General features: G+C 63.0%; 51 protein-coding genes and 4 tRNA genes (2 of these 55 only partly in view). 26 read left to right on the top strand and 29 right to left on the bottom strand.

The features are described from left to right. Together rssB and rssC are read left to right on the top strand one after the other, a co-directional pair. Positions 1-330: the end of a two-component system response regulator RssB gene (rssB, locus tag E2H86_RS13610; RefSeq protein WP_133328920.1), read on the top strand. The gene continues 855 nt to the left of window position 1, outside the view; only the last 330 of its 1185 coding nucleotides appear in the window; its start codon lies beyond the left edge, outside the window; its stop codon occupies positions 328-330. Beyond that, positions 327-809: an anti-sigma factor antagonist RssC gene (gene rssC, locus E2H86_RS13605; protein WP_133328584.1), complete on the top strand. Its 483-nt coding sequence runs from the start codon at positions 327-329 to the stop codon at positions 807-809. Before rssB ends, rssC begins: the two co-directional genes overlap by 4 nt. A 75-nt stretch (positions 810-884) precedes the next feature. Here the strand turns inward: rssC and E2H86_RS13600 are convergent, their stop codons facing one another. The 8 genes from E2H86_RS13600 to E2H86_RS13570 form a co-directional block, all read right to left on the bottom strand. Further along, positions 885-2756, bottom strand: coding sequence for an alkaline phosphatase D family protein (locus E2H86_RS13600; protein WP_133328918.1), 1872 nt, complete (start codon positions 2754-2756; stop codon positions 885-887). Positions 2757-2944: 188 nt separating this feature from the next. Continuing rightward, on the bottom strand, positions 2945-3871 hold the full coding sequence (tal, locus tag E2H86_RS13595) for a transaldolase (protein ID WP_133328582.1): 927 nt from the start codon (positions 3869-3871) through the stop codon (positions 2945-2947). 120 nt (positions 3872-3991) lie between these two features. Beyond that, positions 3992-5002 carry a tRNA dihydrouridine(20/20a) synthase DusA gene (dusA, locus tag E2H86_RS13590; protein WP_133328580.1) on the bottom strand — a complete coding sequence of 337 codons (1011 nt, stop codon included), beginning with the start codon at positions 5000-5002 and terminating at the stop codon, positions 3992-3994. A gap of 270 nt (positions 5003-5272) precedes the next feature. After that, a complete protein-coding gene (locus E2H86_RS13585; RefSeq protein WP_133328916.1) occupies positions 5273-5536 on the bottom strand; it encodes a DUF3077 domain-containing protein in 264 nt (87 codons plus the stop codon). 169 nt (positions 5537-5705) lie between these two features. Further along, the gene (locus E2H86_RS26440; RefSeq protein WP_306767647.1) at positions 5706-5834 is read right to left on the bottom strand and encodes a hypothetical protein; all 129 of its coding nucleotides are present in this window, start codon (positions 5832-5834) and stop codon (positions 5706-5708) included. Positions 5835-6187: 353 nt separating this feature from the next. Next, positions 6188-6538: a hydroxyisourate hydrolase gene (locus tag E2H86_RS13580; RefSeq protein WP_133328578.1), complete on the bottom strand. Its 351-nt coding sequence runs from the start codon at positions 6536-6538 to the stop codon at positions 6188-6190. After that, on the bottom strand, positions 6535-7038 hold the full coding sequence (locus tag E2H86_RS13575) for a nucleoside deaminase (RefSeq protein WP_133328576.1): 504 nt from the start codon (positions 7036-7038) through the stop codon (positions 6535-6537). The genes E2H86_RS13580 and E2H86_RS13575 overlap by 4 nt, the downstream gene beginning before the upstream one ends. Before the next feature lie 58 nt (positions 7039-7096). Further along, entirely contained in the window at positions 7097-8434 is a 1338-nt protein-coding gene (locus E2H86_RS13570) for a nucleobase:cation symporter-2 family protein (RefSeq protein ID WP_133328574.1), read from the bottom strand. A gap of 206 nt (positions 8435-8640) precedes the next feature. Here E2H86_RS13570 and E2H86_RS13565 point away from each other — a divergent pair, with 206 nt between their 5' ends. Beyond that, positions 8641-9555 carry a LysR family transcriptional regulator gene (locus E2H86_RS13565; RefSeq protein WP_133328572.1) on the top strand — a complete coding sequence of 305 codons (915 nt, stop codon included), beginning with the start codon at positions 8641-8643 and terminating at the stop codon, positions 9553-9555. 242 nt (positions 9556-9797) lie between these two features. Here E2H86_RS13565 and E2H86_RS13560 read toward each other — a convergent pair whose 3' ends face one another. The 4 genes from E2H86_RS13560 to E2H86_RS13545 form a co-directional block, all read right to left on the bottom strand. Next, complete coding sequence (locus tag E2H86_RS13560; protein WP_133328570.1) at positions 9798-10103, bottom strand: hypothetical protein; 306 nt, start codon at positions 10101-10103, stop codon at positions 9798-9800. A gap of 173 nt (positions 10104-10276) precedes the next feature. Then, positions 10277-11191, bottom strand: a complete 915-nt coding sequence (locus E2H86_RS13555) for a copper resistance protein B (RefSeq protein ID WP_133328568.1) — start codon at positions 11189-11191, stop codon at positions 10277-10279. Beyond that, positions 11181-11504, bottom strand: a complete 324-nt coding sequence (locus E2H86_RS13550) for a hypothetical protein (RefSeq protein WP_230385346.1) — start codon at positions 11502-11504, stop codon at positions 11181-11183. Before E2H86_RS13550 ends, E2H86_RS13555 begins: the two co-directional genes overlap by 11 nt. A 14-nt stretch (positions 11505-11518) precedes the next feature. After that, on the bottom strand, positions 11519-13228 hold the full coding sequence (locus E2H86_RS13545) for a copper resistance system multicopper oxidase (RefSeq protein ID WP_133328564.1): 1710 nt from the start codon (positions 13226-13228) through the stop codon (positions 11519-11521). Between the two features lie 387 nt (positions 13229-13615). On the opposite strand from E2H86_RS13545, the gene E2H86_RS13540 reads away from it, so the two are divergent. The 5 genes from E2H86_RS13540 (at position 13616) to E2H86_RS13520 (ending at position 20663) form a co-directional block, all read left to right on the top strand. Continuing rightward, positions 13616-14098, top strand: a complete 483-nt coding sequence (locus E2H86_RS13540; RefSeq protein WP_133328562.1) for a formate dehydrogenase subunit gamma — start codon at positions 13616-13618, stop codon at positions 14096-14098. Next, complete coding sequence (locus E2H86_RS13535) at positions 14092-15651, top strand: formate dehydrogenase beta subunit (RefSeq protein ID WP_133328560.1); 1560 nt, start codon at positions 14092-14094, stop codon at positions 15649-15651. Before E2H86_RS13540 ends, E2H86_RS13535 begins: the two co-directional genes overlap by 7 nt. Next, positions 15648-18518: a formate dehydrogenase subunit alpha gene (gene fdhF, locus E2H86_RS13530; protein ID WP_133328558.1), complete on the top strand. Its 2871-nt coding sequence runs from the start codon at positions 15648-15650 to the stop codon at positions 18516-18518. The genes E2H86_RS13535 and fdhF overlap by 4 nt, the downstream gene beginning before the upstream one ends. Then, positions 18515-18718 (top strand): formate dehydrogenase subunit delta, encoded by a 204-nt coding sequence (locus tag E2H86_RS13525; RefSeq protein WP_133328556.1) that lies wholly within the window; start codon positions 18515-18517, stop codon positions 18716-18718. The genes fdhF and E2H86_RS13525 overlap by 4 nt, the downstream gene beginning before the upstream one ends. A gap of 130 nt (positions 18719-18848) precedes the next feature. Then, complete coding sequence (locus tag E2H86_RS13520) at positions 18849-20663, top strand: ABC transporter ATP-binding protein/permease (RefSeq protein ID WP_133328554.1); 1815 nt, start codon at positions 18849-18851, stop codon at positions 20661-20663. Positions 20664-20724: 61 nt separating this feature from the next. On the opposite strand, the gene E2H86_RS13515 is transcribed toward E2H86_RS13520, so the two are convergent. Together E2H86_RS13515 and E2H86_RS13510 are read right to left on the bottom strand one after the other, a co-directional pair. Next, positions 20725-21039 (bottom strand): helix-turn-helix domain-containing protein, encoded by a 315-nt coding sequence (locus E2H86_RS13515; protein WP_133328552.1) that lies wholly within the window; start codon positions 21037-21039, stop codon positions 20725-20727. Continuing rightward, positions 21026-21268, bottom strand: coding sequence for a hypothetical protein (locus tag E2H86_RS13510; RefSeq protein ID WP_243744054.1), 243 nt, complete (start codon positions 21266-21268; stop codon positions 21026-21028). Before E2H86_RS13510 ends, E2H86_RS13515 begins: the two co-directional genes overlap by 14 nt. 373 nt (positions 21269-21641) lie before the next feature. On the opposite strand from E2H86_RS13510, the gene E2H86_RS13505 reads away from it, so the two are divergent. Then, on the top strand, positions 21642-23876 hold the full coding sequence (locus E2H86_RS13505; protein WP_133328550.1) for a TonB-dependent siderophore receptor: 2235 nt from the start codon (positions 21642-21644) through the stop codon (positions 23874-23876). Here the strand turns inward: E2H86_RS13505 and E2H86_RS13500 are convergent, their stop codons facing one another. Then, positions 23877-24470, bottom strand: coding sequence for a biliverdin-producing heme oxygenase (locus E2H86_RS13500; RefSeq protein ID WP_133328548.1), 594 nt, complete (start codon positions 24468-24470; stop codon positions 23877-23879). It lies immediately after the preceding gene. A gap of 128 nt (positions 24471-24598) precedes the next feature. On the opposite strand from E2H86_RS13500, the gene E2H86_RS13495 reads away from it, so the two are divergent. Next, complete coding sequence (locus E2H86_RS13495; protein ID WP_133328546.1) at positions 24599-25138, top strand: histidine phosphatase family protein; 540 nt, start codon at positions 24599-24601, stop codon at positions 25136-25138. 10 nt (positions 25139-25148) lie between these two features. Here the strand turns inward: E2H86_RS13495 and E2H86_RS13490 are convergent, their stop codons facing one another. From E2H86_RS13490 to folD, 9 genes are all read right to left on the bottom strand, one after another. Further along, a complete protein-coding gene (locus E2H86_RS13490; protein ID WP_133328544.1) occupies positions 25149-25934 on the bottom strand; it encodes a sulfite exporter TauE/SafE family protein in 786 nt (261 codons plus the stop codon). 120 nt (positions 25935-26054) lie between these two features. After that, entirely contained in the window at positions 26055-27086 is a 1032-nt protein-coding gene (locus E2H86_RS13485; RefSeq protein ID WP_133328542.1) for a hypothetical protein, read from the bottom strand. A gap of 53 nt (positions 27087-27139) precedes the next feature. After that, positions 27140-27814, bottom strand: coding sequence for a GntR family transcriptional regulator (locus E2H86_RS13480; RefSeq protein ID WP_133328540.1), 675 nt, complete (start codon positions 27812-27814; stop codon positions 27140-27142). Between the two features lie 15 nt (positions 27815-27829). Further along, the gene (locus tag E2H86_RS13475; protein WP_133328538.1) at positions 27830-28537 is read right to left on the bottom strand and encodes a FadR/GntR family transcriptional regulator; all 708 of its coding nucleotides are present in this window, start codon (positions 28535-28537) and stop codon (positions 27830-27832) included. Positions 28538-28580: 43 nt separating this feature from the next. Next, on the bottom strand, positions 28581-29891 hold the full coding sequence (locus E2H86_RS13470; RefSeq protein WP_133328536.1) for a C4-dicarboxylate transporter DctA: 1311 nt from the start codon (positions 29889-29891) through the stop codon (positions 28581-28583). Positions 29892-30183: 292 nt separating this feature from the next. Then, the gene (locus tag E2H86_RS13465) at positions 30184-34950 is read right to left on the bottom strand and encodes a dermonecrotic toxin domain-containing protein (RefSeq protein WP_243744053.1); all 4767 of its coding nucleotides are present in this window, start codon (positions 34948-34950) and stop codon (positions 30184-30186) included. 87 nt (positions 34951-35037) lie between these two features. Next, positions 35038-35523 carry an Lrp/AsnC family transcriptional regulator gene (locus E2H86_RS13460; RefSeq protein ID WP_133328532.1) on the bottom strand — a complete coding sequence of 162 codons (486 nt, stop codon included), beginning with the start codon at positions 35521-35523 and terminating at the stop codon, positions 35038-35040. 81 nt (positions 35524-35604) lie between these two features. Then, positions 35605-36669, bottom strand: a complete 1065-nt coding sequence (locus E2H86_RS13455) for an ornithine cyclodeaminase (RefSeq protein WP_133328529.1) — start codon at positions 36667-36669, stop codon at positions 35605-35607. A gap of 288 nt (positions 36670-36957) precedes the next feature. Further along, positions 36958-37812, bottom strand: a complete 855-nt coding sequence (folD, locus tag E2H86_RS13450; RefSeq protein WP_133328527.1) for a bifunctional methylenetetrahydrofolate dehydrogenase/methenyltetrahydrofolate cyclohydrolase FolD — start codon at positions 37810-37812, stop codon at positions 36958-36960. Between the two features lie 271 nt (positions 37813-38083). On the opposite strand from folD, the gene E2H86_RS13445 reads away from it, so the two are divergent. The 11 genes from E2H86_RS13445 (at position 38084) to E2H86_RS13395 (ending at position 47702) form a co-directional block, all read left to right on the top strand. Further along, positions 38084-38160 (top strand) — tRNA-Arg (locus E2H86_RS13445). A 41-nt stretch (positions 38161-38201) separates the two neighbouring features. Further along, a tRNA-His gene (locus tag E2H86_RS13440) sits at positions 38202-38277 on the top strand. A gap of 54 nt (positions 38278-38331) precedes the next feature. Next, a tRNA-Leu gene (locus E2H86_RS13435) sits at positions 38332-38416 on the top strand. 36 nt (positions 38417-38452) lie between these two features. Next, positions 38453-38528 (top strand) — tRNA-His (locus E2H86_RS13430). 160 nt (positions 38529-38688) lie between these two features. Next, positions 38689-38988, top strand: a complete 300-nt coding sequence (locus tag E2H86_RS13425; RefSeq protein WP_133328525.1) for a DUF6388 family protein — start codon at positions 38689-38691, stop codon at positions 38986-38988. A gap of 246 nt (positions 38989-39234) precedes the next feature. After that, a complete protein-coding gene (tig, locus tag E2H86_RS13420; protein WP_133328523.1) occupies positions 39235-40548 on the top strand; it encodes a trigger factor in 1314 nt (437 codons plus the stop codon). A 91-nt stretch (positions 40549-40639) separates the two neighbouring features. After that, positions 40640-41281 (top strand): ATP-dependent Clp endopeptidase proteolytic subunit ClpP, encoded by a 642-nt coding sequence (clpP, locus tag E2H86_RS13415; RefSeq protein WP_003259400.1) that lies wholly within the window; start codon positions 40640-40642, stop codon positions 41279-41281. A 108-nt stretch (positions 41282-41389) separates the two neighbouring features. Continuing rightward, positions 41390-42673 carry an ATP-dependent Clp protease ATP-binding subunit ClpX gene (gene clpX / locus E2H86_RS13410; RefSeq protein WP_133328521.1) on the top strand — a complete coding sequence of 428 codons (1284 nt, stop codon included), beginning with the start codon at positions 41390-41392 and terminating at the stop codon, positions 42671-42673. 154 nt (positions 42674-42827) lie between these two features. Beyond that, positions 42828-45224 carry an endopeptidase La gene (gene lon / locus E2H86_RS13405; protein ID WP_133328519.1) on the top strand — a complete coding sequence of 799 codons (2397 nt, stop codon included), beginning with the start codon at positions 42828-42830 and terminating at the stop codon, positions 45222-45224. Positions 45225-45376: 152 nt separating this feature from the next. Beyond that, the gene (locus E2H86_RS13400) at positions 45377-45649 is read left to right on the top strand and encodes an HU family DNA-binding protein (protein WP_133328517.1); all 273 of its coding nucleotides are present in this window, start codon (positions 45377-45379) and stop codon (positions 45647-45649) included. A 181-nt stretch (positions 45650-45830) separates the two neighbouring features. After that, positions 45831-47702: a SurA N-terminal domain-containing protein gene (locus E2H86_RS13395; protein WP_133328515.1), complete on the top strand. Its 1872-nt coding sequence runs from the start codon at positions 45831-45833 to the stop codon at positions 47700-47702. A gap of 127 nt (positions 47703-47829) precedes the next feature. On the opposite strand, the gene E2H86_RS13390 is transcribed toward E2H86_RS13395, so the two are convergent. After that, complete coding sequence (locus tag E2H86_RS13390; protein WP_133328513.1) at positions 47830-48870, bottom strand: patatin-like phospholipase family protein; 1041 nt, start codon at positions 48868-48870, stop codon at positions 47830-47832. 178 nt (positions 48871-49048) lie between these two features. On the opposite strand from E2H86_RS13390, the gene E2H86_RS13385 reads away from it, so the two are divergent. Both E2H86_RS13385 and E2H86_RS13380 read left to right on the top strand, forming a co-directional pair. Further along, the gene (locus E2H86_RS13385) at positions 49049-49327 is read left to right on the top strand and encodes a hypothetical protein (protein WP_023379639.1); all 279 of its coding nucleotides are present in this window, start codon (positions 49049-49051) and stop codon (positions 49325-49327) included. A 14-nt stretch (positions 49328-49341) separates the two neighbouring features. Next, positions 49342-50121, top strand: a complete 780-nt coding sequence (locus E2H86_RS13380; protein ID WP_133328511.1) for a CHAD domain-containing protein — start codon at positions 49342-49344, stop codon at positions 50119-50121. Between the two features lie 20 nt (positions 50122-50141). On the opposite strand, the gene E2H86_RS13375 is transcribed toward E2H86_RS13380, so the two are convergent. From E2H86_RS13375 to E2H86_RS13365, 3 genes are all read right to left on the bottom strand, one after another. Next, the gene (locus E2H86_RS13375) at positions 50142-50510 is read right to left on the bottom strand and encodes an Mpo1-like protein (protein WP_133328509.1); all 369 of its coding nucleotides are present in this window, start codon (positions 50508-50510) and stop codon (positions 50142-50144) included. 75 nt (positions 50511-50585) lie between these two features. Further along, complete coding sequence (locus E2H86_RS13370; RefSeq protein ID WP_133328507.1) at positions 50586-52064, bottom strand: methyl-accepting chemotaxis protein; 1479 nt, start codon at positions 52062-52064, stop codon at positions 50586-50588. A 111-nt stretch (positions 52065-52175) separates the two neighbouring features. Further along, complete coding sequence (locus E2H86_RS13365; RefSeq protein ID WP_133328505.1) at positions 52176-52979, bottom strand: TatD family hydrolase; 804 nt, start codon at positions 52977-52979, stop codon at positions 52176-52178. Positions 52980-53134: 155 nt separating this feature from the next. Between E2H86_RS13365 and E2H86_RS13360 the strand changes: the two genes are divergently transcribed. The 3 genes from E2H86_RS13360 (at position 53135) to greB (ending at position 55523) form a co-directional block, all read left to right on the top strand. Next, a complete protein-coding gene (locus E2H86_RS13360) occupies positions 53135-54541 on the top strand; it encodes a transglycosylase SLT domain-containing protein (RefSeq protein WP_133328503.1) in 1407 nt (468 codons plus the stop codon). 188 nt (positions 54542-54729) lie between these two features. Beyond that, positions 54730-55038 (top strand): hypothetical protein, encoded by a 309-nt coding sequence (locus E2H86_RS13355; protein ID WP_133328501.1) that lies wholly within the window; start codon positions 54730-54732, stop codon positions 55036-55038. Between the two features lie 11 nt (positions 55039-55049). After that, on the top strand, positions 55050-55523 hold the full coding sequence (gene greB / locus E2H86_RS13350) for a transcription elongation factor GreB (protein ID WP_133328499.1): 474 nt from the start codon (positions 55050-55052) through the stop codon (positions 55521-55523). A gap of 19 nt (positions 55524-55542) precedes the next feature. On the opposite strand, the gene E2H86_RS13345 is transcribed toward greB, so the two are convergent. Then, positions 55543-56347, bottom strand: partial view of an ABC transporter permease gene (locus E2H86_RS13345; RefSeq protein WP_133328497.1) — the 3' portion only. The gene runs 1703 nt beyond the window's last position; only the last 805 of its 2508 coding nucleotides appear in the window; the start codon falls outside the window, past its right edge; the stop codon is at positions 55543-55545.

Here is a 56347-nt window from a genome sequence, read left to right as displayed (position 1 = left end):
GGTGGCCATCTACCACTGCCGGTGCTGTACACCCCGGGCCAGGCTCGTTACCTCGAAGGCCGTGGCCTGCCGGTGGGTCTGTTCGACGAGGCGGCGTACCAGGACCAGGTCATCGAGCTGCCAGAGCGATTCAGCTTGAGCCTGATGTCCGATGGCATCCTGGACCTTTTGCCAGGGGACACGCTCAAAGATAAAGAGGCCGCCTTGCCGGACATCGTCAAGGCCGCGGGTGGTAGCCTGGATGGGCTGCGACAACGTTTTGGATTGGCTACGCTTGGGGAGATGCCGGATGATATCGCCCTATTGGTGTTAAGCAGGAACCTTCAATGAGTACCGGTAGAATCCAGTTCGCCGAGCAGAGCGGCACCTTCGTACTGAAGTTCGTCGGTGAAGTGCGCCTGACCTTGTGTTCGGCGTTGGATGCGACGATCGAGAAGATCTTCACTGCGCTGAACTTCTCGGCGATCGTCATCGATCTGACCGAAACTGAAAGCATCGACAGCACGACGCTGGGTCTGCTGGCCAAGCTGTCGATCCTGTCGCGGCAGAAGGTTGGCCTGCTGCCAACCGTGGTGACCACCAACCCGGATATTTCTCGCCTGCTGCAGTCGATGGGCTTCGATCAGGTGTTCAATATCGTCGACCGTCCGGTGCCGTGCCCGGAATGTCTGACCGACCTACCCTCCCAGGACCAGAACGAAGAGGTGGTGCGTTCGAAGGTGCTGGAGGCGCACAAGATCCTCATGGGCTTGAACGATTCCAACCGCGAGGCGTTCCATGATCTGGTCAGTGCGCTGGAGCGTACCTGAGCGCTAGTCTGTACCGGCCTCTTCGCGCCAAACCGCCGCGAAGAGGCCAGAAAATACCCGACACATCCCGCCGAATCACTCCGGCTTCACGAACTCCGTCGCCTCCCGCCCATCCGCATTCAGCTGATACACCCGCGCTGGTCGCCCTTGCTCATCGAAAAACACCTGTCCCAACCCCGCACTGTTCCACAGACGTTCGCCTGCCTGGCGATGGCTCGGTGTTCTCGGCACCACCTCCATCTGTCTGCGCTTGGTGAACCAGTTCAACGGTGAGCGCGGCGAGTACAGCCAGCGGTTCAAGCGGTCCAGCACATCCAAAAGGCGCCGGGGAAACTCGTTCTTGATCCCGCTGCTGGTCACCTGCCAGAGGTGCGGGTTACGTTGCCGGTGACGGATCAGCACTTCGTAGACGAACGAATAGTGCACGTCCCCGGACAGAATCACGTAGTGCCCTGGGGTGCGCGAATGGCGGAAGATGTTGAGAATGACCTGCGCCGCGCCGCGATGCGCCATCCAGTTTTCCGCATCCACCAGCAATGGATAGCCAAGCCAGCTGAACACCCGCTGCACCGTTTCGATCAGCTTGACCCCGAAGATCGGCGCCGGGGATACGATCACCGCCGAAGGGTGGTCGAGCAGCGAATGTTGCAGTTCGGTCAGCGCTTCCCAGTCCAGCAGTCCAGAAGGCTTTGCCAAATCGCTTTCACTGCGCCAGCGGCGGGTACGGGTATCGAGCACCAGGAGCGGCGGTTGCGTCGGTAAACTGAACTGCCAGCCCTGGAAGCCGAGCAGGTCATCGATCAGTGCATCCTGTTCGTCACGGGCCAGGGGCGCCGCCGCCAGCGCTTGGTAGCGCTGCACCAGTGGCTGGCAGCTGTCTGGATCGTTGCCCCAGGCCTGGCACAGCAGATAGCCGAGCAGGGCGTTGCCGATGATACGCCGCGAAAACGGGTGGCCGTAGGCGGTTTCTTCCCACTGCGCCGAAAGATTCCAGTCATCGGTGATGTCATGGTCGTCGAAGATCATCAGGCACGGCAGATGGGCCATTACCCGGCCGACCGGGCCGAGGTCGGCGGCGAAGGCCTCGATCAGCGGCAGTTCCTGGCGATATCGCACCTGCCGCTCCCGGCTCAGGCCTGCCGGCATGTCCAGGCTCACCAGGCGCCAGGGAATGGGCGACCAGACCAGCAGGTACATGGCCATGACCTCGGCGAAGGTCACCAGGTGATTGTCGGCGTTGCTGGACGAGAATATCGGCTTGCGTTTGCCGCCGAAGAAACGCTCGCGCAGGCTTTCGTTTCGGGCCTGGGCGGGCAGCAGGTCGGCTCGGTGGTAATAGCAGGCAGGGTGGTTGTACAGGTCGGCGCTGTTGGCGACCCGTGCGCCTTGCAGTTGCTCCTCGAACAGCCCCAGGCGGGCGATCAGCCCATGGATGGCGCAGAGCATCGGCCCTGCGACGTCATCGGCGTAGACCTGGTCGCCGCTCATCATCAGCAGGGCTGGGCGTTGTTCAGGGCGTGGGCAGGTCTGCAGCAATCGGTCGGCGCAGAGCATGCCGTCTCGCGCTGGATGATGCGGTTTGCGGCATGAGCCGTGGAGCAACTGGTCAAGGCGCCCGCGCAGTACGAAACTGGGGCGTTGCTGGCCGGGATAGAGCAGGTGCGGCGCCCACTCGGCGATACCCTGGCCGGCCAGACGCACATCGTATTCCACCGCGACATCCGAGGGCAGGGGCCGGCTGAAATGCACGTCGAGCAAGTGAACGAAGGCCTGCGTGCCGATCGGCAAGGTCTGGCAATGGACCTCCGGTGTCGTCTGAGGAAGGTCAATGCTGAAGGTGGGCGGCTCGGGCTGCGTGGCGACCAGCCAGATGGCCAGGCGTTGCGGCTCCAGGCGGCGTAGCACTGGGCCGGCGAGAACGAGGGGCAAAGAAGAGGACAAGGTCATCGACAGCTCTGGTGGCATGGTGGGCCATTCGCGGGCAAGCCGGGGCGCCGAACCGCCGCTCCCACAGGTCTGGCGCCGTTTCATGACTGACGGGCGTTTCTGTAGGGCTGGCTCGAACGCGTCGTGCACAAACGAAACGGGCGGAAAATGCTGAACATTTCCCGCCCGTCAGGCAAACCGGATGTGTATCAGGCTTTGTCGGCCATCAGCTTCTCGAGTTTTTCCTGGTCCCGGGCGAACTGGCGGATACCTTCGGCCAACTTGTCGGTGGCCATGGCGTCCTCGTTCATCGCCCAGCGGAACTGGCTCTCGTTGAGTACCTGCTTGGCCTCACCGGCGTTACCTGGCTTGAGTACCCGAGGCAGCTCGCCCTGATCGTCGCTCAGCTGTTGCAACAGCTCAGGGCTGATGGTCAGGCGGTCGCAGCCGGCCAACTGTTCGATCTGACCGATGTTACGGAAGCTGGCGCCCATGACCACGGTGTCGTAGCCGTTGGTCTTGTAGTAGTCGTAGATGCGGGTGACCGACTGCACGCCCGGATCTTCGGCGCCCACGTACTCCTGGCCGGTGCTCTTCTTGTACCAGTCGTAGATGCGGCCCACGAATGGCGAAATCAGGAACACCCCGGCGTCGGCGCATGCCTGGGCCTGGGCGAAGGAGAACAGCAGGGTGAGGTTGGTCTGGATGCCTTCCTTTTCCAGCTTCTCGGCGGCACGGATGCCTTCCCAGGTCGAAGCCAGCTTGATCAGCACGCGATCACGGCCGATGCCAGCTTGTTCGTATTGATCGATCAGTTGGCGGGCCTTGTTCAACAGGGCCGGTTCGTCGAAGGACAGGCGGGCATCCACCTCGGTGGAAATGCGCCCTGGGATGACCTTGAGAATACCCGCGCCGACGGCCACGGCGAATTTGTCACAGGCCAGGTCGACATTGCCCTTGGCGTCGCTTTTGACCTGCTTGAGCAAGTCGGCATAGCCAGGGATGGCCGCGGCCTTGAGCAACAGGGACGGGTTGGTGGTGGCATCGACTGGCTTGAGGCGGGTGATGGCGTCCAGGTCCCCGGTGTCGGCGACCACGGTGGTGAACTGCTTGAGTTGTTCCAGCTTGGAGGTCATGGGCGTGCTCTGTCCTGTGCAATGATTCGACCTTACCCGAGCCCCGGCGGCCACTCAAGGGCCAGCACGGGGCGGGGTGTGGGAGTGAGGTTTCGAGTCGAAAGCGCGCCCGGGGTTCCGTCAGCGCCCTTGTAGCAACTCGGCTGCCTGATCGAACACCACCAGCGGCTCCGGCGCCTTGTGGATGTCCGCTGACAGCAGCTGGCGGAACCGCCGCGCCCCCGGGAAGCCTTGGCCCAGCCCGAGGATGTGGCGGGTGATGTGGTGCATGGCGCCCCCGCTTTGCAGGTGGGCGACGATATACGGTCGCAGCTGTTCCAGGGCTTCGCTGCGGGTGACCACGGCGGCGTCGCTGGCGAACAGCTGCTGGTCCACTTCGGCCAGCAGGTAAGGATTATGGTACGCCTCGCGGCCCAACATCACCCCATCGAAGGTTTCAAGATGTGCCTGGCATTCGGCCAAGGTCTTGATGCCGCCGTTGAGGACGATTTCCAGGTCGGGGAAATCGGCCTTCAGCTGTGCGGCCACGTCGTAGCGTAGCGGTGGAATCTCGCGGTTTTCCTTGGGCGACAGGCCTTCGAGGATGGCGATGCGCGCATGCACGGTAAAACTGCGACAGCCGGCCTCGCGGACCTGGCCGACGAAGTCGCATAGCTCGGCGTAGCTGTCGCGGCCATTGATGCCGATCCGGTGCTTGACCGTGACCGGCGTCGAGACCGCATCGCGCATGGCCTTCACGCAGTCTGCCACCAACCCCGGATGGGCCATGAGGCAGGCGCCGATCATGTTGTTCTGCACCCGGTCGCTGGGGCAGCCGACGTTGAGGTTGACCTCGTCGTAGCCAGCCTGCTCGGCCAGGCGTGCGCAGGCGGCCAGATCAGCCGGCACACTGCCACCCAATTGCAGGGCCAAGGGATGCTCTGAAACATCGTGACGCAGGAAGCGCTGGGCGTCGTTGTGCAGCAAGGCGCCGGTGGTGACCATTTCGGTGTAGAGCAGGGTGTGTTTGGACAGCAGGCGCAGGAAGAAGCGGCAGTGGCGGTCTGTCCAGTCCATCATCGGCGCAACGGAGAACCTCCGGATGACCGGATCGGCGACGTTTGCAGGGGCTTCTGCTGGTTTCGGGTGCATTTCGGTTCTCTCGTTTACTGCTGTGCTGCGGTTTGTGCTGGTGTACCACTTCGGTTACTCACATGTAGCAATCGAACATGGTGATGTCGCAAAAATCCACATAAAGCCAACCCGGTTTGCCGAGGCAAAAGCGTGCCCCGGCGTGCACCGCGCAGATGGAAAAAGGGGCGATAGTCTATCAGGAAAGCTTATTTTAAGCCCCCACACCGAACCTGTGGGAGCGGGCTTGCCCGCGAAAGGGCCGGCCCAGTCAGCACACCGCTGCAGGACTCACCGCATCATCCCCAACTCTGCATCATCCATCAGCGCCTTGGCCAAAGCCCCCAGATAATGCGAAGCCCAGATCAAATGCGGCTTTTCATCGAGCAGCCCGGTCAAGGTCAATTCCTGCGCATAGCCCAGCAGCTCCGACGCCTGCTCCCGAGCGAAATGGCAGGGAATGCCCGGCTCGATGCAGAACAACGGTTGGGTCTGGTTTTCCCCTTGGTAGAACTTGATTTCGCCGACGGTGGTTTTTTCTCTTTCCTTGGTCATCATTCTCTCTCCCTGAACGTCCAGGTGCCTGAGCTGACCCTACGCCCCGGTCTGTCGAAGGCAAGCGCACGCCTACAGGCCCAGCCTCGGTATTCTCGACTTGGGCGGCCTGATGGTGGTCGCGGGCTTGCCGGCGATGAGGCCAGCTCAGGCGAAACGGGTTTGGTGATTAGCGCTGCAGTGAATCTGCTGGGCGTTGCTGGGCAACGTCGGAGCCGAGCCAATCGTGGGTGGCCAGCATCAGCAGGCTGTCGAGGGAGCGGTGGTGGTGGGGTGGGTCGGGGACTATCTTCAACATTCTCGTTCTCCTAGATAGGCCGACCACCGCCTGCTGTCAAACAGAGGGTGGCAGCTGAACATGGGTTGACAGACCGGCTAGGAGAACAATTTCCGGCGCACACAGAGGTGCCCCATGCACAGCCGCCATAAAGACGGAGCCATGTTGTTCAAACCTAGACGGCCTGTCAAAGCCGGTCGCCGTATTGCGACGACCATCCGAGACTAGGGCGCAAACCAAATCACTGCAATGGCTCGAACGGCCTGGAAGTGTGTTTCGGAAACGGCCTACAAGAAATAGGAACAATCTGAATGTCAGGCCCATTTCCACTCGGCCTTGAGCCAGGCTTCCCAAGCGCCAGGGGTTGCTTCTGGTCAAGCTCCTCCCCGAAAACAGCTGACCCCCCAGGCCGTGATCTTGAAGGGCAAGTGATAATGCGCCTGCGCATCCCCTATGCCAAACCGATACACCAGTTCGTCCAGAAACGGTACGTCGGGCAAGTCGCTGCCAAGCTGGCGATAGAACTGCGCCACCTGCAGACGCACTTCATAGACGCCCACAGCAAACCGCTCACTCAGCGCAGCCAGTTCCGGCCATTGCCCGCGATCATCGAGGGTGCCTTCGGCGATTGGCACCCCACCGACCACCGCGATGCTCACGCGCAGCCCTTGGGCAGCGCGCCCGCTGGCAATGTCGACGACATGCAGCGAGACGCCGCCGTTCATGCCCAGAAGCCATGGTGAGCGCGGGCCGCCTCATCTTCCAGCACCGGACCATGCACCTGCACGATGCGCTGGCCGCGGGCGAACACTTCGCGGCAGGGCAGGGAGAAGGTGGGGTTCTCCGGGTGGGCGCCGGTCAAGCCAAGCAGCGCATGTTCCGATAGCGCATAGACCACCCGGCCGATCCCGGTCCAGTACACCGCGCCGGCGCACATGCAGCAAGGCTCGGCGCTGGTGTACAGCGTGCAGCTTGCCAGTTGCTCCGGGGTCAGCAGCTTGGCCGCGCGGGCCGCTGCAACCAGTTCGGCATGCTGGGTCGGGTCGCCCTCCGGCGGCATGGAGTTGTTGCCGGCGCTGGCGATGACCCGGCCCTCGGCGTCTGCGACCAGGGCGGCGAACGGGTGTCGTCCCTCTTCGCGGGATTGCTCGGACAGGCGGATCGACTGGCGCAGCAGGTCCAGGTCCCGCTCGGATAGGCCGGCGTTGTGGGGGGTTGAGGTCATGGATGTTTCTCCCTGGGAGGCAGTGGAAAGCGCGCCAGCGGCGCGCGTGAAAAAAGGCTCACTTGATCGGGCTGCTATCGACGGCGTCCTGCCGATGGGCGTCGGGCTCGCGGTTGAGCAGCAGGTTGAGCAGGATGGCGCTGACCGCGGCGAGGAAGATGCCGCTTTCCAGCACCAGCTTCAGGGGGCCGCTGACATGCTCGAACAGCGCTGGCATCGACATGGGCAATACGCCGATGCTGACCGATACCGCCACGATCAGGCCGTTGCGGGTGCCCTCGAAGCGCACCCGCGCCAGCTCCTGAATGCCGGCCACGGTGGTCATGCCGAACATCACGATGGCGCAGCCGCCGAGCACCGGCGTCGGCACGCTGGCGATCAGTGCGCCGAGCTTGGGGAACAATCCCATCAGCACCATGATTGCGCCTGCGGCGGCGACCACGAAGCGGCTCTTGACCCGGGAAAGCGCTATCAAACCGGTGTTCTGCGTGAAGGCGTTGTAAGGGAAGCTGTTGAACACGCCCCCCAGCATGGTCGACAGACCATCGGCGCGGAAGGCGTTGCCAAGGGTGCGCTGGTCGGTGGGTTTGCCGGTCAATTTGCCGATGGCCAGGCAGTTGCCGGTGGTCTCGGCCATGATTACCAGCATCGCCAGGAGCATGATCAGTACTGGCGTGAAGGCGAATTCAGGCACCCCGAACGCCATGGGCGCGCTGAGCTCGAACCACGCTGCATCGCCCACCCGGCTGAAGTCGGTCATGCCGCAGGCCGCCGCCACCAGGCTGCCGACGATCAGCCCCAGCAGCACGCTGAGATTGCCGATAAAACCGCGAAAGCGTGCATGGATCACCAGGGTCAAGGCCACCGTGGCCATGCCCAGCATCAGATTGGCCGGTTTGCCGAAATCTGCCGACCCAGGTTGGCCACCGCCGAGCCAGATGGCCGCCGCCGGCATCAGCGAGATGCCAATGACCGTGATCAGGCTGCCGATCACCACGGGCGGGAAGAAGCGCAGCAGGCGGCTGAACAATGGCGCGATGGCAATCGTCAGTGCTCCGGCGGCGATGACCGCTCCGAAGACGTGGGGTAGCCCGAACTCCTTGCCGATCATGATCATCGGCGCCAAGGCAATGAACGAACAGCCCTGGATCAGCGGCAGGCGCGCGCCGAAGCGCCACAAGCCGAGGGTCTGGATCAGAGTGGCGATGCCCGAGGTGAGCAGGTTGGCGTTGATCAGTGTGACCACTTGGGCCTGGGTCAGCCCGAGGGCGCTGCCCAGAATCAGTGGTACGGCGACGGCGCCGGCATACATCACCAGCACGTGCTGCAGGCCGAAGGTGAACAGCTCCCGTGGGGGCAGTACTTCGTCCACTGGATGGATCAGAGGTTGGCTCATGTCGTGACTCTCCTGAAGTGCAGCCTGAAGTGCAGCCTGGTGTGCGGCTCTTTTTCTTGTTGTGGCGCCCGGAGTGACAGGCAGCGCAGGAAAGCGGGGCAGCTGTCGCTGATGTCTGGCGGCAGAATCCTGTGAAATCAGCGATGGAGCAAATGATTAACCATCGCTAATATCGATGGATCGATCGACGTGAACAGGATCAGGTGATGCGCTTTTCTCTGGAGCAGTTGCAGGTCTTCGTCAGTGCCGTGCAGGCTGGCTCGTTCTCTGCTGCAGCGCGCAGGCTGGGCCGTACGCAGTCGACCGTGAGTGCTGCCATCGGCAACCTGGAAACCGACCTGGGGGTGCAGCTGTTCGATCGCTCCAGCCGTATTCCCAGCTTGACCGCCGCTGGGCAGAAACTGCTTTTGCGGGCAGAGGGTATTCTGGAGCGCTGTTACGCTCTGGAGGGCAGCGCCGACAGCCTGGCGGGCGAGGTGGAAGCGGCGCTGACCCTGGCAATCGAAGTGCCGTATGGCCCGCTGATACCGCCTTTAAAGGACTTCGACGCAGCGTTTGCGTTCGTGGATTTGCTGATTCGCCACCCGGTGCACGGCGATGTCAGCGAAATGATCCTGACCGGTGAAGCCGATCTCGGGGTGACCTTCGCGCAGCCCGACTACCCCGCCGAACTTGGCTTTCAGCAGCTAGGCAAGCTGATCATGACCCACGTCTGCCACCCTGATTTCGCCCTGGCGCGACAGTCCCCGGTGAGCTTCGCCGACCTCAACGCCCATCGCCGGTTGGCGTTCTTCGCCCATGCCGAAAAGCTGCCGAGCAGCGAGTACCTGCGCGCCGGTCAAGTGTGGCGGGCAGAGAGCTACCTGGCGCTGGTGGAAATGGTTCGCGGTGGGCTCGGCTGGGCTACGCTGCCGCGCCAGTTGGTGCAGCGCGAGTTGGCGACTGGGCAACTGGTGGAACTGCAACTGGAGGCTTACCCCCACACCGATTGGCTGGTGGGTGTCGACCTGCTGTGGCATCGCAAGCGCCAACCGGGGCCTGCGGCGAGTTACCTGCGCGAGTGCCTGCAGCGCAGCAAGGTGTTCGAGTTGGATCGGCTGGGGAGGTCGACGACTTTGTGAGGGTTGGACAGAGCCCTATGCGAGCTATTGATAAAAGCCCAAACGCCAGACAAAAGAAAGCCCGCCGAGGCGGGCAAGGTCTATCACACGTAGGGATAGGGCTAGGTTCTCCCATCGGGTGTGAAAAATGAGTGAAAGAAAAGTCCCGATCCCGTGATTCTCAGCTTTTTTCACAACCGGCGTCTCATCGCCCACTCAGCACCGAGTCAGCTCGCGCCGCCTCGCTGCCAAGCGCGCGGGGATCAGCGGTCCTTGTCCTGCGGCTGGTTACCGCCCGGCGTGTGCTGGCCACCCATGCGGCCCTCATCCGCAGGCTTTTGCGAGTCGCGCTGATTGCCACCGGCATGCCCACCTTGCCGCTCGGTTTCCGAGGTTTGCTGCCAATCCTTGTTCATCCCGTCTTCGGGCTTCTGCCCAGATTGCCGACCGCCCTGTTGTCCCTGGGACATGTCCTCGCCGGAGCCTTGGCGTCCTTTCTGGCCCGCATCACCCTTGTCAGTCCGGACATGATCGCCCTGGGTTCTGCCATTGTCTTGATCGTTAGCCATGATCGCGTACCTCAAGTGGACACAGGAAGTTCTGTGTTCAATTGAGATTCCTCGCTGTCAGCGCTCGATCCATTGGCGGTGGGCAGTTTCAGACCAAACGCGTGAACCACCCCCGGCCCGGCATTTGGAGCACCAAACGCCATGATCAAGGCGCTGGACCCTCAGTGGCGGGATCAAAACCACATGCGAATGCCTGCAACGAATCGCGCTTCTTCGACATCCCCGTCTTCGTCGCGGACGAAATCCGCCGTCTTGCCGTAAGACCGACCCCAGGTAACGCCGATGTAAGGCGCGAACTGGCGGACGATTTCGTATCGCAAGCGCAGCCCGACCTCGGTATTGGCCAGGCCCGAACCGACCCCGCGTGCCGGATCGTTGCGGCCATACAGGTTGGCTTCGAAGGTCGGTTGCAGGATCAGACGGTTGGTCAGAAGGATGTCGTACTCTCCCTCCAGCCGCGCGGCGGTCTGGCCGTTTTCACCGATGAATGCGCTGGCTTCGACTTCGAACCCATAAAGGGCCATGCCCTGGACACCGAATGTGGCCCAGGTTTGTGGCGAGCCTGGCTTGAAGTCCTGGCGAACCCCGGCCAGCACGTCCCACCACGGGCTCACGGCGTGCCCATACAGCACCTGTAGCTCGGCATCCTCGGTGACGCCTGCGGTGCGTTCACCTTCGCTGCGCAACCAGAGCCGGTCGACATCACCGCCAATCCACCCCTCGGCTTTCCAGGCCAGGGCGCTGCCTCCGTCGGCATCCTGATATTCGAGCTGGTCGAGCAGGAAAAAGCTGTTGAGCGCGCGGTCATGAACCTGGTGGCCGCCCAGCGGTGGAAAGGCGGCTTGGCGGTCGGCGTCGGTCAATACCGGGATCGGCGTGCGGCTGGTGCTCGTGGCAGCATCGGCCGCTGGGGCAGGGGGCATACCGGAATGGTCCATCCCTTCCATGCTGCCGTGATCCATTTGCATCGCCTCGTGCCCCATCGCCGAATGATCCATGGGCTGCGCCGCCACGTGCGGCGTTGCACTCAATGTGCCGAGGTACACCGACAGCGCCAGCAGCGAGGGCCGTGTCAGGCTATTGGCCATTTTTCCCTGCCTGTGCTTTGTCGGTGCCCTGCGACTCCATCATCTTGCGGTGATCCATGCCCTGCATGGCGTCATGGTCCATGCCCTTCATCGCATCATGATCCATGCCTTTCATGGACCCATGGCCCATCCCCTGCATGGCGCCATGCTTGCCCATCGCGGCTTTGCCGTCGGCGTTGGGTTGGGCTGTCGGTGCAGCTTGCTCGGCGGGCTGGGTGGCGTCGGCTGACCACGCCGCCGGGGCTTGCACCAGCAGCAGGCCCAACAGGGCGGCAGACATGCAGAAGGTAGTACGTGCGCTTGGCTTGCTCATCTCGGATCTCCCGTTCATTCGTCCACACGGACTTCTCGAAACATGCCCATTTCCATGTGGAACAGCAGGTGGCAGTGATAGGCCCAACGACCCAGCGCATCCGCTGTCACGCGGTAGCTGCGTTTCGAGCCGGGTGGCATGTCGATCGTGTGCTTACGAACCTTGAAGTTGCCGTGTTCGTCTTCCAGATCACTCCACATGCCATGGAGGTGAATGGGGTGGGTCATCATGGTGTCGTTGACCAGGGTGATGCGCAGGCGCTCGCCGTAGCGCAGGCGCAGCGGTTCGGCATCGGAGAACTTGATGCCGTCGAAGGACCAGGCGAACTTCTCCATGTGGCCGGTAAGGTGCAGTTCGAGAGTGCGGCCCGGAGCTCGGCCATCGGGATCCTCGAAGGCGCTGCGCAGGTCCGCATAGGTCAGAACGCGGCGGCCGTTGTCCCGTAGCCCGATACCCGGGTCGTCGAGCTTGGCCGTTGGGTTCATCGTCTGCATGTCGACCAGCGGGTTGCCGTTCTCCGAATCCGGGTGGGACTGCATGGCGCCCATGTCGCCATGCTCCATGCCGGCCATCTGGCTGTGGTCCATGCCTGCCATGTCGCCGTGATCCATACCCATGTCGCTCATCGACAGCAGCGGGCGTGGGTCGAGCGCTGGCACCGGGGCTTGCAAGCCTGGCTGGGTAGCCAGGGTGCCGCGGGCGTAGCCGGTGCGGTCCATGGATTGCGCGAACAGGGTGTAGGCCTGGGCGTCTTGCGGCTCGACGATGACGTCGTAGGTTTCCGCCACGGCGATGCGCAGCTCATCGACCGACACCGGCTCCACGTGCTGGCCATCTGCAGCGACCACAGTCATTTTCAACCCCGGAATACGGACGTCGAAGTAGGTCATGGCCGAGGCGTTGATCAGTCGCAGGCGGACTTTCTCGCCTGGGGTGAAGAGGCCGGTCCAGTTGCCATCAGGGGCCTGGCCATTCATCAGGTAAGTGTAGGTAGCGCCGCTCACGTCGGCGAGGTCGGTGGGGCTCATGTTCATTTCGGCCCACATCTTGCGATCGGCGAGGGTCGCGGCCCAGCCCTTGTCGCTGACGTCTTCGACGAAATCGAACAGTGTGCGCTTGTGCTGGTTGTAGTAGTCGGACTGCTTCTTGAGTTTGGCCATGACCCGTGCCGGGTCTTCGTCGGTCCAGTCGCTCAGCAGCACCACATAGTCGCGCTCGTAGCTGAAGGGCTCGGTCACCTTGGCATCGATCACCAGCGCGCCATACACGCCGAGCTGCTCCTGCAGTCCCGAATGGCTGTGGTACCAGTAGGTGCCGCTCTGGCGGACCTGGAAGCGGTATTCGTACAGGCCATCCGGGGCGATGCCGTGGAAGCTCAGGCCAGGCACGCCGTCCATGTTGGCCGGCAGCAGGATGCCGTGCCAGTGAATGGAGGTGTCCTGGCGCAAGCGGTTGTGCACGCGTAGGGTCACGGTGTCACCTTCACGCCAGCGTAGCGTCGGCCCGGGTAATCCGCCGTTGACGGCCATGGCGGTGCCCGCGGCACCGGTGATGTTGACCGGTAACTGATCGATGAACAGATCGAAGTCACTGCCGCTCAGCACGGTCGGCTGGCCAGGGCTGGTCAGGGCCCAGACCGGCGTGCGCCATAGTCCCAGGCCCGTCAACAGGCCGGTAGCGGCCAGGCCTTTGACGAAACGGCGTCGTGTGGTGGTGCTGTACATGCCCTGGTGTCCATTCGCTGGTAGGTGCAGATCGGACCCAGGCTAAGCGGGGTAGGCTGTCAGCCAGCTGAGTGCTGCATTACTTTTCTGTCAGCTGGGAGCAGATCGTCAGGGCAGCAGCCGATTTGGACCACTGCAGGCACGTTGATCTTCGCCGGTGCTCTGGTCGGTTTCAGGATGCGCTTGGTCGCTCGCACACAACCTTTCGGCCATACAAGTGCCATGCTTACTCGATGCCTCTGGACCCAGTGCGCGCAGACGCACGGCCAGGTGCAAGGAGGCCGCTACCACGTATCCGTGACGTGACCAGCGTGCCGCAGCAGAACACGCCGGATACCTGCCCTCCACAACAATTCAGGCAGGGTCCGTGATGCCGAGGTCCGCTGTATGCCTGATGAATTGCTGTACCTGCCAGAAATCCAGCTCATCCTCGACCGAGAGAAGAGCAAGCCCGGCGCCTTGTTGCCGATCCTTCACGCCATCCAGGATGCCATCGGTTTCATTCCCGATGCCGCTGTGGGCGATATCGCCCATGCCCTGAACCTCAGCCTCGCCGAAGTCCGCGGGGTGATCAGCTTCTATCACGACTTCCGCACCCAACCACCTGCTCGCCACACCCTGCGTCTGTGCCGCGCCGAATCCTGCCAGAGCCGTGGCAGCGAGGCGCTGGCCGCGCAGCTGCGTGAACAACTGGTGCTGGACGATCACGGCACCAGCGCCGATGGGGCCATCAGCCTGCGGCCGGTTTACTGCCTGGGCGCCTGTGCCTGCTCGCCGGCGCTGGAACTGGACGGCCAGGTCCATGCGCGCCTGACCCCCGAGCGCCTGCGTGAGTTGGTTAACGCTTGTCTGGAGGACGAAGCATGCTGAAGGTGTTCATTGCCTGCGATTCAGTCGCCCGTGCGGTGGGTGCCGACCAGGTCGCCAGCGCCTTGCAGCGCGAAGCCGAGCGGCGTCAGTTGCCTCTCGATATCCAGCGCACCAGTTCGCGCGGCCTGTACTGGCTGGAGCCGCTGGTGGAATGTGACAGCGCGGAAGGTCGGATGGGCTTTGGCCCGGTCACTGCGCAAGACGTGCCGGGGCTGCTCGATGCGTTGAGCGGCCAGCCAGGCGGCCACTCTTTGGCGCTGGGGCCGGTAGAACAGATTCCCTACCTCAAGAGCCAGCAGCGCCTGCTGTTCGCCCGCGCCGGCATCACCCGGCCGCTGTCGCTGGAGGACTACCGCGCCCATGGCGGCTTCGCCGGTCTGGCAAATGCTGTTGCCCAGAGCGGCACCGAGGTGGTCGCCGCCGTGCTCGATTCAGGCTTGCGTGGGCGTGGCGGCGCGGCGTTTCCAGCCGGCATCAAGTGGCGCACCGTGCGTGACGCCGTGGCCGGGCAGAAATACGTGGTGTGCAACGCCGACGAAGGCGATTCCGGCACCTTTGCCGACCGCATGTTGATGGAAGGCGACCCCTTCCTGCTCATCGAGGGGATGATCATCGCCGGCCTCGCGGTCGGTGCCGACAAAGGCTACATCTACGTGCGCTCGGAATACCCCGATGCGATCCACGCGCTCGAACAGGCCCTGGTGATCGCGCGCGACGCCGGCTACCTGGGCCGCGATGTCGCCGGCAGCGGCCAGGCCTTCGACCTGGAAGTGCGGGTAGGGGCCGGCGCCTACATCTGCGGCGAGGAAACCGCGCTGCTCGAATCGCTCGAAGGCAAGCGTGGCATCGTTCGCGCCAAGCCCCCGCTGCCGGCGCTCGAAGGCCTGTTCGGGCAGCCGACGCTGGTGCACAACGTGCTCACCCTGGCCTCGGTGCCGATCATCCTGGCCAAGGGCGCGGCGTACTACCGTGACTTCGGCATGGGCCGTTCGCTGGGTACCATGCCGTTCCAGCTGGCCGGCAACATCCGCCATGGCGGTCTGGTGGAGCGCGCCTTTGGCCTGACCCTGCGCGAGCTGGTCGAAGACTATGGCGGCGGCACTGCCAGCGGCCGGCCGCTGAAAGCCGCACAAGTGGGTGGCCCGCTGGGCGCCTGGGTGCCACCGAGCCATTTCGATACACCACTGGACTACGAGGCCTTCGCGGCCATCGGTGCGATGCTCGGGCACGGCGGCGTGGTGGTGGCCGACGACACTTTGAACATGGCCAGCATGGCCCGCTTTGCCCTGCAGTTCTGCGCCGAGGAGTCCTGTGGCAAGTGCACGCCGTGCCGCATCGGCTCGACCCGGGGCATGGAGGTGGTGGATCGCTTGATCGCCAGCGACGATCTGGCTGAGCGCCATGACCAGGCCCTGCTGCTGCGCGACCTGTGCGACACCATGCAGTACGGCTCGCTGTGCGCCATGGGCGGTATGACCGCCTATCCGGTGGCCAGCGCACTGAAGTATTTCCCTGCCGATTTTGGCCTGACCACCAAGGAGGCCGCGCAGTGATCAATTATTTCGACCCCCTGACCGACCTGGGCACGCCGGCCCGTGACAGCGACGTGCAGGTCAACCTGAACATCGATGGCCGCAGCATCAGCGTGCCGGCCGGCACCTCGGTGATGCGCGCCGCGGCGCTGCTCGGCACCAGCATCCCCAAACTGTGCGCCACCGACAGCCTGGAAGCCTTTGGTTCGTGCCGCATGTGCATGGTCGAGATCGACGGCATGCGCGGCTACCCGGCTTCATGTACCACGCCGGTCAGCGAAGGCATGGTGGTGCGCACGCAAACGCCGCGCCTGGCCGACCTGCGACGTAATGTCATGGAGTTGTACATCTCCGACCACCCGCTGGACTGCCTGACCTGCTCGGCCAACGGCAACTGCGAGCTGCAGACCGTCGCTGGCCAGGTCGGCCTGCGCGAGGTGCGGTATGGCTATGACGGCGCCAATCACCTGGCCGAACAGAAGGACGTGTCCAACCCGTACTTCGACTATGAGCCGAGCAAATGCATCGTCTGCAGCCGCTGCGTGCGCGCCTGCGAAGACATCCAGGGCACCTTCGCCCTGACCATTACCGGGCGCGGCTTCGAGTCGCGGGTGGCGGCGGCCGGAGGTGATGATTTCCTTTCCTCCGAGTGCGTATCCTGCGGTGCCTGTGTGCAGGCCTGCCCGACTGCGACCCTCAGCGAGAAGAGCCTGATCCAGATCGGCCAGCCCGAGCGGGCTGTGATCACCACCTGCGCCTATTGCGGTGTCGGCTGCTCGTTCCGCGCCGAGATGAAGGGCGACCAGTTGGTGCGTATGGTCCCGGACAAGAACGGCGGCGCCAACCATGGTCACGCCTGCGTCAAAGGTCGTTTCGCCTGGGGCTATGCGACGCACCCCGACCGCATCACCAAACCGATGATCCGTAAGCGCTTGGAAGACCCTTGGCAGGAGGTCAGCTGGGACGAGGCCGTGACCTACGCCGCCAGCGAGTTCCGCCGTATCCAGCTCAAGTACGGGCGTGATTCGATCGGCGGCATCACCTCCAGCCGCTGCACCAACGAAGAGGCCTACCTGGTCCAGAAGCTGGTGCGCACGGCGTTCGGCAACAACAACGTCGACACCTGCGCGCGGGTCTGCCATTCGCCTACCGGCTATGGCCTGAAGCAGACCCTCGGCGAGTCTGCCGGTACCCAGAGTTTCGACTCGGTGATGCAGGCTGACGTGATCCTGGTGATCGGCGCCAACCCGACCGACGCCCACCCGGTGTTCGCCTCGCAACTCAAGCGCCGTCTGCGTGAGGGCGCGCGGCTGGTGGTCATCGATCCACGGCGTATCGACCTGGTCGATTCGCCACACGCCCGCGCCGAACTGCACCTGCAACTGCGCCCTGGCACCAACGTCGCCATGCTCAACGCCCTGGCCCACGTGATCGTCAGTGAAGGCCTGCTGGCTCAGCACTTCATCGATGCGCGCTGCGAAGGTGAGGACTTTGCCCGCTGGCGTGATTTCGTCGCACTGCCGGAAAACGCCCCCGAGGTACTGGGACCGGTGTGCGGCGTTCCTGCCGAGCAGATCCGCGCTGCGGCGCGGCTGTACGCCACTGGTGGCAACGCGGCCATCTACTATGGGCTGGGCGTGACCGAACACAGCCAGGGCAGTACCGCGGTGATGGGTATCGCCAACCTGGCCATGGCCACCGGCAACGTCGGCCGTGAAGGGGTAGGGGTGAATCCACTGCGCGGACAGAACAACGTGCAGGGCTCGTGCGACATGGGCTCGTTCCCCCACGAGTTGCCGGGCTACCGACACATCTCCAACGAGGGCGTGCGTGCCGAGTTCGAGCAGGCCTGGGGCGTTACCCTGCAGCCCGATCCGGGTCTGCGGATCCCCAACATGTTCGAGGCCGCGCTCGACGGCAGTTTCAAGGCGCTGTACTGCCAGGGCGAGGACATCGCCCAGAGCGACCCCAACACCCAGCACGTCACCGCCGCACTGTTGGCGATGGAGTGCGTGGTGGTGCAGGACATCTTCCTCAACGAGACGGCCAAGTTCGCCCACGTATTCCTGCCGGGCAGCTCGTTCCTCGAGAAGGATGGTACCTTCACCAACGCCGAACGACGCATCTCGCGGGTGCGCAAGGTCATGCAACCGCTGGCCGGCAAGGCCGACTGGGAGGCGACCGTGGCCCTGGCCAATGCCCTGGGCTACCCGATGAACTACCGCCATCCGTCCGAGATCATGGACGAGATCGCGCGCCTGACCCCGACCTTCAAACGTGTCAGCTACGCCGAACTCGATCGTCACGGCAGCCTGCAATGGCCCTGCAACGACGCCGCACCGGACGGTACGCCGACCATGCACATCGAGCAGTTCGTGCGTGGCAAGGGGCGTTTCATGCTGACCGGCTACGTGCCCACCGACGAAAAGGTCAACAGCCGCTATCCGCTGCTGCTCACCACCGGGCGCATCCTCAGTCAGTACAACGTCGGCGCGCAGACCCGACGCACCGGCAATGTCGCCTGGCATGACGCTGACCGCCTGGAGATCCACCCCAGCGACGCCGAGAGCCGTGGCATCGTTGACGGCGACTGGGTCGGCATCGGCAGCCGTGCCGGGCAGACCGTGCTACGTGCCAAGGTCAGTGCGCGGGTGGCACCGGGGGTGGTCTACACCACGTTCCACTTCCCTGAGTCTGGGGCCAACGTGATCACCACCGACAACTCCGACTGGGCGACCAACTGCCCGGAATACAAGGTCACCGCGGTGGAGGTGGTGAAAGTGTTCCAGCCGTCGCAATGGCAGCAGCGCTATCAGGACTTCAGTGATGAACAGCGGCGCTTGCTCAAGGAACGTCGTACCGAAGAAAAAGCCGAGGTACGCCGATGAGCAGCGAGAACCTGGTCAAGATGGCCAACCAGATCGCTCACTATTTCGATAGCGAGCCGGACCATGCGCTGGCGGTGCAGGGAATACGCCAGCACCTGCAGAGCTTCTGGACGCCGGCGATGCGCCGGCAACTGGGCGAGTGGGTCGAGGCCAATACGGGGCAGGGGGTGGACCCCAAGGTATTGGAGGCGTTGAGCTGAACTTTGCCAGACCGGTCCCTTTCGCGGGTTTATCCGCGAAAGGGACGACCCGGAAAAATGAAATGTCCGTCATGTTTGCCACTTCACCCCGGTGCTACGCTCGCGAAATCACTCGCTGCGGATGACACCCATGGACATGAACTGGCACCAGGCCCTGCAAGAGAGCCTGAGCTGGCTGGCAGTCGCCACACTCATCACCTTCGTCGCTTTCCTCGCCGCCGCCACCCTGGCCGTGCGCTTCACCCGTTGGGGCGGGCAGTTCTGGCAACTGGCCGGGCCGTATTTCAGTTTCCGCCGCAGTTGGCGGCCCTTGCTGGCGTTCGCCCTGCTGCTGGTACTGACGCTGTTCGCCGTGCGCCTGAACGTGCTGTTCTCATTCTGGTACAACGGCTTCTACAGCGCCTTGCAGGCCTTGGACCAGAAAGCCTTCTGGTACCTGCTTGGGGTGTTCGGGGTGCTGGCGACCATCCACGTCGGACGCTCGTTGTTCACCGCCTACATGACCCAGGCGTTCAATATCCGTTGGCGGACCTGGCTGACCGAGCGCTTGACCGCCGACTGGATGCGCGGCGACGCCTATTACCGCGGACAGTTCGTCGCCGAGCCGGTGGACAACCCCGACCAACGTATCGAACTCGACGTCAATGCCTTCGTCACCGGCTCGGTGAGCCTGGCCCTCGGTGCGGTCAGTGCGCTGGTGTCGCTGGTGGCCTTCACCGGCATTCTCTGGGGGCTGTCGGCACCGCTGATGGTTGCCGGAACGGAGATTCCACGGGCGATGGTGTTCGCGGTCTACCTCTACGTACTGGTGGCTACCTGGATCGCCTTCCGGCTCGGGCGGCCGTTGATCCGCCTGAACTTCCTCAATGAGAAGCTCACCGCCAACTTCCGTTATGCGCTGATGCGCCTGCGCGAGAACGCCGAGAACATTGCCTTCTACCAAGGTGCGGCAGTCGAGCGAGGAACCTTGCTCGGCCGTTTTGCCGCGCTGATCGCCAATGCCTGGGCCTTGGTGTACCGGGGCCTGAAGTTCGAAGGCTTCAACCTGGGTATCAGCCAGATGGCAGTGGTGTTTCCGTTCATTCTCCAGGCGCCGCGCTTTTTCAGCGGGGCGATCAAGCTAGGCGATGTGATGCAGACCTCCCAGGCCTTTGGCCAGGTGCAGGATTCGTTATCGTTCTTCCGAGAGTCCTACGACACCTTTGCCCAATACCGCGCAACGCTTGATCGTTTGACCGGCTTCCTCGATGCCAACCACCAGGCGGGTGCATTGCCACACGTCAGCACCGAAGACCAGCCGCAGGCCTTGCACATCCGTCAGCTACAGGTTTCGCGCCCGGATGGCCAGCGCCTGATCGCCGGCCTGGAGCTGGACCTGCAGGCCGGCCAGGCGCTGTTGATCAAAGGCCCGTCGGGCAGCGGCAAGACCACGTTGCTGCGAGCGCTGGCGGGGCTCTGGCCCTACGCCGAAGGGGAGGTGAAGCGCCCGACCGGCCATCGGTCGCTGTTTCTTTCCCAACGTCCCTACCTGCCGCTGGGCGACTTGCGCACCGCGATCGCCTACCCGGCCGAGCCCACGACCCAGGACGATGGGCGTATGCGCCAAGCCTTGCGTCAGGTCAATTTGGCCCACTTGGCCGATCGCCTGACGCAGAACTGCGACTGGTCCCATGTGCTGTCGATCGGCGAGCAGCAGCGTCTGGCATTTGCCCGGGTACTGTTCAACCGACCGCAAATGGTGTTTCTAGACGAATCCACCTCGGCCATGGATGAAGGGCTCGAGCACACCCTGTACTCGCTGCTGCGCAGTGAAATGCCGGACACGTTGCTGGTGAGCATCGGTCATCGAAGCACACTCGCCGGCTTTCATACCCATCGCCTGGAGGTGGATGGCCAAGGCGGTTGGGCTTTCCGGTCGCAGCAGTCGGACGAGGTGCTGGCCTAGCGCAAGGACTGTCGGCGATGAACGCGGCGAAGATGTCGTGATTGAACCCCTGGTGCAGCCCTCAGCGGTCCTGAAGTACCTCGCGAAAGACATCTGGGCGTGAGACGGCAATATGCAGCAGCGATCGCGCGGCGCCGGACGGCATGCGACGGCCCTGCTCCCATTCCTGCAGGGTACGGACCGAAACGCCTAGCAATTCGGCGAATTTGACTTGGGATAGGCCGGTTCTACTACGGGCTTCGGCGGCCTTGGTGACTTCTACCTGGTGCACCGCTCCATAGTGACCGGCTTTGATGTCGCGGATCGATTCGAGCAGTTCTTCGCCAATATTACGCGTGGCATCGCGCGTCATCAGTTGCTTTTCAGTCAGGGGCATAGTTGAGCTCCTTGGCAATTTTGCGCAGCACATGCGCGGGTATGTTCTCTGTGGCGGTCTTGCAATAGATGAGCAATGCAACCAGGGCACCGTTTGCCAACTGGGCAGTGTAGATCACTCGAACCGCTCCCCGTTTGCCTTGGCCGTCGAGGCTCCAGCGCAGCTTGCGGCACCCGCCAGAGCCCGGAATGACCACGCCGGTCTCAGGATCATTCGCAAGATAGGCCATGAAGGCTCCATGTTCCTCTGTGGTCCAGTAATCTGGCCATTGCCTGGAGAAAATTGGCGCTTCGATAATCGTCAGCATACTGCATGCCTACGTCTTTGACGTAGGTATTTTGCTCGACCGCTTCCGGATGAAGAAGCGTAAATGTGTGGCTCGGGGTTACCAAAGAGGGGAAGGCTTCACCTGCCATGTAAGAAACGGTCAATTTCCAGGTCGGATATGTAAACTTCGTAAATAAGATTTAAACCCATTTGAGAATGACTATATTCACCATCCCTAGTGACTCCCCAAGCTGTGCTTGAGAGGTCGGAGGGCGAGGGCTTTCCGGCTGCGCAGACGGATCTTGCCTTTGCTCACCTTTCTAGGAGATGTACCGATGCAACCCAGAACCTCACCCAATCGCCTGGCCCTGGCCCTGTTCGCGCTGACCTCGCCTGCCGTGCTGGCAGCCGAGCGCCAGCCAGCTGTTTCTGGCGAGGTACTGGAACTGCCAGTGGCCGATAATGCGCTGGTGATCCAGGACACCCTGGTCACCGCCGAGCGCGAAGCACGTCAGGCCCTGGGTTCGTCGATCATCACCGCCGAGGACATCAAGCGTCATCCGCCTGCCAACGATCTGTCCGACCTCATCCGCCGCGAACCGGGGGTCAACCTCACCGGCAACAGCGCCAGCGGTGCGCGTGGCAACAACCGCCAGATCGACCTGCGCGGCATGGGGCCGGAGAACACCCTGATCCTCATCGACGGCAAACCCTCCAGCGCCCGCAATGCGGTGCGCTACGGCTGGAACGGCGACCGCGACACCCGTGGCGAGACCAACTGGGTGCCAGCCGAGGCGGTCGAGCGCATCGAGATCCTGCGGGGGCCGGCAGCGGCGCGCTATGGCTCCGGCGCCATGGGCGGGGTGGTCAACATCATCACCAAACGCCCAACCGATGAGCTCAAAGGCAACGTCACCTTCTACACCCAGATGCCGCAAGACAGTGCCGAGGGTGCCAGCCGCCGGGCCAACTTCAACCTCGGCGGTGGGCTCACCGACAACCTCGGTTTCCGTCTGTACGGTGGCCTGGCCAAGACCGATGCCGATGACCTGGACATCAACGCCAGTCACGCCAACAGTGCCCTGTCTGCCGGGCGCGAGGGCGTGCGCAACAAGGATATCAACGGCCTGCTGAGCTGGAGGCTCAACGACGAGCATCGCCTCGAAGCCAGCGCCGGCTATAGCCGCCAAGGCAATATCTACGCCGGCGACACCATGAACAGCAACGGTGGCAGCAACATCGACCTGATCTCCAGCCTGTACGGCAAGGAGACCAACGTGATGCAGCGCAGTACCTACGACCTGACCCATCTGGGCGACTTCACCTGGGGTTCCAGCAAGTCCACCCTGGCCTACGAGTACGTGCGCAACTGGCGCCTCAACGAAGGCTTGGCCGGTGGTCCGGAGGGTGCGATCAACGACAGCGGTGCGGCCATGTCGCGTCTGCGCAACACCCGTCTCTCCAGCGAGGTCAACCTGCCGTTCGCCATGGGCAGCAGCGAGCACGTGCTGACCCTGGGCGGCGAGTACCTTTATGAGTCGCTCAACGACCAGGGCTCGTTCCGTCCGCAGAGCTTCGATCCCAGCGGGGGTGGCGATGACGTCATCAGCGGCTTCGACCGTAGCGATTCGAAGATGACCGCCAGAAGCTACGCGTTGTTCGCCGAGGACAACATCATCGTCGGTGACACCACCATCACCCCCGGCCTGCGTTTCGACCATCACGAGACCTTCGGCGATAACTTCAGCCCGAGCTTGAATCTCTCCCACAAGATCACCGAGGCCCTGACTTTCAAGGGCGGCATCGCCCGGGCCTACAAGGTGCCGAACCTGTACCAGTCCAACCCCAATTACCTGTTGTACAGCCGGGGTAACGGCTGCAGCGTGCAGCAGACCAACTCCGGCGGTTGCTACCTGCAAGGCAACGCCGACCTCAAGCCGGAGATCAGCGTGAACAAGGAAATCGGCCTGCTGTACGACCGCGGCACCTGGCGTACCAGCGCCACCTACTTCCGCAACGATTATCAGAACAAGATCATCGGCGGCACCGACGTGCTTTATGCGATCAACAGCGGCCGCCGCGTGACCCAGTGGGAAAACGCCGGTAAGGCACGGGTCGAGGGCATCGAGGGCAACTTCTTCATGGAGCTGACCCCGACCCTGGACTGGAATACCAACCTGACCTGGATGCTCGACAACGACAACCGCGAGACCGGCGAGCCGCTGTCGGTGATCCCTGAGTACACGGTCAATACCACCCTGGACTGGCGCGCCACCGACAAGCTGTCGTTCCAGGTCGCTGGCACCTATTACGGTAAGCAGAAGTCGCCGACCTACAACTATCGCACCCAGGAAGACTATGACGAGGCCGCGCAGCAGGACGTCGAGGCCTATGGCCTGGTGGATCTGAGCGCAGGGTACAAGTTCAACGCCAACTATGACGTGCGGGTCGGGGTGAACAACGTGTTCGACAAGCAGATCCTGCGCGGCGGCAACGCCAGCAGTTCGGGTGCCAACACCTATAACCAGCCTGGGCGGGCGGTGTTCGCCGCGTTGAATATTTCCTTCTGATCATCGGAGCAGGACCCCACAGCGCTCCAGCCACCGCTCGAAGCAGCAGAACGTGTCGATGGCCGCCTGCACCGTGGCGGCCTGTTCTGCCGGTGCGCTCGGGGCTTGCCCGAGCTGCTCGAGAAAGGCTCGCCAGTAGCTGCCGGTCATCGTCCCGTACACATCGAGAAAGCCTGTGCCGTCGTCGGGACCGAGCCCCAGGCGTTCGGTCATGGCCCGCTTCAAGACCTGGCCGCCCAGGGTCGAGCCTTCCATCACGTACATCACGCCCAGCGCGCGGGCCGCGTCATCGATGCTCGGAAGGGTTTGGCACAACGGCAAGCCATCGATGTCTGCCTCGCTGAGGCCCAAGGCCAAGAGATCGCGAACCAGCGCCGGCGACTTGAGCCGTTCGCCAGCCAGGTAGTGGCCAAGGCGTAACTCCAGTGGCGCATGGAAGCCGTAGTAGGCCGCCAACAGACGACGGTAAGCGTGCGTGTCGAAGCCTTCGCGGAAAAACGGCAGGCGCCGCTCCAGGGCCTTATGGCAGTCATGGGTGCCCGTACGCAGGGCAAGCAGCAAGGGGGAGGGGGCGGGAGTAGTGCGGGTCGACATCGATCGGGCTCTGCTGGCAATCTGCCTAGTTTGGAGTGGCATCCTACCGCAGTGTTCCGCGCTGGCCGCGACAAAATTGCCAGCCCGTGGTAAACGAGTCGGCTGCCCCTGTGCGAAAAGCCCCAGCGATGAAACCACTGCACCTTACCCTGATCTGCCACGCCCTGACCGATGCCCAGCGTACCGGCTACCTTTCGAGCCGGCACGATACGATCCTGCCGCTGGCAGCACTGCCGTGGTCTCACGATGCCTCGGTCAAGGTGCTCAGTGCGCCAGAGCGACGGGCCCAGGAGACTGCTGCGTTGCTGGGCTCGCCCGTTCGGCTGGAGTCGGCGCTGGCCGATTGCGACTTGGGAAGCTGGCAGGGGCTGGCACTCAAGCAATTGCAGGCCGAGCAGCCCGAGGCGCTGGCGCAGTGGCTGGGCGACCCTTGCAGCAACCCCCACGGCGGTGAGTCGTTCGCCGAACTGCGTCAGCGGGTGACGACCTGGCTAGGTGCATTCGAAGAGCGGGGAGACTGGCTGGCGGTGACCCATCCGTGGGTCATCCGCGCTGTGTTGATCGAGGTGCTGGGCGCGCCGCTGGCCACGCAGGCGCGTATCGACGTGCTGCCACTGTCTCGGGTGTGCCTGAGCCATACCGGGCAGTGGCGTCTGCGCCTGGCATGAGAGACGGCGTTCAGAACGCCAGTTTATAGCCGATCAGCAGCAGCATTCCGGCCAGGCAAGGCCGTAGTACACGGTCGGAAATGCGTCCGGTCAGGTGGCTGCCCAGGTAGATGCCGGGCAGAGAGCCGAGCAGCAGGTAACCCAGCAGGGACCAATCCAGATTGCCCATGCCGGCATGGCCCAGGCCTGCGACCAGGGTCAATGGTACGGCGTGGGCGATCTCGGTGCCGACCAGGCGTCGGGTTTGCAGGAACGGGTATAGCAGGAACAGGGCTACGGTCCCCAGGGCACCGGCACCGATGGAGGTCAACGTGACCATGATGCCAAGCACCACGCCGGTGAGTACCGTTAGCGCATTGAGGGTGCGGTCGCTGAGGTGATAATGGTCGCCGGCATGGCGGTTGGCGAAGGCCTGCAGGCGTGATTTGAACAGGATCGCCAGGGCAGTGAGGATCAACACCGCTGCCAGGCCTTGCTTGATGATCGCGTTGAGCGCCGAGGTATCGGTGTGCAAGGTGCTGAGAAACCACAGGGTGAGCGCTGCGGCAGGCACGCTGCCCAGGCTAAGGTAGCCGGTGATCTTCCAGTCGATGTTCTTGTTGCGTCCATGCACCCAGACCCCACTGGCCTTGGTGATGGCGGCGTAGAGCAGGTCGGTGCCCACGGCAGTCGCGGGGTTGATACCAAACCAGAGCAGGATCGGTGTCATCAGCGAGCCGCCGCCCACACCGGTCATGCCGACGATGAAACCCACCACCAGACCGGCAATGGTGAAACCGAAAGAACCTACATCCATACGCTACTCGACTGCCCAGCTTTGCCCGTTATCGGATGCAAGCAGCATATAGGTTTTTTTATAGCCAAATAGACTTGTTCGTTATTAGGTTATAACCGAGGCAAGTCGCTCAAACGGCGCCTAGGGTGGCAGGCGAATCAGCAACGGTTGTTCCTGCGCAGGCCGGGGACGGCTGGCCAGCAGGCTGTCCTCTACCTGCCCTGACAGGTAGTACACCCCGGCCATGGCACCGCTCTGGCGGTTTTCCATGAGTTCGCGCCACTCCTGGTTCAGTGCGACGTTGAGGATCACCCGTAACTGCTCGACCATCTGCGGATGTTCGCGGTCGTGGCTGAGCATGCCGTAGCCGGCGGTGGCGATCGAAATCATCGCTCCGGCCACTTTGCCCACCGCACTTGCCACGGCGCTGGCGATACCGCGCGGAGCCAGGGTGGAGCCGAGCTTCTCGCTGGCGCGGGTGGCCACCGAGGACAGGCCGACGTCAGTTTGCCCTGGGCCCTTGGCCGCCTGTTGATGCAAGTGCTCACGCAACGCCGACCAGGCTGGGAGCTGAACCAGTGGGTTGGCCCGCAGTAACTGGTAGAGGCTGGCGTCACGCGCAGCCGGTGGGCCCAGGGCAATGGCCGGTATCCGTGCGAGGCGTTGGCTGACCTGGTCGGCTGGCGCGTTGTAGCGCTGGATGATGGCCGGCAGTTGTTGGCCGAACAACTGCACGTACAACTCGCTGGCGCGCTCGCGGATGCCCTCTGGGTTGATCTGCTCGGCCACTGGTTCGATCACCCGTTCGTGGTATTGCTCCTGCAGGTAGAGCGCCAGGCGTTTCTCCGCCGGTTCACGGCCTTTGCCGCTGTCGAGCTTGTACCAGGCCACTTTCAATGTCAGCCATTGCTGGGTCCAGTAGCCGGTGAACCAGGGGATGAAGTCGCTTTCGGTGCGTTGCTGGACCTGTTCTTTCCAGACCCGCATCGAGCGCCGCGCATAGTCGTTGGCCGAGCCTGCAGCGCCAACCGAGGCTTCGATCAGTTCCTGGTCGATGCGCTGCCACATGGCCGGGGTCAGCACTGCGGGTGGTGGCGGAGGGGGTGGGCGCTTGCTGGCGCAGCCGCCCACGGCCAGCAGGAGGCAGAACAGGATCGGCAATCGCGTACTCACTCGACGGCCTCCTGAAAGTAGAGGCGGGTGGTCATCGGAGTATAGGGTGGAGGCTAGCCAAGCACGAGCTTGGCCTCCAGACGGTCGAGGTGTTGGTTCATCAGGTCGAGGGCTGCGTGTTCGTCGCCGGCTTCCACGGCATCGATGATCGCCGCATGCTCTTGCCACGCGCAGTGGTCGCAACAGGGCGATTCGTAGCGGGCGATGATCAGTGAGGTCATGGGCACCAGACCATTGAGAAACCGTGCCAGCGGCGCATTGGCCGCGACCTGGGCGAGCTTGAGGTGAAATTCGCCGCCCAGGCGTATGGCCGCGCAGCGCTCACCGCGTTGATGGTGCTGGCGTTCGCGTTCCACCAGTTGACGCAGCTGGCGGATCTGCGCGGGCCGTGCGCGTTGCGCAGCCAGGCCGATCAAGGTGGTCTCGGTCAGGCGCCTGGCACTGAGCACCTGGCGAGCCTGCTGGACGTCGGGCACGGCCAGGTGCGCCGTGTGGCTGGGACGTTGCACCACCACCTGCTGGTCCGACAGGCGCCCGAGCACGCGGCGGATGACCGTGCGGCTGACACCGAAGGCGTTGCCCAGGGCCTGTTCGGGCAACAGGCTACCGGGCGGCAGGCGTTGTTCGAGGATGGCATCGAACAGGCGCGGGTAGATCTGCTCGGCCGACAGGCGGGTTTCGCCTGCGGCCAGCAGGGCGGGCAGGTGAGGGGCGGCGTGGGCGGTCATGGTCGCGGTCCTGTCCTAGAGGCCTGGCTGTTCGTCGGGAACGTTCAATTCGATGCCCATGCGCAAGCCTTCGGCAAGAATATGCTTGCGCATCTGGGCACTGGCCTGGGCGCTGTTGCGCTCACGGATGGCGCGCACTACCGCTTCGTTCTCGCGCAGGCGTGCGGTCAGATGCTCCGGTGAGTTGCGCAGCATCTCGGCGCTCTGCTTGAGCGCGTTGCCGGTCTGCTGCACCACGCTTTGGAAGATCGGGTTGCTGGTCAAAGCGAACAACCCCTCGTGGAAGGCGATGTAGGCCGTGACGCCGGCCTCGCTGTCCTCGGCTTCTAGGGCTTCGCGCATGTCCATCAGGATCAGGCGCAACTGACCGATGTCCTGGCTGTTGGCCGACTGCGCCACCAGGCCGACGATGAAGGGTTCGAGGGTGTAGCGCAGCTCCAGTACGTCGGCCAGGCTGGCGGCGGCGCTGGCCTCGTGGCTGGGCGCGTCGGACCCGGCCGGCTCGGCATCGAGCACCAGCACCCCCTTGCCCGGTAGCGAACGCACCAGGCCGAGGGTTTCCAGCACGATCACCGCTTCGCGCAGGCTGGGGCGGCTGATGCCCAATTGTTCGGCCAGCTCGCGCTGGCCGGGCAGCATGTCACCGCTGCGCCATTGCCCACGGGCGAGGGCCTTGCGCAGTTTTTCCACCACTGAATTGACGACGGTCGATGAGCTGATCACGGTGTGCTCCTGGGTGGCCGGCGCTGGCGCCGGCCGGCTTCGGTCAGAATTCCTGTTGTTGGGCATTGCCCTGCTTACGTGGCGTGTGGGCGAAGCCCGGCTTGCCATCGAGCACGTTGTGCGCACGCTCCAGATCGATGTCCTTCTCCCAGCGGGCGATGGCCACGGTGGCGACGCAGTTGCCGATCAGATTGGTCAGCGCCCGGCCGATGCCCATGAACCAGTCCACCGCCAGTACCAGGACCAGGCCCACCACCGGTATGGCGGGGACGGCGGTCAGGGTCGCGGCGAGAATCACCAGGGCCGAGCCTGGGATGCCGTGGGCCCCTTTGGAAGTCACCAGCGACACCAGAAGGATGGTCAGCAGGTCGGTCATCTCAAGCGGCGTACCGGTGGCGTTGGCGATGAACACGATGGCCAGGGTCAGGTAAATCGAGAACCCGTCGAGGTTGAACGAGTAGCCGGTGGGGATCACCAGGCCGACCGTGGAGCTGCCGATGCCCAGGTGCTCGAGTTTACGCATGATCTGCGGCAGCACGGCATCGGACGAGGCGGTACCGAGGACGATGGTCAGCTCCTCGCGCAGGTACTTGATGAAGGGCAGCAGCTTGAGGCCGGACAGGCGCATCACCGTGCCGAGGATGATCAGCACGAAGCCGGCGCAGGTCAGGTAGAACAGCGCCACCAGGCCGCCAAGGTGCTGCAGCGATTCCAGGCCGTACTTGCTGGTGGTGAAAGCGATGGCGCCGAACACACCGATCGGCGCCAGGCGCACGATCATGCCCATGATGCGGAACACCACGTGGCTGAGTTCGTTGATCAACCGCGAGATGCCGGCGGCCGAGTCGCCGACCAGGTTCAGGGCGCTGCCGAACAGCACCGAGAACAGCAGCACCTGGAGGATGTTGTTGTCGGCAAAGGCACCGACTACCGAATTCGGAATCAGGTCCATGAAGAAGGCGGAGGCGCCATGGATGTGCTGGCCACGTTCGGCCAGGCTGCTGGCGTCGGCGCTGGACAGTTGGTCCAGATGGATGTTGGCGCCGCTGCCGATGCCACTGGTGAAGGCGAATACCAGGCCGATCACCAGAGCCAGGGTGGTGAGCACTTCGAAGTAGATCACCGATTTCAGGCCGATACGCCCGACCTTCTTCAAGTCGCCGGCACCGGAGATACCGCTGACCACCACACAGAACACGATCAGCCCGATGAGCATCTTGATCAGTTTGATGAAGCCATCGCCCAGGGGTTTGAGCTGCAGGGAGAGGTCGGGGAAGCTGAGGCCGCAGGCAATGCCGAGGGCAAGGCCCAGCACGACTTGCAGGAAGATCGAACGCGAGCACCATTTGAGCATGGGAGTGGTCTCTGGTCGGTGTCCTTGCTTCGGTGCCGCACGGGCGAAAGAGCGCAGGACTTAATTATTGTGGTCTTACCGGTTTGTTCAGCGCACAGTCATAAAACCGCGAAAAAAACCGACTTGCAAGGGTTTTTGGCCTTACCGGTCTGACCAGTTGTGGTGCACTGACGGTGCAACGGCTCTAAGCCGGTGCACGCGGCGCGAGCTGCAATGAATGAAATTGCGCCTGGGGCCAGGCCCCGACTCACCGCTTTGCAAGCAGCTTGCCAGGACCATGGCGATGCGCGTTTCAGTCGTCGGTCGGACTGAAGGCCTGGGGGTTGGCCTCGCTCAGGGCAGTGGTCAGTTCATCGATCAAGGCGGTCTGGGCTTGCTGGCGGCTGCTGAGCAGCAAGGCCGAGGCCTGGGCATAGAGGCCGCTGTCGTGACTGAGATCGACCCGTTGCAGTACGCCATCCTGGCGCCAGGTGATCTGGCCGATCTGGGTTTCCAGGCTGTCGATATAGCCCTGGGGTACGCTCGGTCCGGTATAGGGGCCTGGGGCGGTAACGACTTCGTTGAGGGTGTCGAAGTATTCCGAAGCCGCCTCCCACTCCACTTGCAGCGCATCGAATGCCTCCGGACGCAAGCGTTGCAACCAGCGCTGCCAGAAGGCCTGTTCGCCGGCCCACTCGCGCAGGCGTGATGCCGAGGCGGCGCTCCATACCTCCTCGGCGATGGCCTGCAGCGTGCCATCGCTGACCCGCGCCAGATACTCGAAACGCATGCCCTCGGGCTGCGCCGGCAGGCGTAAGCGGTCCTGCAGACGGATGCGTGCATAGAGCGCAATCTCCAGCTCGTCGAGGGGCAGGTTCGTATCGACCAGTTGCTCGTCGCTCAGCGTGTCGTAGCTGACCAATGCCGGCGCGTCCAGGCCTTCGCCGAGGGCGGTGCGACGGGCCCGGCGGGCATTGAACAGCGCGCCGATGCGTTCATCGAGCAACTGCTGACGCAGCAACCCGCTGGCGCTCTCCACGGCCACCTGCTCATTGCCGGCGCCAGGCGCGGCGTGGGCGACCGACTGCCATAACGAGACTTCGGTCTCGACCTGCTGGAACAACAGGCTGGCCTGATCGACACAGGCTTGAGCGGCGTCGTTCAACAGGTCGTTGATCCGCTGCTGCAGTTCGCTGAAGCCCCAACTGGCATCGTCCTGGGAGCCGTCGACCAAGGTTTGCATGACATGGCGCATGCGCTCGTTGGTGGCGCCGGGGCTACGCACATAGGCCTCGGTGTCTGGCAGGCGCTGATAGAGCTCGTGCAAAGGTTGCCACTGCGGGTCGAACCACAACTCGCTCAGGTGGGCGCGTAATGTCGACGGCCAACCGCTGGACCAGTCGGTATCGGCCATATCTCCCCCCACTGGTAAGCCGGCCTCCTCGAGACTGCGTAGCGCGATGTCGGTAAATGGGTTGTCGTCGAAGGCATAGGTGAGCTCCTGATCGTCTTCGCGAATCAGCCAGGCGAACGCGGTATCGCGCAGGTCCGGGGCATCAGTCAGTTCGTTCATGCTCAGGTCTATGGCGCGCAGCCTGAGCGGGGTCTGGTTCATCAACTCGACCAGGCCGTTTGGCCACGCCTGCAGGCCTGTGTGCTCAAGGTCCAACTGTTCGAGCTGCGTCCACCCGGTAAGGTCGGGCGCCAGTTCCAGGGGGTTATGCCGCAACGAGAGCAGTTGCAAGCGGTTGAGGCTGGCCAGTGCGGTGCGGCTGTCTTCGGTCAGGGTGATGGCGTTGCGACCCAGCTCCAGGTGGGTCAGAGCTGGCAAGCGCTCCAAGGCGCGGAAATGTTCCGCTCCCAGGGCTAGGGCGTTGCTGTCGAGTTGCAGGAATCGCAGCGACTGCAAAGTGGCAAGCTGCTCGAACGCAGCCACGGGCAGCGTGGTGATACTGTGACTGAGATTGAGTTGTCGCAGTGCCGGCATGCTGGTCAGGGTCTGACACACAGTTGCCTGGCTGAGGTCGAGCTCGTTGTAGGACAGATCGAGGGTTTCGACCTCCCGCAGTTCGCTCAGTACAGCCGGCAGAGCACTCAGGCCGTTGCTTTCCAGATCCAGGTGGCGCACACCTGGGAAACTACGAAGAAAGCCGTCGAGCAAGGTCGGGGGGCGTGCTGAAAGCCCGCTGATATGTAACTGGCGTACCTGCGGTAGCTGGCTTCGCAGGGTCGGAAGGCTCTGCAATTCGGAAAGGTCGAGCCGGAGGGTGACGAAGTCTATGTCACCGATGTCGCCTTCGGTGCTTTGTCGACGCCAAGCCTGGCGTATTTGCTGGGCCAGGAGGTCGCGCTGGGTGCGTTGCTCGCCGATGCCTTGCTCGACCCAGGCCTGCAGGTCTTCGTCCAAGTGCCGGTAGTCGCTGCGCATGCTCTCGAGCAGGCGCATGAAGGCGCCGGGTCGACGGCCAGCCACGTGGCGCAGGTGCTGGCGTAGCAAGCGCCGGTCACGTTCAGGGGCGCTGGGGAACAACTCGTCGAACAAGGCGTCCTCGGACTGCCAGCCGCGCCCGCGGCCACTGAGGCGATAGCCTAGACCTGGGCTGCCCGGCAGTCGATTGGGCAGACGAACCAAGGGGCGCACAGGGGCCATGCCCAATTGACGAGCGCAGCCTTCGCGATCGTTGACCGCCAGTTGGTAGATGGCCTCGCGCAGGCCGTCGGTGTCACCGATAGGCAAGCCAAGGGCATTGCGCTCGCTGTCTGGCAAGGCGCGCAACAGGGCGTGGAACAGATTGCTCCGATTGGCCAGTACCTGCCCGTAGGCATCGCTGGGTTCATAGCCGTCGAGGCTTCGGCTCACCTGTTTCAGCGTTGCACCTGGGCGGCCTGTGGCCTGAATCAGTCGACCGCCCTCGCGCAGCTCCAGGCGCACGTTACCGGTCCAGCCCGGCAAGCGCTGTAGATTGGCGAATACCAGCGTGTCGCGGTCGGCGTCTGCACCGCCCACCTGGCGCAGGCTGGCCAGGGCACGATTGATGCGAGCGTGGCGCAAGTACAGTCGGGCGCTTTCGGCCATCGGCAATGGCAGGCGTCCGGTGCGTTGCAGTTGGGCGCGCTGGGCTGGCGTGGCATGGGCCAGGATTTCGTTGCGCGCCCTCGGGCTGAGGCCTGGGAAGTCGCGGGCAAGCACAGCCGTGCCTTCGGTTTCTGCAGGCACGACGCGATCGGCGCCGAAGGCTTCGAGGCTGTCCAGCATCAGCGCTGGCAACGGCTTGTGGTCGGTCAACAGCTCGCGCAGGGCCGCGTCATCGTAGCCACTGCAGGCCAACGCATCGGCCAACGTGGCGTCGTCCATGCCGGCGCTCACCGGGCCAAGCCTGCGCCTGAGCGTACTCGCGCTCCAGCTCAATGGTCGTTCGTGCTCCAGCACCCAGCTACCGGCGCCGTTGCCGAACACACTGGGCTGGTAGCGGTGCCCCGGTTGCGGGGCCAGGCGCCAACGGCCTCTGCCGGACGCCTGCAGGGGCAGGGCCTGGCCATCGAGTTCCAGCCAGGGCTGGCCCTGCCAGTGACGCATGCCGGAGGGGGGTAACGGCAGGTCCTGGGGCCATGGCCGTGGCTGGCTGAATGGAGTGAGGTCGCCGTGCCAGAGTCGCTCACTGGCGCCTGTGCCCACGCGCTGCCATCCATGCAGGGGCCCCGCGGTTTCGTAGGCATGTACGGCGCCGCCCAGAATGGCGATCTGGGCCAGACCAGCGAATACCGCGAACAGGTGGGTGATGGCGGCATCGGCTTCATTCTCGTTGGCCGCATGCACCCCTTCGAGAAACTCGTCGACCAACTGTGCGCCACCCACTACCAGCATGACTTCCGCCAGCCCTGGCACGAAGAAACTCGCCACGTTCAGTACATTGAACCCCCACTGCAGCCATCCTTGAAGGCTGGCCTGCAGAGCCGCGGCATCGCGCTGCGCGACCGGCACCACGATATCGGCGGCATCCTCCAGTTGGCGTTCGCGCTGGGTCCTGGCCCGCTCGCCGAAGCACTCGCGGGACCAGGGCGTATGCGCCCAGGGCAGGCGAACGTTTTTGTCCAGGGTGGCTTGCCAGATGGCCCTGGGGCCGGGGAACAGGCGCTTGAACACACTGATGTGTTGGCCTTTCTCCAGTACAGGGATGTCTGACGTCACGTAGGTATAGGGATAGGAGGGATACAGCGTCTCGCGCAGTTTCAATGCGAAAGCCGGCTGCAGGGAGCGTTTCACGTAACGCAGAAAGAATTGTCGTTCGTGGTCTTGCCATAACATTTCAGTGATGGCCTGGCCCACTGCTTTGAGCGAGTCATACTGACGCAGCGGCTGGGTCGGATGCCCGGGCAGGTAGAGCAGGCAGGCTTCAGTGCTTTGTCGGGGCTGCTTGCGAATCAGCAGCGGCCCGCTCATGGGCATGTCGAACAGGCTCAGGTAACTGCATTCCAGTGGCTGCCGGGAGGCGTGCGACAGGCCTGCAAGTACGGCATCGCCGAGCGCGGCACCGTGGTCATCGAGCGCGCCCTTGAGGCGCGCCAGGTACAGTTCGGCAGCGAACGCGGCGCGGTCCTGAGCCTGCAAGGCCTCGAGGAATGCCTGACGGCCAAGATGCTCGTTCAGGTGGTACTGATACGCCTCGCCCAGGTCCAGGTTGCGCAGGGCCTTGATGAAACGCTCGGGGTCCAGGGTCGTCGGGCCTGACGCGTCTTTCGCCAGATAGAGCCTTACCTGCGCTTGCGCCTCGAAGTTCTGCATGCCGGCCTCCAGCCAGGACATGCCGTGCATGCCTGCCACAGGCAATAGCCAGCCTTGCTCGACATCCGGCAATTCACGCTCGGGGAAGGCGTGCGCCAGCGCATCCTCCAAGCGCGTTCGGCAAAACATCGAGGGCGTCTGGATGGGGCGCAGAAGGGCCTGCACATGGCGCATGGCCCGATGGCTGCCGCGCACAAGGCGCTCGAGCGTCTCTCGCTGGGTGGGAGTGGCCGCAGCCAGCCAGGCGGGTAGGCGAGGCTGCATGAAAGCGAAATGGGATGAGGGTGCCGCAGGCATGGGGCTGTTCTCCATGAGGAAAACGCCCAGCCTAGGAAGGTGGGAGGCGCCGGCGGTGCTATTGGACTAGCACCTCTGTTCGAGCGCTCAAAGCCGTGGCGTCAGGCTCTTGACCGTCGCCAGCTCGGGGTGAGCGACCAGTTTGTCGATATGCAGGGCCGCATCGTTCATCCAGCGCTCGCTCAGCACGCGGTAATGCTCCATGTCGCGACAGCGCAGGCGCAGGCTGTAATCGAAATGGCCGCTGATCAGTTGGCATTCGAAGACCTCGCTGCAGGCGTTGATGGTGGCTTCGAAATGCTTTTGCGACGTGCGTCCACTGAGGTTGGAGAGCGCGACCAGCACCAGGACGGATAACCCGGGTGCCACTTTCTGCGGGTCGATGATCGCTGCATAGCCTCGAATCACGCCGTGGCGTTCCAGTTTACGGACCCGCTCCAGGCACGGGCGCGGGGTCAGGTGGACGAGGGTGGAGAGTTTCTCGAAGGTGATGCGGCCTTCGTGGCGCAGCACTTCGATGATGGCCTGATCGATACGGTCCAGTGGGTAGGTGGCCTCAGCCTTGGTGTCCATGCGCGAGCCTCATTGACAGGGAGGGGCATTGAACAGGTTAGGCGGTTCTACGCCCCTCGTCTGCCTGTCGTCGCCTGCGCCTCAGGCTATCGCGCAGCTGAGCCACGGTGGGGTGCCGGTGCTGACCACCCGGGGCTGGAGCAGGGTGTACAGATCCTTTGGATTGGTCAGGCTGGGCACCAATTCGATGTCCTCGCCGATATCCAATGCCTGGGCGACATCCATCACGTAGCGCAGGGCCGAATAATCTTCCAGGGCGAAGCCCACCGAGTCGAACAGGGTAACCTGAGCGCTGTGTTCACGGCCCGCGGCCTGTTCGGCGAGCACTTGCCAGAACTCGGTGACCGGGAAGTCGGCAGGCATCTGCTGGATCTCGCCTTCGATCCGACTCTGGGGTGCGTACTCGACGATCACCCGGGCGCGCTCGACGATATCGCGGTGCAGTTCGGTCTTGCCGGGGCAATCGCCGCCCACGGCGTTCAGGTGCATGCCTGGCTCGATCATCTCCGGCGTCAGGATGGTGGCATAAGCCTTGTCGGCGGTGACGGTGGTGACGATATCGGCGCCCTTGACCGCCTCGGCGACGCTGCCGACAGTGGTCAGCTTGAGTCCGGGCCGACCTGCCAGGTTGGCGACCAGCTTGGCCGAAGCATCAGGGTCGATGTCGTAGAGGCGTACCTCATCGATTCCCACCAAGGTGTTGAAGGCGATCACCTGGAATTCGCTCTGTGAGCCGTTACCGATCAGAGCCATGCAGCGGCTGTCTTCCCGAGCCAGATAGCGTGCCGCCAGGGCTGATGTGGCGGCCGTGCGGATCGCCGTGGTCAGCGTCATTTCGCTGAGCAGCAACGGGGCGCCGGTGGCCACGTCGGCGAGGGCGCCGAAGGCCATCACGGTCGGCAGGCCGTGGCGGGTATTGACCGGGTGGCCGTTGACGTACTTGAAGCTATAGCGGCTGGCGTCAGATACCGGCATCAGCTCGATGACCCCGTCCTGGGAGTGGTTGGCCAGGCGCGCGCATTTCTCGAATGCGTGCCAACGCAGGTAGTCGTGGCGGATGTAGTCCGCCATCTCCACCAGGCAGGTGGCCAGGCCTTTACGGTTGACCAGGCGGGCGAGGTCTTGCACATCGATGAAGCGGGTCATGGGACTCCTCCTTGCGGTGCCACACTCAGGTGGGCTGCCCCATGATTATCCCGCTTCGCTGCTGTCGATCCCGGCTGAACCGGTCCTTGCGGTCAGCTGACTACGTTGTTCGGTCGGGCGCCACAGCCGAATCGGTTGTGGTTGGTTTAGCGGCAGTTTGGAGAGAGCCACCAGGTGCTTGTCTTTGGGGGGAGGCGGCGCTCGATCTCGCAGGCGCCAGATACCTTACGAGAGGCATCAAAAAAAACGGCACCTGCCTGAGGTGCCGTTTTTCACTGCCCGGTACGCCTACTTGTGCAGCTCTTCAGCGGCGTACAGCGTGTTTTCCAGCAGGCAGGCGCGGGTCATCGGGCCGACGCCACCGGGCACCGGGGTGATCCAGCCGGCGCGGGGCAGGGCGGTCTCGTAGACCACGTCACCGACCAGCTTGCCATCGTCCTGGCGGTTGATGCCGACATCGATGACGATGGCACCTTCCTTGATCCACTCACCCTTGACCAGGCCTGGCTTGCCGGCTGCGACCACCACCAGGTCGGCGCGGCCGACATGGCCTGGCAGGTCCTTGGTGAAGCGGTGGCACACGGTGACGGTGCAGCCGGCCAGCAGCAGTTCCATGGCCATGGGGCGGCCAACGATGTTGGAGGCGCCGACGATCACCGCGTTCATGCCATACAGATCCTGGCCGGTGCTTTCCAGCAGGGTCATGATGCCCTTCGGGGTGCATGGGCGCAGCAGCGGGATACGCTGGGCAAGGCGACCGATGTTATAGGGGTGGAAGCCGTCCACGTCCTTGTCCGGGCGGATGCGTTCGAGCAGCAGCGAGGCGTCCAGATGGGCCGGCAGTGGCAGTTGCAGGAGGATGCCGTCCACCGCCGGGTCATCGTTGAGGCGGTCGATGAGCTCGGTCAGGGCCTGTTGCGTGGTTTCGCTGGGCAGGTCGAATGCCTGCGAAATGAAGCCGACCTCTTCGCAGTCCTTGCGCTTGTGCGAGACATAGACTTGGGAGGCGGGGTCGGTACCGACCAGGATCACGGCGAGGCCTGGAGTGCGCAGGCCTTGCTGGCGACGCTCCTCGACACGTTGGGCGATCTGCTGGCGCAGGTTGGCGGCGATCGCCTTGCCATCGATTAGGTGTGCAGTCATAGACGCGTGATTAACCATCGAGAAAGGAACATTGAAGAGGGCGCATTCTCGCACGACATGCGCCGAGGGCAAAGGCGCGTGGTCGGGCAAATCCTCTAACCCCTTCAATAATTTAAATTTTTTTGAGAAAGGTGTTGACGCAGTTTGGCCTCGCCTATAAGATTCGCCGCACTTGTCGGGCACTGCCTAGCACCGGTCGGCGAAGTCGGGCAGAATGAGTGGTTTAGCAGTTAACTGTTAAGTATCTTGTTCGGTTAGGCTGAACGCTTAAGCGCCCGTAGCTCAGCTGGATAGAGCATCCGCCTTCTAAGCGGATGGTCGCAGGTTCGAGTCCTGCCGGGTGCGCCATTAGGCCTCTGGGCAAACAAGTGATGCTGTATCGCGATATGGTGGGCGTAGCTCAGTTGGTAGAGCGCTGGATTGTGATTCCAGTTGTCGTGGGTTCGATTCCCATCGTCCACCCCATATTCTACGAAGGCGCCTCGATAGTTGATCTGGCGCCTTTGTTTTAAGCGTTACGCGGACGTGGTGAAATTGGTAGACACACTGGATTTAGGTTCCAGCGGCGCAAGCTGTAAGAGTTCGAGTCTCTTCGTCCGCACCATGCTTCTGTAAGGTTGTACCGCAGCACCGCACTATGGTGGGCGTAGCTCAGTTGGTAGAGCGCTGGATTGTGATTCCAGTTGTCGTGGGTTCGATTCCCATCGTCCACCCCATATTTCGAAGGCGCCTTGGTCGTGAGACCGGGCGCCTTTTTGTTTTGCTGCCGCCTTTGCTCGGTTTCGCCTTGTAATCCTCTGGTGGCACCCCAATAAAAGCTGTTAGATTTCAGCCGGTTGAAACACCGGCCCAATGGGCTGGCAGAGGAGCGAGCCGATGATTGCAAAAGAAGCCCGCCAGGTCTTGGCGCTGCAGCGCTTCGCCGAAGCCAATCCGCAGCTGCTCGAGGAGATCCGCGAGCTCGATGCCCGTGAGCAGGAGCAGCAGATTCAGTGGGCATTCGAGGATGCTGCCGAGGGGCAGGGCCTGCAGCCCTGGGAGTTGGCACTGCAACTGATCGCCGAGAGCCCTGAGCAACTGCATGCCATGCGCCTGGAGACGCACCGCGAGGTGGCCGAGGCGTTGGGTATGGAGTGGGAAGAGTACTGCCAGTTCAACGAAATCGACCCGCAGTAGGGGCGATTTCGTCGCTTGCAGTTGTTTGACAAGTTATTTCGGTTGCGTGCTCGAGCGAGGGTGCGCGGCCACTGTATATAAAGAAGCCCGTTGCCTTGGTGCACGGGCCTTGCAAAGTTAATCGACCGGCGTGGTTTCCCGTCGTCCCGGGTGGGGTGACTTCTGGTGCGTGACTCACTAGAATGTTCGCCCTTGATTCTGGAGTCGGGCTATCGCCGGCTAACGTCTGTGCAACGAGGAATATCCATGCAAGTTTCTGTTGAAAACACTTCCGCTCTCGAGCGCCGCATGACCATCGCCGTTCCGGCCGAGCGCGTCGAGAACGAAGTCAACAAGCGTCTGCAACAGACTGCCAAGCGTGCCAAGGTCGCGGGCTTCCGCCCAGGCAAGGTGCCGATGAGCGTGATCCGTCAGCGTTTCGAAGCCGACGCCCGCCAAGAAGCCTTCGGTGACCTGGTTCAGGCTTCCTTCTACGAAGCCATCGTCGAGCAGAAGCTGAACCCGGCTGGCGCTCCGGCCGTAGAGCCGAAGTCCTTCGAAAAGGGCAAGGACCTGGAGTTCGTCGCGATCTTCGAAGTCTTCCCTGAGTTCACCGTTGCCGGCCTGGAGTCGATCAGCGTCGAGCGTCTGAGCGCCGAAGTGGCCGACGCCGACCTGGACAACATGCTGGAAGTGCTGCGCAAGCAGAACGTACGTTTCGAGAACGTCGAGCGCGCTGCGCAGAACGACGATCAGGTCAACATCGACTTCGTCGGCAAGATCGACGGTGAAGCCTTCGCCGGTGGTTCGGCCAAGGGCACCCAGCTGGTGCTGGGCTCGGGTCGCATGATCCCTGGCTTCGAAGACGGCCTGGTAGGCGCCAAGGCTGGCGAAGAGCGCGTTGTCAACGTGACCTTCCCAGAGGACTACCAGAACCTGGACCTGGCTGGTAAAGCCGCCGAGTTCACCATCACCGTCAACAGCGTTGCTGCCCCTGAGCTGCCGGAGCTGAACGAAGCCTTCTTCGCCCAGTTCGGCATCAAGGAGTCGACCCTGGAAGGCTTCCGCGCCGAAGTTCGCAAGAACATGGAGCGTGAACTGCGCCAGGCCATCAAGACCAAGGTCAAGAACCAGGTCATGGACGGTCTGCTGGCCGCCAACCCGATCGAAGTGCCGAAGGCCCTGCTGGAAAACGAAGTCAACCGTCTGCGCGTGCAGGCCGTTCAGCAGTTCGGTGGCAACATCAAGCCCGAGCAACTGCCAGCCGAGCTGTTCGAAGAGCAAGCCAAGCGCCGCGTTGTGCTGGGCCTGATCGTCGCCGAAGTGGTCAAGCAGTTCGAACTCAAGCCGGACGACGCCAAGGTCCGCGAGATGATCGAGGAAATGGCTTCCGCCTACCAGGAGCCTGAGCAGGTCATCGCCTGGTACTACAAAAACGACCAGCAGCTGAACGAAGTGCGTTCGGTTGTGCTGGAAGAACAAGTTGTAGATACTGTTCTGCAGAAAGCGACTGTGACCGACAAATCGGTCTCGTACGAAGAAGCCGTAAAACCAGCACAGGCTCCTGCCGAAGCTGAGTAATACGTTTCTCTCGTAGGAAACCCCCACAAGCCAGCCTTCGCGCTGGCTTGTGCGTTATCAAGCCATGACTATTTGGGAGTGAGCGCAGGACATGTCCCGCAATTCTTATATTCAGCAGAGCTCTGACATCCAGGCTGCAGGCGGCCTGGTCCCGATGGTTATCGAGCAGTCCGCCCGTGGCGAACGCGCCTATGACATTTACTCGCGCCTTTTGAAGGAGCGCGTAATCTTCCTGGTGGGTCCCGTAGAGGACTACATGGCCAACCTGGTCGTGGCGCAGCTCTTGTTCCTTGAAGCGGAAAACCCGGACAAGGATATCCATCTGTACATCAACTCCCCTGGTGGCTCGGTCACTGCTGGTATGTCGATCTACGACACCATGCAGTTCATCAAGCCGGACGTGTCGACCATCTGCATCGGCCAAGCCTGCAGCATGGGCGCGTTCCTGCTCGCTGCCGGGGCCAAGGGCAAGCGTCACTGCCTGCCGAACTCGCGCGTGATGATTCACCAGCCGTTGGGCGGTTTCCAGGGGCAGGCTACCGATATCGAGATCCATGCCCAGGAAATCCTCAATATCAAGGCACGCCTGAACGAGCTGCTGGCCTACCACACTGGCCAGGACCTCGAGACCATCAAGCGCGACACCGAACGTGACAACTTCATGAGCGCCTCGCGCGCGGCCGAGTACGGCCTGATCGACTCGGTCTACGACAAGCGGCAACTGGCCTCCTGAACCCAGGCGCCAGAGCAGGTAGGCGTCGAAAGCGCCTACCTGCGGACTTGAAAAAGCCCGCAATTGCCTTCATCTTGTGTTGCAAGCCTACCGGATTGGATCGATCGAATGACTGACACCCGTAACGGCGAGGACAGCGGCAAATTGCTCTATTGCTCCTTCTGCGGCAAAAGCCAGCACGAAGTGCGCAAATTGATTGCCGGGCCCTCGGTATTTATCTGCGACGAGTGCGTCGACCTGTGCAATGACATCATCCGCGAGGAGGTGCAGGAAGCCCAGGCCGAGAGCAACGCGCACAAATTACCTTCGCCGAAAGAAATCAGCGGCATCCTTGACCAGTACGTCATTGGTCAGGAGCGTGCCAAGAAGGTGCTGTCCGTAGCGGTGTACAACCACTACAAGCGCCTGAACCAGCGTGACAAGAAGGGTGACGAAGTCGAACTCGGCAAGAGCAACATCCTGCTCATCGGGCCGACCGGCTCGGGCAAGACCCTGCTCGCCGAAACCCTTGCACGCCTGTTGAACGTACCGTTCACCATCGCCGATGCCACCACCCTGACCGAAGCCGGTTACGTGGGTGAGGACGTCGAGAACATCATTCAGAAGCTGCTGCAGAAGTGCGACTACGATGTGGAAAAGGCCCAGATGGGCATCGTCTACATCGACGAGATCGACAAGATCTCGCGCAAGTCGGACAACCCGTCCATCACCCGCGATGTCTCGGGCGAAGGCGTGCAGCAGGCGTTGCTGAAGCTGATCGAAGGCACCGTGGCCTCCGTTCCGCCGCAAGGGGGGCGCAAGCACCCACAACAGGAATTCCTGCAGGTCGATACCCGCAACATCCTGTTCATTTGCGGTGGCGCGTTCTCGGGCCTGGAAAAGGTCATCCAGAACCGCTCCACCAAGGGTGGCATCGGTTTTGGCGCCGAAGTGCGCAGCAAGGAAGAGGGCAAGAAGGTCGGGGAATCCCTGCGTGAGGTCGAGCCGGACGATCTGGTCAAATTCGGCCTGATCCCTGAGTTCGTGGGCCGTCTCCCGGTCTTGGCGACCCTCGACGAGCTGGATGAGGCTGCTCTGATGCAGATCCTCACCGAGCCGAAGAACGCCCTCACCAAGCAGTATGCCAAGCTGTTCGAGATGGAGAGCGTCGACCTCGAGTTCCGCAGCGATGCACTCAAGGCCGTTGCGCGCAAGGCCCTGGAGCGCAAGACTGGCGCCCGTGGCCTGCGTTCGATCCTCGAAGGCGTGCTGCTCGACACCATGTATGAGATTCCTTCGCAGAAGGAAGTCAGCAAGGTGGTGATCGACGAGAGTGTCATCGATGGCACGTCGCAGCCGCTGTTGATCTATGAAAACAGCGAGCCGCAAGCCAAGGCTGCTCCCGACGCCTGAGTCGGAGCTGTGGTGGCGAGCAAACAAGGGGCCTGCGGGCCCCTTTTTGCTTTTCCTGCACTAGCGCTTGTAATTTCCCAGGCATGCCCCCACATTAGCTCCAAGCAACATTTCCAACGGTTTCCGGCCACAAGGCCGCTGTAGAGGCGAAATCATGAAGACCACCCTCGACTTGCCTCTTTTGCCATTGCGTGACGTCGTCGTCTATCCGCATATGGTCATCCCGCTGTTCGTGGGGCGTGAAAAGTCCATCGAAGCCCTCGAGGCAGCGATGACGGGCGAGAAGCAGATTCTCCTGCTGGCCCAGAAGAACCCAGCCGACGACGATCCGGGCGAAGACGCCCTGTATCGGGTCGGCACCGTCGCCACCGTGCTGCAACTGCTCAAGCTGCCCGATGGTACCGTCAAGGTACTGGTCGAAGGCGAGCAGCGCGGCGCGGTCGAGCGCTTCAACGAAGTGGACGGGCACATCCGTGCCGAAGTCTCCCTGATCGATGAAACCGACGCCGCCGAGCGCGAGTCGGAAGTCTTCGTGCGCACCTTGCTGTCCCAGTTCGAGCAGTACGTTCAGCTGGGCAAGAAAGTGCCGGCTGAAGTCCTGTCGTCGCTCAACAGCATCGAAGAACCTGGCCGCCTGGTCGATACCATGGCCGCGCACATGGCCCTGAAGATCGAGCAGAAGCAGGAAATCCTCGAAATCGTCGACCTGGCCGCGCGTGTCGAGCACGTGCTGGCGCTGCTGGATGCTGAAATCGATCTGCTGCAGGTCGAGAAGCGCATCCGCGGCCGAGTCAAGAAACAGATGGAGCGCAGCCAGCGCGAGTACTACCTGAATGAGCAGATGAAGGCCATTCAGAAAGAGCTCGGCGATGGCGATGAAGGCCACAACGAAGTCGAGGAGCTGAAAAAGCGTATCGACGCCGCGGGGCTGCCCAAGGACGCCCTGGCCAAGGCTCAGGCTGAGCTGAACAAGCTCAAGCAGATGTCGCCGATGTCGGCCGAAGCCACCGTGGTCCGTACTTACCTGGATTGGCTCGTGCAAGTGCCTTGGAAGGCTCAAAGCAAGGTGCGCCTGGACCTGACCAAGGCCGAGGAAATCCTCGATGCCGATCACTATGGTCTGGAAGAGGTCAAGGAGCGGATCCTCGAGTACCTCGCCGTGCAGAAGCGCGTGAAGAAAATTCGTGGTCCGGTGCTGTGCCTGGTCGGCCCGCCTGGCGTGGGCAAGACCTCGCTGGCCGAATCGATCGCCGCGGCGACCAACCGCAAGTTCGTGCGCATGGCCCTCGGTGGCGTGCGTGACGAGGCCGAGATCCGTGGCCATCGTCGCACCTACATCGGCTCGATGCCGGGTCGGTTGATCCAGAAAATGACCAAGGTGGGTGTACGCAACCCGCTGTTCCTGCTCGACGAGATCGACAAGATGGGCAGCGACATGCGTGGCGATCCGGCCTCGGCCTTGCTGGAGGTGCTCGATCCCGAGCAGAACCACAATTTCAACGACCACTACCTGGAAGTCGACTACGACCTCTCGGATGTGATGTTCCTGTGTACCTCGAACTCGATGAACATTCCGCCGGCGCTGCTGGACCGGATGGAAATCATCCGCCTGCCGGGCTACACCGAGGACGAGAAGATCAACATCGCGGTCAAATACCTGACGCCCAAGCAGGTCAAGGCCAACGGCTTGAAGAAGGAAGAGCTCGAGATCGACGTCTCGGCCATCCGCGACATCATTCGTTACTACACCCGCGAAGCCGGGGTGCGGGGCCTCGAGCGCCAGATCGCCAAGGTCTGCCGCAAGGTGGTCAAAGAGCACACCGGGCAGAAACAGGTACGGGTCAAGGTCACCAGCGAGCAGCTCGAGCACCTGTTGGGTGTGCGCAAGTTCCGCTATGGTCTGGCCGAGCAACAGGACCAGATCGGCCAGGTGACCGGCCTGGCCTGGACCCAGGTAGGCGGCGAACTGCTGACCATCGAGGCCGTGGTGATTCCCGGCAAGGGGCAACTGATCAAGACCGGCTCGCTCGGCGACGTCATGGTCGAATCGATCACCGCCGCGCAGACCGTGGTCCGCAGCCGAGCCCGCAGCCTGGGTATCGCTGCCGATTTCCACGAGAAACACGACGTGCATATCCATATGCCCGAAGGCGCCACGCCCAAGGATGGCCCGAGTGCCGGTATCGGCATGTGCACCGCGTTGGTGTCGGCGCTGACCCAGATTCCTGTGCGTGCCGATGTGGCCATGACCGGTGAAATCACCCTGCGGGGGCAGGTATTGGCCATTGGTGGCCTGAAAGAAAAACTGCTGGCCGCGCACCGGGGTGGTATCAAGACGGTGATCATTCCGGAGGAAAATGTTCGCGATTTGAAGGAAATTCCTGAAAATATCAAACAGGATCTGCAAATCAAACCGGTTAAATGGATTGACGAAGTCCTGCAAATTGCGCTGCAATACGCCCCGGAGCCCTTGCCAGATGTGGCTCCCGAGATTGTCGCGAAAGATGAAAAGCGCGACGGCGATGCTAAGGAAAGAATCAGCACGCACTAGTAGTTTTTGGCTGGGGGGCTTTCCTTGACAGTTTTTTCGGGGCCTTGCTATAAAGCGGCACGCTATTGTCAGTAAGCCACTCAGCGCACGTTTCATAAGCTTTTCATTACATACTTAGAAACAAACTCAATAGAGATATAAGGGGACTTAGAGTGAACAAGTCGGAACTGATTGACGCTATCGCCGCATCTGCAGACATCCCGAAAGCTGTAGCCGGCCGTGCGCTGGATGCAGTCATCGAATCCGTCACCGGCGCCCTGAAAGCAGGCGACGACGTGGTATTGGTTGGCTTCGGTACCTTCACGGTCAAAGAGCGCGCCGAGCGCACCGGCCGCAACCCACAAACCGGCAAGGCCATCAAGATCGCCGCTGCCAAGGTTCCAGGCTTCAAGGCTGACAAAGGCCTGAAAGACGCCGTCAACTAAGTCGTCTTTCAGCCGGACCCGGCCTGGCCAGGTCCGAGCACGGTGACGGCGGGACGCAAACGTTCCCGCCCGAAACGTTTGCTAAGAAAAGGCGCATCCTCGGATGCGCCTTTCTTTTATCAGGATTCTACCCACGCTCCGCGGTTGTCGACGCAGTGGTACAGCCGTTTCTGGGGGACGCATGCTGCAAAATATCAGGGACAATTCACAAGGTTGGATTGCCAAGACCATCATCGGCCTTATCGTCATGCTGATGGCATTGACCGGTTTCGAGGCCATTTTCCAGGCTGCCACCCATAGCCAGGACGCCGCCAAGGTGAACGGCGAGACCATCAGCCAGAGCGAGCTGAGCCAGGCGGCTGAGATGCAGCGCCGCCAGCTCATGCAACAGCTGGGCAAGGATTTCGACCCGGCCTTGCTGGACGAGAAAATGCTGCGCGAAGCAGCGCTCAAGGGGCTGATCGACCGCAAGCTGCTGCTGCAGGGCGCTGCCGATGCCAAGTTCGCCTTCTCCGAGGCCGCGCTGGATCAGGTGATCCTGCAGACGCCGGAGTTCCAGGTGGATGGCAAGTTCAGTGCCGACCGTTTTGACCAGGTCATTCGCCAGATGGGCTACAGCCGCATGCAATTCCGCGCCATGCTGGCCGAAGAGATGCTCATCGGCCAACTGCGCACCGGCATCGCCGGCAGCAGCTTCGTTACCGACCAGCAGGTGGACGCCTTCGCCCGCCTGGAAAAACAGACCCGTGATTTCGCTTCCCTGACCTTCAAGGCCAACCCGGCCGCGATCAAGATCAGCGATGAGGAGATCAAGGCGCACTACGACCAGCACGCCAAGGAATTCATGAGCCCCGACCAGGTCGTCATCGACTACGTCGAGCTCAAGAAATCGGCGTTCTTCGATCAGGTCAAGGTCAGCGACGACGAGCTCAAGGCGCAGTACGAGAAGGAAATCGCCAACCTTGCCGAGCAGCGCCACGCCGCGCACATCCTCATCGAGGTCAACGACAAGGTCAGCGATGCCCAGGCCAAGGCTCGCATCGAGGAAATCCAGCAACGTCTGGCCAAAGGCGAGGATTTCGCCGCGCTGGCCAAGGAGTTCTCCCAGGACCCGGGTTCGGCCAGCAGCGGTGGTGATCTCGGCTTCGCTGGCCCGGGCGTGTATGACCCGGCCTTCGAGACCGCACTGTACAAGCTCGACAAGGGCCAGGTATCGGCACCGGTCCGGACTGAGTACGGCTATCACCTGATCAAGTTGCTGGGTGTCGAGGCGCCCGAGGTGCCGAGCTTCGCCAGCCTGAAGGACAAACTGATCCGCGACCTGAAGACACCTCTGGTCGAACAGCGCTACGTGGACGCCAGCAAGCAGCTTCAGGATGCCGCCTACGAGGCTTCCGACCTGGCCCAGCCAGCCCAGGACCTGAACCTCAAGGTGCAGACCTCGGCACCGTTTGGCCGTGAAGGTGGCGACGGCATCACTGCCAACCGTCAGGTGGTGCAGGCCGCGTTCTCCGAGGAGGTCCTCGAGGAGGGCGCCAACAGCACTGCCATCGAGCTGGACCCGGAAACCACCGTGGTACTGCGGGTCAAGGAACACCGTAAGCCAGAGCAGCTGCCGCTGGAAGCCGTGGCCGGCAACATCGCCGATCACCTGGCCAAGGAAAAGGCCACCGCCGAGCTCAAGGCCAAGGCCGACAAGCTGATCGCCGGCCTGCGGGACGGCTCCATCGCCGGTGCCGAGGCCTATGAAGGCCAGGTCTGGAAGCAAGCCGAAGCGGTCACCCGTGCCCAGGACGGTATCGACCCGGCCGAGCTGCAGGCGCTGTTCCGCCTGCCCAAGCCGCAGGCCAAGGACAAACCTGTCTACGGCAGCGTGGTCCTGGCCGACGGTAGCCTGGTGGTGCTGCAGCTCAAGGGCGTCAACGATGGCGCTGCGGCCACCGACGAGGAGAAGCAGCAGATCCGCCGCTACCTCGCTTCGCGTGCCGGCCAGCAGGACTTCGCTGCGTATCGCAAGCAGCTCGAAGGCAGCGCGGATATCACGCGTTACTGAGTGCTGGATGCATGACCAAACAGGCCGCTATATGCGGCCTGTTTTTTTGGGCTCGGCGGGAGGATGTTGCGCCTATGCGATCGAGCGCCGCACACAACACTCAACACAAGCACTCCCAGGCAACGCCTTAGCGCTTCTGCCCTTCGTAGTTGTCCAACGTATCGCGTGCGATTTCCCGCCCCAGCGCGATCAGCTCCGGTGCCTTGTAGAACTCGAAGAACCGGCATACCCGTTTCGGCACGTTGATCAGCACGTCCGGTGGGTATCCGGCGATCTTGTACTGGGCCAGCGACGTCTGCATCACTTCGAAGCTCTGGTTGATCAGGTCCAGTAGCGATGCGGGTCCGACGTTGTCGATGATGAACGAGCCCGTCGCCGATTTCGGTGCGCCACTGTGCTCCGGCGCTGCCGCCGGTTGCTGGGCCTCGGGGTCGGCTTCGTCGGTCAGCCAGGGGCTTGGCGGGGCCAGCCCCTCGCTGACGATTTCCTGTTCGATGCGGATGAGTTCCTCGGCAGGCTTGCGGCGAAACGGCAGGCGCGAACCGAGCGAGCTGATCAGTGCATCGAAGCGCATCTTGAACGCTGCCGGGCGTTCGATCACTGGCAACTGATATTGCTTCTGGTTGGTCGAGTTGAGGTTGACTGCGATGATCAGGTCGCTATGGCTGGACACCACTGGCACGATCGGCAGCGGATTGAGAATGCCACCGTCGACCAGCATGCGGTTACCTTGCATCACCGGGGTGAACAAGCTGGGAATCGCCGCCGAGGCGCGCATGGCCTGGTGCAGGCAGCCTTCCTGGAACCAGATTTCCTGTTGGTTGGTGAGGTCGGTCGCCACGGCCGTGTAGGGAATGCGCAATTGCTCGATATTGATCTCGCCAACGATCTTGCGAATCTGCCCGAATACCTTGTCGCCGCGAATGGCGCCAAGGCGAAAGCTGACATCGACCAGGCGCAATACGTCCAGATAGTCGAGACTCTCGATCCAGCTGCGGTAGTCTTCGAGCTTGCCGGCGGCGTAGATGCCGCCAATGACCGCGCCCATGGAGCAGCCGGCGACGCAGGCAATCTCGTAGCCGCGCCGCTCGATTTCCTCGATCACCCCGATGTGGGCATACCCTCGGGCGCCCCCCGAACCCAGTACCAGCGCCACGCGTTTGCTCATCGTTTTTCCCCCACCTGTGCAACCATGGTCCCACAATGCACCTTCGCGCGGTGTGCTTCAATGCGCGCCGGGCTGAGCTACCCTAAGCAAAGCATGCCCGGCAGCACCTGCCCAGCACGGCACTTTTCGTCTGCCTGGGCGTCGAACAGCCATTCTTTTTCCCTTTGAGGTAACACCGATGAAAGCCTGGATCTGCCTTCCTCTGATTGCTCTGGCGCTGGCTGGCTGCGCCGGCAAGACGGCCTACCGTGACAGCTGTGCGACCCAGCTGGATGCCGCCTGGAAAGAGCTCGACCTGGCCAAAGCCGAGGGCTTCGCCGGTACCGTCAGTTATTCCAAGGCGTTGTCGCTGCTCACCGGTGCCAAGACCCAGCAGCAGTTCGAAGGGTTCGAGGGTTGCACCAGGAAGGCCGAGAAGGCGCGTTTCTACATTCGTGAGTCGCGTGCCGGTCGCTGACCAAGGAGCTTTCCATGGCTGCCATGCTCGATCATGTGGTTGCCCAGGTACTGACCCTGCAGGTGCGCCTGCTGGCCTGCAGAGAACGCCTAGCCGCCGATACCGACAGCGAGGCGCTGCATGACCTGCGCACCAACGTACGGCGCCTGCGCAGCCTGTTACGCCCCTTGCGTGGGCTGCCAGGAGTGGAGCAGCTGGAGGGGGCGTGCAAGTCGCTGGGAGCGCTGACCACGCCGCTGCGCGACCGCGAGGTATTGGCAGCCGAGCTGTTGCGTCGGGGTCAAGTGGAGGCGGGGCGGCGGCGTCTGGCTGGACGTGCGCAGACCTTCGCCAGGGTCGCGGGCAGCGCGGAACTGACCCGGGTGCTGGCGATTCTCGATGCGTTTCCTCTGTTCCTGCGCGCGGCGGGTCGCGAAGGTCTGACGCCGAAGTTGGCTCAGCGCATCGACAGACGCCTGGTCAAGCAATGGCACAAGCTGCACGATGCCCTGCGCGACCCTGCCCATGACAGACACCGCCTACGGTTGCTGATCAAGCGCGCCCGCTACGGTGACGAGGCTTATCCGCAATTGGGACATGCAGGCGAGAACCTGCAGAAGTTGTTGAAGCGTGCTCAAGGCGATCTAGGGGACTGGCATGACCGCCTGCAATGGCTGCTTCAGGGACGCGATCAAGCCGACCTGGAGCCGTGCCTGGAGCAATGGGAGCGCGAGCTGCACGAGGCCGAACAGACGGCCGATACGACCTTGGAAGCCTTGCTCAAGGCATTGCGGCGGGTCAAGGCGGGCAAGTAGTTCCGCCGCTGGGCAGCGTATCAGTAGCGATGCTTGTGCCGTTCACGCCAGGCTCGCCACCAGGCGCCACTGAGCACGAAGCGCGGAAAGGTGATGAACTGCTCGGTCAGCAAGCGTTTCACGGCATCCTTGCGGTCGGCAAAGGGTTCGGGTTGCTCGGTCTCCAGGCGATGGCCCTGGCGTTGCATGCCCAGGCCCGCGAGGAGGACGATGATACCGACGGCGATCTGTCCGAGGTCCAGGCCGAACAGTCCCGAGAGCACCAGCAATGCACCGAGGATGAACAGCGGCACGGCGATCAGGTGCAGCACCAGGTTGGTCGGGTGACGGTGGTTGTGGTGGTATCCGCGCCATTGCCAGGCGTGGAGATTGGGCAGTCGCTTGCTCATGGGCATTTCCTCCAGATCATGCCCCAAGCTTAGTGCGGCCCCCGGACGGGGGCCAATCGAGGCTGGCTATGGTGGTTATAGCTTGAGCTGGCCGATGACCTTGTTCAGCTCGCCGGCCAGGGTCGCCAATTCGTCGCTGGTGGTGGCCGAGCCGACAGTCTGTTGCACGGTCTGTTCGGTGACATCACGGATGCTGACCACGGCACGGTTCATTTCTTCGGCGACCTGGCTCTGTTGCTGGGCGGCCACGGCGATCTGCGTGTTGCTTTCGCGCATCTGTGCCACCGCACCGGTGATCTGCGCCAGGGCTTCGCCTGCCTCGCGTGCTTCGCGCACACAATCGTCAGCCTTGTACGAACTCTCCTGCATGAACTCTACGGCGTCACGGGTGCCCGCCTGCAGGTCGGCAACCATGCGGGTGATTTCGTCGGTGGAGGTCTGCACGCGCTTGGCCAGGCTGCGCACTTCATCGGCGACCACCGCGAAACCCCGTCCCAGGTCGCCGGCACGGGCGGCCTCGATAGCGGCGTTGAGAGCGAGCAGGTTGGTTTGTTCGGCGATGCTATGGATCACCCCGACCACACCGTTGATCTTCTGACTGTCCTCGGCCAGCTGATTGATCATCTGTGCGGTCTGCTGCACCCCGCTGGATAGTCCGGCGATGGAAGTTTGCACGCGGCTGACCACATGCTGACCATCGCCGGCCAGGGTGTCGGCGGCCTGGGAGAGATCGCGGGTGGCCCCAGCATGCTGGGCGATGTGGTGTACGGTGGCCGACATCTGGTTGATCGCCGTGGCCGCTTGGTCGGTTTCGCTTTGTTGGCCGAGCATGCCGTGACGCACTTCGCTCATGCTCGCCGCCAGGCGCGCCGCGCCGGCGTCGAGTTGCGCGGCCGTGCGGGCGACAGTGCCGACTACCCGATGGTAGGTCGCCTGCATGGCGTTGAAGGCGCCCGCCATCTGGCCGACCTCATCGCCACAGGCCAGCGGTACGCGGGCGGACAGGTCGCCGGTCTTCTCGACGTGCAGCATCACGTCCTTGAGGGTGTTGAGCTGGCTGAGCAGAAAGCGGATGAGCAACTGCGATGCGCCGAGCATCGCCAACATCAGCACCAGTACGCACAGCGCATAGTTGCCGAACCGGTCGAAGAACACCTGGCGCAGGCTGGGCGCGTGGGCCAGCACGGCGACCTGCTGCGGGCCATGTTGCAGCACCTGGGCGCCGTACAGCGGCTGCTTGCCCACCACCCAGGCCGCAGGCAGCTCGACCCAGCCTTGGGCGTTGCGCAAGGCTGGCAGTGGCTCGCCGCCCAGGGTAGGCGTCTGTCCGGCTTGCCAGGTGATCACGTCGGCCTGGCTCGGCAGCGGCTGCCCAGCCGGCCAGGCCGCCAGTAACTGCGCCTGGACCTCGGCCTGGGTACGTGCGGCATCGATGCGGGCACGTTGCTCGAGGTGCACGGCATAGAGCACCAGAAGCAGGGTCGTGACGAAGGCCACCGCGTTGACGGCCCAGAATTTGTACTTCAGGGAAACATTGCTAAGCCAGGCACCCATGGGTAGGTCTTCTCTGAGTTGAGCGGAAACATTGTTGGCAAGGTGCCATCATTGTGCCCGCGCCCGTCAGAGAGGCCTTGATATGAGTCAACAAACCATGGCCAGGCAGTGTCAGCCTTGGCTCAATTGGAAGAATGCCTCGGCCGTGGCGGTTGTGTGGGCGGCGGTCTGCTCCAGGCTTTCTCCACGGTGCAATGCCACCTCGCGCAGGACCTCGGGGAGAAACGCCGGCTCGTTGCGACCGTTCTTCGGTTTGGGCCGCAGGCTGCGCGGCAGCAGGTAGGGCGCATCGCTCTCCAGCATCAGGCGGCCGGTCGGGATGTTGCCCACCAGGGGGTGCAGGTGTGTGCCGCGGCGTTCGTCGCAGATCCAGCCGGTGATGCCGATGTGCAGATCGAGATCGAGGTAGGCGAACAACGCCGCTCGCTCGCCGGTGAAACAATGCACGACCGCCGCTGGCAGATGGTCGCGCAGATTCTTGAGAATCCCCAGCAGTCGCTCGCTGGCATCGCGCTCGTGCAGGAACACCGGCAGTTGCAACTCGGCGGCCAGTGCCAGTTGTGCCTCCAGGGCCTTTTCCTGGAGCGGGCGAGGGGAGAAGTCGCGATTGAAGTCCAGCCCGCATTCGCCGACCGCCACCACCCGCTGCTCGGCCAGCAACTGACGCAGTTGGCGTTCGCTGTCGCTGGTCCATGACTTGGCGTCATGGGGGTGCACGCCGGCGGTGGCGAACAGGTGCTGGCCCGGTGCGTCGAGTTCGTGGCACAGCGCCAGTGCCTGTTCGCTGACCTCAAGGCTGGTGCCGGTCAGCACCATGCGCGACACGCCGGCTTCGACGGCGCGTTCGACGATGGCGGCTTGCTGGCCGTGGAAGCTGCTGTTGGTCAGGTTGACGCCGATATCGATCAGTTGCATGGTGCTACCTCGTGCCGCGGGGCGGCCAGCATAGCAAAAAACGCGATTTTCGGGAAAAAGCCAAGAACTTCAGGCGGTTGCCGCGGTCTTTTAGCCTCATTTCTCAGGGTATGGCCGCGCCTTCCTGGCGCCGCCCACCACCTCGGATACGTTTCATGCTGCGACCTTTGCTCACCCTGCTGCTGATGTTCGCACTGCTTGGCGCAGGTCCGGCCCTGGCAGGGCTGGCCGGTCCGCAGCCGCATGCACCGGCGACCCAGGTGCGCGACCTCGAGCAGATCCGCAGCAGCAAGGTGCTTCGGGTGTTGGTCAACCAGAGCCGTAACAGCTCGGGGGAGGTCAAGGGTGAGCCGGTGGGTATCGAGTACTACCGTTTGCGCAGTTTCGAGCACTACCTCAATGCCCGGCTGGAGGACGGTCAACGGATCGAGCTCAAGATCATCCCCCGGGCCAAAGAGCAACTGCTGGGCGCCCTGCAGCGTGGCGAAGGCGACCTGGCCGCGCCGGGCGAACTGCTCGATCCGAGCGTGGTGGGACACGTTGGCGAAAGCGCTCCGGTCCGCGATCAGGTTGCATTGATTCTGGTCGGGCGCAAGGGCGAGCGGCGTTTCAGCCGCCCTGAGCAGTTGTCCGGGCGCACCGTGGCATTGACTTCGGCCAGCGCCGCGGGCGCGGCGATTGCCCAGATCAACCAGCGTTTGGCCCTGCGCAAGCGTCCGCCGATCAAGATCGAGTGGGTCGATTCAACGCTGGCGGTCGAAGATGTGCTGGAAATGGTCCAGGCCGGCATCTACCCACTGACCGTGGTCGAACAGCCGATCGCCCAGCGTTGGGCCCGGGTGATGCCACGGCTGCGTTTGGACACTCGGGTGCAGTTGGGCAAGCCTCAGCCCATGCGCTGGTACGTGCGCAAGGACGCCACACTGCTGCTCGGTGCGGTCGACCGCTTCCTCCAGGGCTACCGTGCACCGGGCAACCAGGACGCTGCCTTCGAGCGCATCTACCGGCGCCAGTACCGGGTGCACAACCCCTTGGCGCGCAAGGATCGCCAGCGTCTGGCATCGTTACGCCCGGTGTTGCAGAAACATGGCCAGGCACAGCAGATCGACTGGCTCAATCTGGCAGCGTTGGCGTTCAAGGAATCGACGCTCAACCCGGCTGCGCGGGGCACGGGCGGGGCCCATGGCCTGATGCAGATCACGCCTGCGGCGGCGCAGCGCGTTGGCGTCAGCAACACTGCGACGGTCGATGGCAATGTCCAGGCCAGTGCCCGTTACCTGGCCTTGATCCGTCGCATGTTCTTCGCCAGTCCCAAGATCAACGAGCGCGAGCGCATGGCGTTCACCCTGGCGGCTTACAACCTCGGTCCGGAGCGGGTTCAGGCCATGCGCGCTGAGGCCCGCCGGCGCGGACTGAACGGCAACCAGTGGTTCTTCCAGACCGAGCGCATCGCCATGGAGCAGGTGGGCATGGGCCCGGTGAATTTCGTCAACAGCGTCAACAAGTACTTCCTGGCTTTCAATCGCCAGCGCTCGCAGCTGGAACGGGTGGTGCGGCGCTAGGCACGATGAAGGTGGGCTTGCGGCCGGTGACGCTAGGCTCTAGGATACTGCCTGCGCCGATTTAAACAGCTACTTGCGGGGCGCGGGACACGCCCCATCGATGCGCGTCCGAAATACCGCTAAAGCGCTGGTTCGGTGATGCCTCCCACCGCAGCCCAGCGGGTTTTGCGAGGCGTAGAGAATCCACCATGAGTTGTCCACGTACCAGTGTCTGCTTGACCCCCCTGCCTGCCAGCCAGGCTTCCCGCACCCCGCGCATTCTGCTCGGCGGCCAGCATCAACCCACGCTGTTGCGCCACCTTGAAGGCCTTTCCCGGCGCAAGGGCCAGGCCCGGGCGTTTCTGATCCAGTTCATCGACGGCGTGGCCCCGCTCGAACAATACGCCAGCGATCGCTTCGACCTGGCGGTGATCCAGGCTCCCCTGGCCTGCGATGCGGCCCAGGTCATCGGCCAGCTGACCCGCATCGCTCGTCAGGGCCTGATCACCCGCCGTTGAGGAGAGCGCCGTTGAGCACCAACATCATCACCACCGAAGGTCATGAAGCCCTGAAAAAAGAGCTGGACCATCTGTGGCGGGTGTACCGTCCTGAGATCACCCAAAAGGTCGCCTGGGCGGCTTCGTTGGGGGATCGTAGCGAGAATGCCGACTACCAGTACAACAAGAAGCTGCTGCGCGAGATCGACCGTCGCGTCCGTTACCTGCGTAAACGCCTCGAGGATGTGAAGGTGGTGGCCTATTCGCCGCAACAGGAAGGCAGGGTGTTCTTCGGCGCTTGGGTCGAGATCGAGAACGACGACGGCGAGCGTATGAAGTTTCGCATCGTCGGTTATGACGAGATCTATGGCCGCAATGACTATATTTCGATCGACTCGCCCATGGCCCGCGCCCTGCTCAAAAAGGAGGAGGGCGACGAGGTGGTGGTGCATACGCCGACCGGCGAGGCTGTCTGGTACGTCGACAGCATTGCCTACGGCCAATGAAGTGAACACTCAGATTCGTTCAGCCCTCGCGCAGCACCGTCAGCGGGCTGGCGTTCAGCGCCCGGCGGGTGCCCAGCACCCCCGCGCCACCGACCAGTAGTGCGCCTGCTACCGGCAACAGCAACAGCCAGGGGTGGGGGCTCCACGGCAGGTCGAAGGCATACCGATAGAGCACCAGGGTGATCAGCTCGCAGCCCAGCGCCGCCAGCAAGCCGCTGGCTGCACCCAGCAAGCCGAACTCAATGCGCCGCGCCTTGACCAGCAGGGGGCGCGCTGCGCCAAGGGCGCGCAACAGGGCGCCCTGGCGAATGCGCTCATCCAGTGTGGCCTGCAGCCCGGCGAACAGCACTGCCAGGCCCGCAGCGAGCACGAACAGCAGCACATATTCGACGGCCAGGGTGACTTGGGCGAGGATGCTGCGCAGTTGCTCCAGCAATGCGTCGACCTGGAGGATGGTCACTGCCGGGAACGCGCGGGACAGGGCGACTACGTCGAGGTCGTGCCCTGGCGACAGGTAGAAGCTGGTCAGGTACGTGGTCGGCAGGCCTTGCAGAGTGCCGGGCTGGAAGATCATGTAGAAGTTCGGCTGGAAGCTGTCCCAGTGCACGCTGCGCAGGCTGGTGACGCGGGCCTGGTGCTGTGCGCCACCGACGTCGAAGGTCAGCAGGTCGCCCACTTGCAGTTTCAGGCTACTGGCCAGCTCCGCCTCCACCGAGACACCGGGCACTTGAGGGGTGGTGGGGGCGGCCTGCCACCAGCTGCCGGCGGTCAGGCTGTTGCCGGCGGGCAACTCGGCGGCCCAGGTCAGGCTGAGATCGCGTTGC

The organism is Pseudomonas putida (genome assembly GCF_004357765.1).
In the GTDB taxonomy this organism is placed as follows: domain Bacteria; phylum Pseudomonadota; class Gammaproteobacteria; order Pseudomonadales; family Pseudomonadaceae; genus Aquipseudomonas; species Aquipseudomonas putida_U.
The sequence above is the reverse complement of the archived record's forward strand: the minus strand, read 5'-3'. Positions and strand labels throughout refer to the sequence as shown.

What these genes read in the sequence shown, in the direction of transcription:
- rssC (WP_133328584.1), top strand. Translation starts at nt 327, where the DNA reads ATGAGTACCGGTAGAATCCAGTTCGCCGAGCAGAGCGGCACCTTCGTA.
- E2H86_RS13600 (WP_133328918.1), bottom strand. Translation starts at nt 2,756, where the DNA reads ATGACCTTGTCCTCTTCTTTGCCCCTCGTTCTCGCCGGCCCAGTGCTA.
- tal (WP_133328582.1), bottom strand. Translation starts at nt 3,871, where the DNA reads ATGACCTCCAAGCTGGAACAACTCAAGCAGTTCACCACCGTGGTCGCC.
- dusA (WP_133328580.1), bottom strand. Translation starts at nt 5,002, where the DNA reads ATGCACCCGAAACCAGCAGAAGCCCCTGCAAACGTCGCCGATCCGGTC.
- E2H86_RS13585 (WP_133328916.1), bottom strand. Translation starts at nt 5,536, where the DNA reads ATGACCAAGGAAAGAGAAAAAACCACCGTCGGCGAAATCAAGTTCTAC.
- E2H86_RS26440 (WP_306767647.1), bottom strand. Translation starts at nt 5,834, where the DNA reads ATGTTGAAGATAGTCCCCGACCCACCCCACCACCACCGCTCCCTCGAC.
- E2H86_RS13580 (WP_133328578.1), bottom strand. Translation starts at nt 6,538, where the DNA reads ATGAACGGCGGCGTCTCGCTGCATGTCGTCGACATTGCCAGCGGGCGC.
- E2H86_RS13575 (WP_133328576.1), bottom strand. Translation starts at nt 7,038, where the DNA reads ATGACCTCAACCCCCCACAACGCCGGCCTATCCGAGCGGGACCTGGAC.
- E2H86_RS13570 (WP_133328574.1), bottom strand. Translation starts at nt 8,434, where the DNA reads ATGAGCCAACCTCTGATCCATCCAGTGGACGAAGTACTGCCCCCACGG.
- E2H86_RS13565 (WP_133328572.1), top strand. Translation starts at nt 8,641, where the DNA reads ATGCGCTTTTCTCTGGAGCAGTTGCAGGTCTTCGTCAGTGCCGTGCAG.
- E2H86_RS13560 (WP_133328570.1), bottom strand. Translation starts at nt 10,103, where the DNA reads ATGGCTAACGATCAAGACAATGGCAGAACCCAGGGCGATCATGTCCGG.
- E2H86_RS13555 (WP_133328568.1), bottom strand. Translation starts at nt 11,191, where the DNA reads ATGGCCAATAGCCTGACACGGCCCTCGCTGCTGGCGCTGTCGGTGTAC.
- E2H86_RS13550 (WP_230385346.1), bottom strand. Translation starts at nt 11,504, where the DNA reads ATGAGCAAGCCAAGCGCACGTACTACCTTCTGCATGTCTGCCGCCCTG.
- E2H86_RS13545 (WP_133328564.1), bottom strand. Translation starts at nt 13,228, where the DNA reads ATGTACAGCACCACCACACGACGCCGTTTCGTCAAAGGCCTGGCCGCT.
- E2H86_RS13540 (WP_133328562.1), top strand. Translation starts at nt 13,616, where the DNA reads ATGCCTGATGAATTGCTGTACCTGCCAGAAATCCAGCTCATCCTCGAC.
- E2H86_RS13535 (WP_133328560.1), top strand. Translation starts at nt 14,092, where the DNA reads ATGCTGAAGGTGTTCATTGCCTGCGATTCAGTCGCCCGTGCGGTGGGT.
- E2H86_RS13525 (WP_133328556.1), top strand. Translation starts at nt 18,515, where the DNA reads ATGAGCAGCGAGAACCTGGTCAAGATGGCCAACCAGATCGCTCACTAT.
- E2H86_RS13520 (WP_133328554.1), top strand. Translation starts at nt 18,849, where the DNA reads ATGGACATGAACTGGCACCAGGCCCTGCAAGAGAGCCTGAGCTGGCTG.
- E2H86_RS13515 (WP_133328552.1), bottom strand. Translation starts at nt 21,039, where the DNA reads ATGCCCCTGACTGAAAAGCAACTGATGACGCGCGATGCCACGCGTAAT.
- E2H86_RS13510 (WP_243744054.1), bottom strand. Translation starts at nt 21,268, where the DNA reads ATGGCCTATCTTGCGAATGATCCTGAGACCGGCGTGGTCATTCCGGGC.
- E2H86_RS13505 (WP_133328550.1), top strand. Translation starts at nt 21,642, where the DNA reads ATGCAACCCAGAACCTCACCCAATCGCCTGGCCCTGGCCCTGTTCGCG.
- E2H86_RS13500 (WP_133328548.1), bottom strand. Translation starts at nt 24,470, where the DNA reads ATGTCGACCCGCACTACTCCCGCCCCCTCCCCCTTGCTGCTTGCCCTG.
- E2H86_RS13495 (WP_133328546.1), top strand. Translation starts at nt 24,599, where the DNA reads ATGAAACCACTGCACCTTACCCTGATCTGCCACGCCCTGACCGATGCC.
- E2H86_RS13490 (WP_133328544.1), bottom strand. Translation starts at nt 25,934, where the DNA reads ATGGATGTAGGTTCTTTCGGTTTCACCATTGCCGGTCTGGTGGTGGGT.
- E2H86_RS13480 (WP_133328540.1), bottom strand. Translation starts at nt 27,814, where the DNA reads ATGACCGCCCACGCCGCCCCTCACCTGCCCGCCCTGCTGGCCGCAGGC.
- E2H86_RS13470 (WP_133328536.1), bottom strand. Translation starts at nt 29,891, where the DNA reads ATGCTCAAATGGTGCTCGCGTTCGATCTTCCTGCAAGTCGTGCTGGGC.
- E2H86_RS13465 (WP_243744053.1), bottom strand. Translation starts at nt 34,950, where the DNA reads ATGCCTGCGGCACCCTCATCCCATTTCGCTTTCATGCAGCCTCGCCTA.
- E2H86_RS13460 (WP_133328532.1), bottom strand. Translation starts at nt 35,523, where the DNA reads ATGGACACCAAGGCTGAGGCCACCTACCCACTGGACCGTATCGATCAG.
- E2H86_RS13455 (WP_133328529.1), bottom strand. Translation starts at nt 36,669, where the DNA reads ATGACCCGCTTCATCGATGTGCAAGACCTCGCCCGCCTGGTCAACCGT.
- folD (WP_133328527.1), bottom strand. Translation starts at nt 37,812, where the DNA reads ATGACTGCACACCTAATCGATGGCAAGGCGATCGCCGCCAACCTGCGC.
- E2H86_RS13425 (WP_133328525.1), top strand. Translation starts at nt 38,689, where the DNA reads ATGATTGCAAAAGAAGCCCGCCAGGTCTTGGCGCTGCAGCGCTTCGCC.
- tig (WP_133328523.1), top strand. Translation starts at nt 39,235, where the DNA reads ATGCAAGTTTCTGTTGAAAACACTTCCGCTCTCGAGCGCCGCATGACC.
- clpP (WP_003259400.1), top strand. Translation starts at nt 40,640, where the DNA reads ATGTCCCGCAATTCTTATATTCAGCAGAGCTCTGACATCCAGGCTGCA.
- clpX (WP_133328521.1), top strand. Translation starts at nt 41,390, where the DNA reads ATGACTGACACCCGTAACGGCGAGGACAGCGGCAAATTGCTCTATTGC.
- lon (WP_133328519.1), top strand. Translation starts at nt 42,828, where the DNA reads ATGAAGACCACCCTCGACTTGCCTCTTTTGCCATTGCGTGACGTCGTC.
- E2H86_RS13395 (WP_133328515.1), top strand. Translation starts at nt 45,831, where the DNA reads ATGCTGCAAAATATCAGGGACAATTCACAAGGTTGGATTGCCAAGACC.
- E2H86_RS13390 (WP_133328513.1), bottom strand. Translation starts at nt 48,870, where the DNA reads ATGAGCAAACGCGTGGCGCTGGTACTGGGTTCGGGGGGCGCCCGAGGG.
- E2H86_RS13385 (WP_023379639.1), top strand. Translation starts at nt 49,049, where the DNA reads ATGAAAGCCTGGATCTGCCTTCCTCTGATTGCTCTGGCGCTGGCTGGC.
- E2H86_RS13380 (WP_133328511.1), top strand. Translation starts at nt 49,342, where the DNA reads ATGGCTGCCATGCTCGATCATGTGGTTGCCCAGGTACTGACCCTGCAG.
- E2H86_RS13375 (WP_133328509.1), bottom strand. Translation starts at nt 50,510, where the DNA reads ATGAGCAAGCGACTGCCCAATCTCCACGCCTGGCAATGGCGCGGATAC.
- E2H86_RS13370 (WP_133328507.1), bottom strand. Translation starts at nt 52,064, where the DNA reads ATGGGTGCCTGGCTTAGCAATGTTTCCCTGAAGTACAAATTCTGGGCC.
- E2H86_RS13365 (WP_133328505.1), bottom strand. Translation starts at nt 52,979, where the DNA reads ATGCAACTGATCGATATCGGCGTCAACCTGACCAACAGCAGCTTCCAC.
- E2H86_RS13360 (WP_133328503.1), top strand. Translation starts at nt 53,135, where the DNA reads ATGCTGCGACCTTTGCTCACCCTGCTGCTGATGTTCGCACTGCTTGGC.
- E2H86_RS13355 (WP_133328501.1), top strand. Translation starts at nt 54,730, where the DNA reads ATGAGTTGTCCACGTACCAGTGTCTGCTTGACCCCCCTGCCTGCCAGC.